Origin of the sequence: Chitinophaga sp. SYP-B3965 (assembly GCF_009647655.1) — a bacterium.
Lineage (GTDB): Bacteria > Bacteroidota > Bacteroidia > Chitinophagales > Chitinophagaceae > Chitinophaga.
In genome coordinates this window covers 173,015-230,685 of sequence record NZ_WJFD01000001.1, presented here as the reverse complement: position 1 = coordinate 230,685, position 57,671 = coordinate 173,015, and the positions used below count along the sequence as shown (strand labels likewise).

The window sequence follows — 57,671 nt, the reverse complement described above, 5'->3', positions numbered from 1 at the left end:
TATGCAACGCATTATTACATCTCTCCTTACAGCTACCACACTAACCCTTTCCAGTTTAGCCCATGCCCAGGAAAAAAAGGACACCGTTAAACAACTCAAAGAAGTGAACATCACCTCCACTGCCCCCACCATTACCATGCAGGGCGGCACCATGGTGGTAAATGTTGCCAAAACCACCACCGCCGCCGGCTCCACAGCCTGGGAAGTTTTACAAAAAGCCCCCGGAGTAGTGATAGACAACACAGACAACCTCCTCCTCAACGGCAAATCCGTTACCGTATACATAGACGGACGCCCCAGCCGCCTCTCCGGAGAAGACCTGAAGAACCTGCTCAACAGCACCCCCGGTGGCAACATCGACAAACTGGAACTCATGAGCAACCCTTCCACTAAATACGATGCACAAGGCGCCGCGATCATCAATATAAAGATGCTGAAAAGCAAAGACCTCGGCACCAATGGTACCGCTACCATCAGCGGTGGTTTTGGCCGCTACGCCCGCACGACAGAAGGATTCACCCTGAACAACCGCAGCAAAGGCGTGAACATCTACGGTGGTTACGATTATCTCCATACCAATCAGTTCACCAAAACAAAGTCTGAGCGCCGTTTTAAAGATGGCACCAAACTGGAGGACAACGATTACAATAAGGAAAACCGTAACACCCATAACGTAAGAGCAGGCGCAGACTTTGACCTGAATAAAACCACTTCCGCCGGTGTATTGCTCAAAGGCTCTTTCAGCAACCGCGGCAGGAAAGGAGAAAACACAACAGCCCTCCCCGATTCTGTCTTCATGCAGGATGCCGGTGGAGATCAATCCATTGTAAACCCTTCCGTGAACGTTTATTTCAAAACAGGCAGTGAGAAAAAGAAGAATGAATTCACCATCAACGCAGACTACTTTAATTATAATAAAGACTGGAACGACCTGTTCACCGGCCAGTATTACAACCCAACAAAACAACCCATCGGCGACCAGACCAATATCCGCAACAATGCAGATTCCCGCATCAACGTATATTCCGCCAGCGCAGACTATGTGCAGCCATTCAAGTTTGCGCGCCTGGAAGCCGGTATCAAAACCACTTTCACAGAAACAGACAATGATATGATCTGGGAAAATAAGTATGGGGACAACTGGCAGAACGATGCCGGTAAAACCAATCACTTCATCTACAAAGAGAATATCAATGCCGCTTATATTGGCCTCAACAAAACCATCAAGAAATACACTTTCAATGCCGTACTGCGCGGAGAACATACACACGCTACCGGTAACAGCCTTACGATAGATCAGCACTTCACCCGCGATTACTTCCAGCTGTTCCCCAGTGCCAGTATCTCCTACATGAAAGATGCAAAGAACCAGTTCAGTCTTTCCTACCGCAGGAGCATTAACCGTTTTGGCTTTGAGATCGTGAACCCTTTCATTACTTATAAGAATGCTTATACGTATCAGCAGGGTAACCCGAATATCAAACCCGTACTCAATCAATCCATAGAAGCCACATGGAGCCATAATTACTCCATCTTCACCACCCTGGCCTATTCCCGCAGCACAGATAACCTGAGCGTGGTGTTCCGCCAGGACCCTCAGACAAAGATCCTCGTGATGAGTTATGATAACCAGGCTGTCTTCAACATCGCATATGCTAACCTGGTGATCTCCAAACCCCTCACTAAAAAGATCCGTACTACCTGGACGGTGATGGGCCTTTACCTCGACATCAATACCCTGCTGGATGGTGTGCAGTATAAGAAAGAGAACATCACCGCTATCATCAATACACAGAACGTATTCACCCTGCCTGCCGGTTTTACCGCAGAACTGAACGGATCTTTCCAAAGCCCTTTCGCCATGGGTTATGCTTCTCTCCGCTCTATGGGCTTTGTGGACCTGGGCCTGCGCAAAACCATCATGAAAGGTGATGGTTCACTGAAACTCGCTGTGAACGATATCTTCAACACAAAACAATACCGCTTTGACGTGAAATATGCCGCCATCGACAACAACAGCCGCCAGGAGATGGACACCCGTGTAGTGAACCTCACCTTCAATTACAAATTCGGTAATAAGAATGTGAAGCAGAACAAGGCACGTAAGAACACCATTGAAGCGGAAGCCGGACGGACCAATACAACTACTCTTTAACCTGGCTCTTTTCTCAAAAGCTTCCCGGTCCGCCCCGGGAAGCTTTTTTTAACTATTTTTGAAAGAAGCCAATATTTGCAGTGATATGAAGCAAAAGATCGCAAACTTTTTTAAACGGGAATGGAAGAAGCTACTGACCTTATTCATTATAGGCATCGTGCATCAATTGCTGGGGCTTTCTTTCCTCTATACAGTAGACCCTGCGATGGCCAATGACACCTATAGCAAACTCGGGGGCATCTTACTGCATTCGTCAAAAACCATCCTGGAGTTCATACTCACTTATTATCTCCTGATCTTCCAGGCCTGCCTGCCCTTATTGCAACAGAAGAAAGTAACGAGGTTCATATTGATCGTAATAAGTGTTTTCACGATAAAATACGGATACACTGCTATTTTTGAATTTACCTCCATCAATTACAAAGTATCCGGCGCCAATACAGATGCGTTCTCCACATTCATCAAACAACATAAATTCCTGTTCTTTTCGCTCAGCACTTTCTTTTTCTATCTTGTTACGCTGTTCATCTGTTTTGTGGCAGCATTCATCATTGAATACAATCAAAGGCGCCGCCGCCAGAAAGAACTGGAAAAGCAAAAGATGGACGCGGAACTCTCTGCTATCAAATACCAGATCAACCCGCATTTCCTCTTCAATTCACTCAGTTTCATTTATAGTAAAACAGTACCTTTAAGCGAGGAAGTATCCAATGCCGTATTATTACTCTCAGACATTATGCGGTATGCGCTGGGGAAAGAAGAAGATGCAGAAGGGAAAGTAGCGTTGTCGCAGGAGATCACCCACCTGAAGAATGTGATCGAAATTAACCAGATGCGCTTCAACAATAAGCTGAGCATCCAGTACAGTGAGCAGATCACTAATCCGAAGGCACGCATCACACCGCTGGTGCTCATTACCCTTGTAGAGAACGCCTTCAAACACGGAGATCTGCTGGACCCGGCCAATCCGCTGATAGTGAGAACAGAAGCAGATGAAAAAACAATTATGTTCTTCATCAACAATAAAAAGAAAAAAGGACCCAAAGAACTTTCTACAGGTATTGGTCTTAACAACGTAAAACAAAGGCTGCAGCTGATGTATGCAGATAAACATACTTTTACTGTAAAAGAGAATGTGGATTTCTATACAGTAGTATTAACGATCAATTTATAACACATGGTTAACTGTATTGTGATAGATGATGAACAGCATGCCATAGACCTGCTGACGCACCACATTAAACAAACACCTTTCCTGAACCTGCTGTATTCCACTACAGACCCTGTAGAAGGTTTGCAGCTCCTGCATCAGCACAAAGTAGACCTGATCTTCCTGGATGTGCAGATGCCTTCCATGACCGGCATAGATTTCATTAAAGCCATCAACGGCAAAAGCAAAGTGATCCTCACCACCGCTTACAGTGAATATGCCATGGAAGGGTTTGAGAACGAAGTAGTGGATTATCTCTTAAAGCCCATTTCCTTTGCCCGCTTCATCAAAGGCGCCCAACGTGCATTGAGTCTCATAGAACCCGTTGCCGCAGCCCCCAAAGAAGAAAGTGATTTCATCTTTGTAAAAACAGAGCAGAAAGGAAAGCTGATCAAGATCAACATTAAGGACATCCTCTTCATTGAAGGATTAAAGAACTACGTGAAGATCCACACCCGCCAGGGAGAAGGCATTATTGCCCTGCTGAATATGAAAGACCTGGAAGAACGTTTGCCCGCAGGTGATTTTGCCAGAACACATAAATCCTTTTTACTGGCTACCGGTTATATTAAAATGATCGAGGGCAATACTGTACACCTGGAGCATACCACAGAAATAGTTCCCGTAGGGGATTCTTATAAAGAAGGCTTCATGAGCCTGATGAAAGAAAAGATCATGACGAATAAAAAATAAGGCCGCGAAATTCGCGGCCTTATTTTTTACTATTCTACTATGGATAAAAGGCCTGCCAGGTGATCTCCCAGCTGCCGGGTCTGAATACCTTAAAGTTTACATACGCAAACAGATCATAGTGGTCATTCTTACCAAAAGCAGCACCTGGTACCCACCATTCGAACTGGCGGTCTGCCGTGTTGAACGGATACGCTACATCATACTCGATCCGGTCTGCCAGCAACCGCTGTTCAAACACAAAATCCTGCATCCGTTTTCCTTTTTGTTTACTGCCTTCCGGAAAAGTCCTGGGATCCATTAAGTTACCACTCGGGTCTTTAAACTTAACCGTGATCTTATTACCAGGGCCTTTGTATTCGAACTTATCTATGCGGATATTGATGGAATCAAAGTAAGGAGAACAACCATCCCAATCGTAATCTGAACAAACGATCCATGCACCATCATCACGGGTTTCAAAATCGGCCCCTTTCACCACTTTCACTTCCAGTGCGTTTTTGATGATACGGGAACCTGCGCCATTTGTTACTTTAACATCTATGAAATAAGTAGCAGAATCCATTTCATAACTTTCCTTGCGGAATTTCAGGCGGCCATCAGAAGGGCTGATCTCAAACACAGGGCGCTTCACGATCTTTTTCTTTTTCTCCAGTTCTTCCAATGTCTTTTCCTGTCCTGTAAATTCTTCCACCCACTCCACTGCATCTACTTCCTGTTTCATTTCCGGAGCCGGCTTACCATCCCAACGGCGGATATCTGCCAGTTCTACCGTAATAGGCAGGGTAGAACGATCCAGTATAAGATCTCCTTTATAAGCATCCCGGCCGGTTTCCAGGGTAATGATCTTATCCTTATAACGGATATTTTCACCAAAGTAACCATCCTGCATATCCACTTTACGGCAGCTGTAGATCACACCTCCTGTCAGCGCCACCAGCATCACTGCTTTTGCTATATTTTTATATAATGTAGTCATGAGTTTTATTTTAAAACTTAATAAGGGAAATTGAACGTATGGCTACCTGCTACTGCATGTACTACGCCGTTGGTAGCTTCCAGGTTACTGGTTATGATACCGGAATTTACCCAGGGATTGTACCTGTTCTGCAGCTCCGGCCATTTTGTGATGGGATCAAACCTGCGGATAGGATTAGCTGTATAACCATGCGGATCCCAGATGCGGATAAAGATCGGGCCGGCGTTGGGGATACCGTTATAGGCATCCCTCCAGGTATCCAGGTACATTTGGTAACCATTCAGGCTGGTGATCAGCATACCACCTTCAGGACTCTTTTCCAGGGGAATGCTATCTCTCCAGACTTTTTTCCCGGGAAATATGTATTTGCTCATGGCATTACGCAGTGTATCCACATTCACCGTATCCAGTCTTGCACCCCCTATCCTTTTGAGATAGTTTACCACATTGAGATCGCGTGGCGCAAAAAAAGTAACGTTATTCTCTTTTAACGCGTCTGCAAGGCCCGTTTTGTCCAGTATCCATACAATGGTATCAAATTCAAACGGCCGGGATTTCAGGAAATCGTAGACGCTCATATTGAGCTTACCTGTGCGAACGCCACCATCTGTGAAATGTTCTTTCTGACAAGCTGTAGCAAACGCAAGCAGGATAGCAAACGAAAGAATATATCTGATTTTTTTCATCTTGATTTTTTTTAAAGATTAATAACGCTGCCAGTAACGCATTTGCTCCATACTCGGATTGTCCACAAAAGCCTTGTTGGAAACAGGCCAGGTCCATGCGCCATCATTGAAATCGGCAGGTAATACATCAGGACGAAGCGGTACTTTCACATAATCCGGATCTATCAGCAACCGCGTTCTCACCAGGTCATAGAAGTAATGTCCTTCACCCAGTAATTCACGGGTACGCTCTCTGAAAATTTCCATCGGAAGTTGGTCATCTGCGCCAGTGAAAGTTTTTGTCCATACACGGGTACGGATCGTGTTCAGGTCCTGGCGGGCAGGCGCATAATTTTTCAATGCAGCATTCGCTTCCGCTCTCAGCAGTATGATATCTGCCATCCGGAAGATCACGATATTGGCATCATACAGGTTCCTGGTAGGATCTACTACCCACTGATATTTAGTGAACATGGTCAGCGCCGGATTGGTAGGGCTGTTCAATGTATCGAACTGCGCAACATAACGGAGATCTGATGTGGTATCAGGGAAGAACTGTTTGGGTGTAGCCAGCTGTGAAGTACGCGTGCCTTTTGCATTGGTGGAATCACCGATCTTTAAAAAGTTCAGTGCCCACAGCGGTTCATTACGGTTGGCAGCCTTAGGACCAAACATCGTAAGGTTGGCCAATGAACCATTCACACCTATTTCTCCGTTGGCAGCATCAAAGTCTATTTCAAAGATGCCTTCATCTGTTTTTCCTTTCCAGATCTGCTGGTACGCCATCATAAAACTGGAAGCCCCGGCTTCTCCGCGTTGTGCACCAGTCAGCAATTTGTATACACCACCATTGATCACTTTGGTAGACGCTGCAATAGCTTCCACATACTTCTGACGCCACGCATATACATGTGCCAGTGTTGCCTGTACAGTACCTTGTGTGGCACGAATAGATTTCTTACCGGCGATATTATAGTTTGCAGGTAACTTGCTTTCTACTGCAGTCAGTTCTGTTTCCACAAAATCCAGCACAGCATTATAATCCGTTCTTCCGAGTTTATCTGCGGTTTTAGATTTAGTGACCATCGGTACATTACCCCATACCCTTACCATATAGAAGTAAGTGAATGCGCGCAGGAAACGCGCTTCCGCTACATAACTTTCACGGCTGCGCTCTCCAAAGAATTCATTATCCGGTACGCGGGCCGCATTTTCAATCACCGTATTACATTGCTCTATCACCTGGTAGAAAGGCGCCCAGTTAAACAGGATATCATCCCACTGCCTCGTAGTACCCCATTCCGTGCGGAGTTTGTTAGTTTTCAAAGCACCATCTGTAAGGTCCCTGATCTGGTCTTTTGTATAAGAACGGAAGATCAGCCCTCTGCGATCTCCGTACATATAAAAGCGGTTATGATAACCGTTCGCATCATTGGCGTTCTTTGGGCTTTCAGCCAACGTTCTGCGCAAGATGGCATATCCGCCACCTACTGCAGCATCCAGCTCCTTTTCTGTAGACCAGAAGTTCTGATCCGGGATCTGATCTATCGGGTATATGTCCAGCTGCTTGTTGCAGGACACTGCTGTGAACCCCACGAGGCAAAGCATCACATAATATATTCCTCTTTTCATACAATAACTTTAAATGGATTAAAAAGTGACATTCAAACCAACTGTCATTTTGCGGGACAGCGGATAGTTCCTTCCCCTGTCATAACCAGAAGGGAATTCTATCGCTTCAGGATCGCGGCCGGAATACTTCGTGAGGAGAAATACGTTTTCCACGTTTGCATATACCAGCATACGCTCCAGGCCAAAACGTCTGATCATCGGCACAGGAAGATTGTAGCTCATCATCAGGTTCTTCAGGCGCATGAAAGAAGCATCTTCCACGAACGCACTTTTGTAATCATAGATATTCCAGAATGTTTGAATAGAACCCGTCCAGTAATCCAGTGTAGGGAACCGTGCATCCACACCACCACGATCGCCGGGTGCAAAACCAAAGATGTCATAGTAATCGGTGGGAGGAATACCACCCCAGTCCTGGGAGTCTCCGTTAAAATATTCCTGTTTGGTATAGTTCGGGAACTGGCCACCACCACCTTGTACCTTCACAGAGTTCCAGTAACGCTGCATAGCAGAGTTCACTACTTTCACCCCTAACTTGAAGTTGAACATCATATCCACCGTGAAACCTTTCCATGTAAGGGTGTTCACCCATCCGCCTTCGATCTTCGGCGTTGGATCTCCTACCCATAAACGGTCGTTCACTTCACGCGCACCATCACCGTTCAGGTCATTGATCTTGTAATCTCCGTTCAGGTCCAGGAACCTGGGAGAACCTGCACGATAAGGCAGGTAACCATAATCGAAGAATAATTTCTTGCCGGTAAAAGGATCAACCGGTACTTCCGCATCAGTCTGCCATACACCATCACTTACCATGAACACATAACCATATGGCGCACTGCCCACTTTCACCATGGTTACGTTATCCACGAAGAAAGGACGGTTGTTGTTGGGCAGCTTTGCTACTTTATTTACATTCTTGGCCAGCATGAAACGGGTGGTCCAGCCAAGGCCCAGTTTATTTTTACCCAGTACATCCACACTCAGGGTCATTTCAAAACCCTTGTTCAGTACATCAATACCATTTTTCTTAATAATGCTGTAACCAGCGCTGGTAGGTAATTGCTCATCATAAGTACCACCTTCTGTATAACGTTGATACAGATCAGCGATCAGGCTTACACGGCCTTTAAAAGTGCTCAGTTCAATACCAAGGTTAGTCTGGTCTGAGTACTCCCATCTCAGGTCTTTATTCTGCATCTGCGCAAAATTCTGCACAGCAACAGGTGAACCGCCGTAAGTGCTTACATACAGATCAGAAGGTTCGTCAAAACCACCAGCAGAACCCGTTAAGGCATTCACACTGGCAAAGTTCTCCACGTACTGATTAGCATTTTTACCCCAGCTCAAACGCACCTTCGCTTCATTCAGCCATGGCAGGTTATTCTTTACGAAAGGCTCTTCAGCAATACGCCATGCCGCAGAAACGGTTGGGAAATATCCCCACCTGTTATTGCTGGCCAGCTTGGAAGAACCATCCGCACGTAAAGATGCATCTACGAGGTATTTTTCACGGAAACCATAGTTCACTTTACCTAATACAGAAGAAGTAGCGTTAGCGCCATATCCTGTTTTGGTAACAGTGTTCCTTGGGCTGTATCCCTGGATGATCTGAATAGGGTCCAGCGGGCCTTTCTTTGCATCGATCTGTGTAACTTCTAACGTATTCTTATTAAACTCCTGCACCAGGAAAGCACCGAAGTTGTGGTCATTATTTTTTGTATTGTGGCTATAGGATAACTGGTTGGTGATCGTATAACTGTTATTGATAGCATTGTACTCACCTGCATCTGCTGAACCGTTGTTGGCTACGGCCGCATAGAAATAATCACGTTTATCATTTGCATAACTCAATGAACCTGTAGACGTGAACATGAGTTCCGGTGTGATAGCATACATCAGCTGAAGGCTGGTGTTAATACTGTTGGTATAGTTCTTATCGCGGTTCTTGGAGAACGCATCCAGCAAACTACCGCCGGCCGGATTTTTACCTGGTATGGAATAAACAGAAGAAGGAATACTCCAGATCCCCTGTGCATTGATCCCCTGCCCGTTCTTGCTGTTACCACGGGAACGGTCTGTACGGCCCAGGTAAGTCTGCATGAGGATGGTTGTTTTTTTGTTGGGTAGCAAACGACCTGTAAAGTTGGCCGTATAACGTTTAAAGCCCGTGTTCAGTACAATCCCGTCTTCACTGTAATAACCGGCACCTATGCGATAGTTACCCATTTCATTACCTGCCTGGATACTGGCATCATAATTCTGGATCTTCCCTGTTCTGAAATAAAGGCTCTGCCAGTCAGTAGAATTATTGAAATAAGGATTCAAACTGTCCGTCATCTGAATAGGCATGCCGCTCATTCTTTGATCATAAGGAGCAAAGCGGTTCCATATATCCGTTTTTGCATCGCTCTCTGCCTTACCACCCAGGATAGGGAAAAGAGAAGGTGTAAAAGTGATACCCGTATAAGCTCTCAGATCTACCTTCGGTTTACCGGACTTGGCCGTTTTTGTTTTGATGATGATAACACCGTTTGCACCACGGGAACCATATACAGCAGCGGCAGCGGCATCTTTCAATACGTCTATAGATTCAATATCACTGGGGTTTAACCAGGAGATTGGACTGTTACCCGAGCCCAGCGCATTCACAGAGAACCCTTTTGCAGAAGCCCTGTCCGGAGGAATAATGATCCCATCCACCACAAACAGCGGATCACTGTAAATACGGTTATCAGAGAAACTGCTGGCCACGCTGGCATTTCCCCTGATAAATACCGGTGCACCAATACCAGGCGCTCCGGAATTGTTCACCACGGCCAAACCAGCTACACGGCCCTGCAACAGGTTCACCACACTGGCTGCCGGGATATTCTGGATCTCATCCGCATCCAGCCGCGTTACCGAAGTGGTGAGCGTTTTCCGCTTTTTAGATTCATACCCCGTGATCACCACATCCTTCAATTGCTGTGCATCAGACTGCATAACAAAAGTGTAGTCATTGCGGGAATCTGTTTTCAGGGTGATCTTGGTGTAACCCATGTAAGTCAGTTCAAGGCTGGGATTTGTTCCTTTTAAGGTAAGAGAGAATTTGCCGTCCGTACCGGAGGCGGTGCCATTGTTCGTTCCCGCTTCACGAATAGATACGCCGGGGAGTGACACCCCGTCTTTATCCTTCACTGTTCCGGTAACCTGGCGACCTTGGGCTGCAGCATTGAACATAGCAATGCATAGCATGACCCACAACAAGAGTAGCTTCTTGGTCATAGATTTGAATTGATAAAATGATTGTTGGTTACTAGTATTTGATGCTTATCCTATAATGCTTATCGTGCTTTCTTACAAACTATTCAAGGGAAAGGTAGAATCTTTAAATTTTTGTTAAAAATGTAAGGAGATAATAGTGATACTTCTATTACAATTGAATGAATCGGGCTGAATTAAATGTTATACACCAGTATCTATTTGACAGCCATTCAATTATATAATATTAACATTATCAAATGTTAATGCAACGCGCATAACAAACATGATTGTATCAGCAAACGTTAATATTACACCATACCTATTACTCCCTACTGACAATGGCATGACACGGACTTTTCGTAGAGAAGACACACAAGAGGGCTTTAGGAGGGTCAGGGATATTTGCAACACCCGGCAGGAATACTCACGGTATTGGCTACACTGCAACCGCATAACTACGTAAAACGCTTCTCAAGCGCCATATTCAATTGGCAAACATTTTGCGAATGACTACTTTTGTCGGATAAATCGGAGTTCACTGAGAAAAGCACGTAAAATATTGACCATTACCCTGCTGACCCTGCTGGGTATCTTGTTATTGGTCAGCATCCTTATCAACATTCCTGCAGTACAGAACGTGCTTGTACAGCAGGTTGCGCAGCGGATTTCCAAACAGTTGAACACAAGGGTGGAGATCGATCACGTCAACTTCCGGCTGTTTAACAGCATGCGCCTGGAAGGTATTTTCATTGAAGATCATCATAAAGATACCCTGCTGTATGCCGGGGCCCTGCAGGTAAGGATCACAGACTGGTTCTTCATCCAGGAAAAACCCATCCTCAAATTCGTGGGCCTGGAAAATGCAAAGATCAACCTGATCCGCCCCCGGAATGATTCCCTCTGGAACTACCAGTTCATCATAGACGAATTCGGCGGCAGCCCCTCTCCCCAGCCTAAAACCACCAAAAAATCCGGTATCTCCCTGGACCTCAAGAAAGTAGACCTCCGCAAGGTGAGCTTTAATATCATAGACAAATGGGTGGGAGAAGACATGCGGGTAGCAGCCGATCGCATCTACCTGGATGCCGAACGGCTGGACCTCCGCGCACACGACGTACTCATCAATCAATTACTGCTGGATAAACCCATTTTCATTGTGAGCAGCTACCCTGCTTCCCCTCTAAGGAAGAAAAGGACGAGCCTGGTACAAACACCCCGCGTACCCATAGACACACTGAAACCGGTGCCCCTCCGCTGGAATGCAGATAACTGGAAACTGATCGTAAGATCACTGAACATAAATGACGGCCTGTTGGGCGTGGACAACCTCTCGGACTCCATTCCCTCCTCCCCCGGAGAATTTGACCCTTCTCATATCCGCTTCGGAGAGATCAATCTCTCCCTTTCCAACAGCACCCTGGTAAAGGACAGCATTTATGCGGACCTGAAACTCTCCACCAAAGAGCGCAGCGGGTTTGAGGTGAAACAGCTCAAGAGCCGTTTTAAAATGTCGCCGGTAGAAATGGAATTCACCAAACTGGACCTCGTGACCAATAACAGTCACCTGCAGGATTATTACACCATGCAGTACGAGGACCTCAGCGACATGAGTGATTATGTGAACGCGGTGACCATGCGGGCAAGATTTCACGACACACACCTCTCTTCAGACGATATTGCTTTTTTTGCACCACCCCTCGCCGACTGGAATACGGAACTACTTATCAGCGGCCGTGTAGACGGCCCCGTTAGCCGGCTTTCTGCAGACAGCCTGAATGTAAAAGGCGGCAACAACACCCGCTTCAAAGGCAATGTGAATATGCGGGGCCTGCCCTACATTTATGAAACATACATTGATTTCACGGCGCAGGAACTGATCACCAGCGGGCAGGACCTCCGGCAGTTCCTTCCTGTTCTTAAAACGGTAGGAGCCGTTCGTACAGACCTGATCACCACTCTCGCCTTCCAGGGTTCTTTCCTGGGGCTCGTGAATGACTTCGTAGCCTATGGTAAGTTCCAGACCAATATGGGCAACCTCAGTTCGGATCTGAACTTCAAGACCAGCAAGGATGTTCCTATCTATTCAGGAAGCCTTACCGCGGATAACTTCAATGTGGGCATGCTGCTGGATAATGAGATCGTATCCAACGTAACCATGACAGCCAAAGTGAAAGGAGAAGGTTTCAACTTTAAGACCCTCAAGGCTGCGGTGGATGCAGACATTCAGAAGATAGGGCTCAGAGGTTATGAATACCAGAATCTGAAAACCGCTGGCGAAATGAATAAGAAATTCTTCAATGGCTCCCTCACCGTGAATGATCCCAACCTGGACATGGACTTTGCAGGGACCATCGATTTTAACAGCCGCCTCCCTATCTTTAAGTTCTATTCTGAAATACGCAACAGCGATCTCAAAGCCCTGCACCTCACGAATGATTCCATCACCCTGCAGGCCAAAGCAGATCTAAACTTTGCAGGTAGCAACATCGATAACTTTGATGGGATCGCGCGCCTCTACGACGTGTCCCTCTTCAAAAATAAAAGCAGGGTAGAATTTGACTCCCTCTCTGTGATCACCAACATAGAGAACAACCTGAAAACATTACGGATCAAAGGGAATGAAGTGAACGGTTATGTACAGGGTACCTACAGCTTCATGGAATTACCCAACGCCTTTAAATTATTCCTGAATAAATATTACCCCAGCTTCTTTACATCTCCCCCCATGGCCAATGCGGGGCAGGACTTTACCTTCTCCTTCGAATTTGGAGAAGTAGATAAATTACTGCGGGCATTTACCAATGATATCAAAGGGCTGGATGGCACACAGGTATCCGGCGCCCTGAACACCCTCTCCGGCCAGGTAACTTTAAATGCAGCCATCCCTTATGCTGCTTATACAGATATAGGAGTGCGCAACCTGATACTTAAAGCCAATGGAGATTTTAACAAGATCAACGTAAGCACCAGCATCGGACAGGTTTTATATAATGACAGTACGATATTCACCAATCCCCTGATCCTGGCTAGTTCCGGCAGGGATACCTCTTATGTGAAAATAGACCTCAAAGCAGAGGATACTACTTCGCTGGATGGCTTCTATGCCAGGGTGGTAACAGTAGGTGATGGTGTGAAAGTGAATTTCCTGAACAGCAGCTTCACCGTGAACGGCAAACAATGGAGTATGACGCCGGGTAACGAAGTATATTGGAGCACCCACTTCCTCACAGTGCAGAACCTGCGCATTTCCCGGAACGCACAAAGCATCACCATTCAAACGAATGAACACAACCCGGATGACTCCCGTTTTATCATCAACCTCAAAGACCTCAACCTGGCAGATGTGATCCCTGTGGGCATTACAGATACCCGCATAGAAGGTTTAGCCAACGGCACCATCAATGTAGATGATCCGTTTGCAAAGCTGGGTATAAACGCAGATCTGAAAGCCAGCCAGCTGCGCATAGATAACGATTCCCTGGGCCTGGTAGATCTCAAAGGCAGTTACGATAATCCCACGGGCCTCGTCACTTTTGATGTAAGTTCCAATAACGAACTGGCCAGTTTCCAGGCCAAAGGCAGCGTAGGTGTATCTGACTCCAACAAGGTGCTGGATGCTACCGCAGATCTCAACAAAGCATCCATCAGCCTGCTGGAAAAATACCTGGGCGCCTATGTAAGTAATCTCTCCGGAACAGCTACCGGAAAAGTGACTGTAACAGGCACAACAGATAAACCTTCTTTCCGCGGTTCCGTAAAGGTGGAGAACATTGGCCTGAAAGTGAACTACCTGGGCACTTACTACAAGATCCCTTTACTGCATGTGCATAACATGGATGATAACCTGATTGAAATGCATCCCTTCACGATGTATGATAAATACAACAACCCTGCGAAAGTGAATGGCTTTATCAGTCATCAGAACTTCTATGATATGAATTTTGAGTTCGATGTACAGTCGGACAAATTCCTGTTCCTCAACACAGGCGCAGCAGATAACAATTTATATTATGGCGATGTGCTGGCAAATGGCCGCGTATATTTCACCGGGCCTTTAAACAACCTGGAACTGCGCGTACTGGCCCGTCCGCTGCGCGGCACCCACTTCTACCTGCCTATTTCAGACAGCAAGGATATTGGTAAAAGGGATTACATCCGCTTCAAACAATATGGTACCATCACAGAAGAACCTAAAAAGAAAAGTGATATAAAACTGAATGTGAAGATGGACATTGCAGCGAACCCGGACGCAGAGATAGATGTGATCCTGGACGCTACCACCAATGATGTGATCTCTGCAAACGGTACCGGTAATCTCACCATCAACGTGAACCTGGATGGAGACTTCACCATGTACGGCAATTACATCATCAACAAAGGGATCTATAACTTCTCTTTTGAAAGGTTCGCCAACTGGAAATTTGATATTGACAAGAACAGTACCATCACCTGGAATGGTGATCCCGCAGAAGCAAAGCTGAATATCACCGCTAAATATTCACTGCCAAAGGTGAGCCTTTATAATTTATCTACCGATGCGCAATACGGCGGGAACAGCAGCAGCAGGCAAGAGGATAAACTGAACCGGCCGGAACGGGTGGATATCCTCCTTTTCCTCCGCGGCTCCCTCCTGCAACCCAATGTAAATTATGAGATCACTTTACCCGATGTAGGTTCCCTGGCATATGAAAGTGCCATTGCCTCCCGGCTAAAGGAAATAAACCTGGACCAGAATCAGGCTTTATACCAGATCTACTTCCTGCTGGCTGCGGGCCAGTTCCAGCCACCGGACGGCGGCGGCGCAAACATTGCTATCACTGGTAAAAACAGTGTGGGTCAGGCACTGAGTGCCCAGGCCACCGCTATCCTGAATAACTTCTCCAGTACTTTTCTGAAGAATGCAGGTATTGGTTTTAACGTGAATTATACGGCGTACAATTTCAACACCAACGTAAGCAACACCTTTGACCGGAACCTCGTAAGCGCAGGGATCACTAAAAACTTCTATAATAACCGCATTCAGCTATATGTAGGTGGCGACTATGACTGGGGCCGTGTGTCCACAACATCCTCTTCCCAGAACATTGCAGGGGACTTTAGAATGGAATACCTGCTTACCCCGGACGGCAGGGTGCGGATCAATGCCTTCAGTAAAACGGATTATGACGCGTACTACCTGTACAACCGTACCCGCAGTGGTTTAGGACTCTCCTATGTGCGGGAATATAATGTGCTGAAGGAACTATTCCAGGGCAGAACACAAAGATTACTGGGAGACAGCCTGCGGCGGGCAGCTGCTATACGCAGGGAGGAACAGGACAGCCTAAACAATAAAAAATAAGGAAGCCCTTTTTACAAAGACTTCCTTTTATAATTTAAAGGTTATTCCCTTAGTAATCCCGTACCAATCCCGGGGCAATCCCGTATCAATCCCGTATCCATCCCGTACTAACCCCCACCCGCTGCCATTTTGATCTTTCATTTCAGCTATTATGGCAGGAAAGTCTGGCACAAATCCCCCTCTTACCCCTTCATAATCTCATGCCCCATCTTATCTCTCTTCGTTCTCAGGTACACTTCGTTATGCGGATTAGGTGACACTTCTATCCCCACATTCTCTACTATTTCCAGCCCGTATCCTCTTAACCCAGCCCGTTTCTTTGGATTGTTAGTGATCAGCCGGATCTTAGAGACTTTCATATGACGCAGGATCTGTGCTCCCACCCCGTAATCCCTTTCATCCATACCAAAACCCAGTTCCAGGTTAGCTTCTACCGTATCCCGGCCTTCTTCCTGTAATTTATAAGCTTTCAGCTTATTCATCAGGCCAATGCCGCGGCCTTCCTGGTTCATATACAGGATAAGTCCTTTCCCTTCTTTTTCCACCATTTGCATGGCAGCCTGTAATTGCTCACCGCAGTCGCAGCGCAGAGAATGCAGGATATCCCCGGTAAAGCAACTGGAGTGCACCCGTGTGAGAACAGGATCACCTAATTCCCAATCACCCTTTTTCAGGGCCATGTGCATTTCCCCTGAATTAAGCTGTTTGAAAGCCACCAGTTCAAAGTTGCCAAATTTAGTAGGCATCTGCACCCTTACTTCTTCTTCTATCAGCGTTTCTGTGCGGAGACGGTATTCGATCAGGTCTTTTATAGAAATAAGCTTCAGATCAAACTTCTTTGCAATCACCCGGAGTTCCGGCAGGCGGGCCATGGAGCCATCTTCATTCATGATCTCTACCAGTACACCAGCCGGCTCAAAGCCTGCCAGGCGGGCCAGATCTATCGTGGCTTCCGTGTGACCGGTACGGCGGAGTACACCGCCTTGTTTGGCCCGTAAAGGGAAGATATGACCCGGTTTACCCAGTTCCTCCGGACGGGTGTCCGGGTTAATGAGCGCCTGAACCGTTTTGGAACGGTCTGTGGCGGAAATACCGGTAGTGCAGCCATGCCCCAGTAAGTCTACGGACACCGTAAATGGCGTTTGGTGCAGGGCGGTATTGTCCCTCACCATCAGTTCCAGCCCCAGTTCCTCGCAGCGTTCTTCCACCAGGGGCGCGCAGATAAGCCCACGGCCGAAGGTGCTCATGAAATTGATGATCTCTGGTGTTACGTTCCGGGCGGCTGTGATAAAATCCCCTTCGTTCTCGCGGTCTTCATCATCCACCACAATCACCAGTTTTCCTTTCTTTATATCCTCAATGGCGGATTCAATTGTATCCAACATAATCTATGGTCTCGTTAAATAAAAAGATGTGCAAAGTTACGCTTTAAAATTCGTAGTTAAAGAGAAGGGCTGTTTAGCTATCCTAAAGGTAAGTTGTGTATAACTCCTCATATAATGCTTTTTTCAATTTGAAATATTGAAAATTATCATGTCAGTACTGAACATTTCAAACCAAAAAGCAGTTATATCCATAAGGAACGCAATACAATCCTACATTTGCGTGAAATCCTGAAACTGTAACAATTTGTTAATTTCCAGTTAAAATTTTAAACACGGATTTCTTGATATTTGCAGGAATCATCAAACCGTTTGTTATGGGATTTAGAAAATTACTCACATTATGCTTATTAGTATTGGGTGTTAACATCTCCTTCGCCCAGGTAACCACCAGCAGCCTCAATGGATCAATTAAAGATAAAGACGGACAAGGTTTACCCGGAGCCACAGTAAAAGCTACCCACCTCCCCACAGGAAGTATTTACGGAACCACAACGCAGCCGGATGGCCGTTATACAATCCCTAACATGCGTGCCGGCGGACCATACAAGATAGAAGTTACCTTTATTGGTTACGCCCCGCAGACCTTTAACGATGTTAACCTCCAACTGGGGGTTTCCAGAAAACTGGATGCTGTACTGGAAGCAGGTTCACAACAATTAAAAGAGGTGAACATATCCGGCCAGCGTGGCGGTATCATCAACCCCAACAACAGCGGTACTGCGGTGAGCGTTTCCCGTCAGCAAATTGAAAACCTGCCTTCTGTGAACAGAAGCATGCAGGATTTTGCCCGCTTAAGCACACAAGCCAATAGCTATTCAAATGGTGGTGATGGTTCTCCCCTGGGTATTTCCTTTGGTGGCCAGAACAACCGTTACAACCAGTTTGCCATAGATGGCGCCATGGCCAATGACGTATTTGGTCTGGCAGCTTCCGGTACTAACGGCGGTCAGGCAGGTGGTAATCCCATCTCTATCGAAGCCATCGATCAATTCCAGATAGTACTGAATCCTTACGATGTAAAACAAAGTGGTTTTGCAGGCGGTGGTATCAACGCCATCACCAAAAGCGGTGCGAATGAATTCCATGGTGCTGCTTATTATTATATGCAGAATGAAAGCTTTGTTGGAAAATCCCCCAATGCTGCAAAAGCCAAATATGGTAAGTTCAACAATGATATATATGGTATCGGTATCGGTGGTCCTATCATCAAGAACAAATTGTTCTTCTATCTGAATGCTGAAAGGACCAAACGTAAAAGCCCTGTAGACTTCAACCCGGAAGATCCAAGCACGGGCGCTACCACTTTTACTGTAGCAGATTTGAAATCAGTGTCTGACTATGTGAGCACAAATTTTGGTGTTGACCTGGGTGGTTATACCAATCAGCAGAAAGAAAAAGAATCCACTACTTTTCTTGGCCGTATCGACTGGAATATCAACAGCGTACACAAATTAACCTTGCGCCACAGCTATGTGGACGCCTCGGATATTGGTGGTACCAGCCGCAGCAGGGACGTAGCTTATTTCTATAACAACTACTACAAATTCCCTTCCAAAACCCATTCCACTACACTGGAACTGAACTCATTGTTCTCTAACAAAATAAGTAATGAATTGCGGATAGGGCTTAACATTGTAAGAGACAATCGTCAATACCAGGGAGATCCGTTTCCTGCGGTAAGGATCAACGTTTCCAATGGTAGTTACAACCTTGGTGCGGAATTCTCTTCCCAGGTAAATGCGCTGAAACAGAATATCATCACGCTTACAGATAATGTAACCTTATATCGCGGTAAACATACCATCACTATTGGTACCAGTAACGATTTCTATAACATGAAGAACGACTTCATGCAGAATGCTTTCGGGAATTACACTTTTGGCTCCCTGGCTGATTTCCTGGGTAATGCAAAACCTACCGGCTATCAAATTACCTATACTACCAACGATTCCCTGGCTAAAGACGGTGTGAAGTTCTCTGCCATGCAGCTGAGCCTTTACGGTCAGGATGAGTGGAACGTAACAGACAACTTCCGCCTCACTTACGGCCTCCGTGTAGATATGCCGGTGTTCCCTACTAAACCACAGGAAAATCCTGCTTTCGCTACAGACTTCCCGGGATACTCTACAGCAACATTACCTAAAACCCGGTTACTCTGGTCTCCCCGTATTGGTTTCAATTGGGATGTAAGGAATAATGCACAAACACAGATCCGTGGTGGTGTGGGTATCTTTACCAGCCGCTTGCCTTTTGTATGGATCTCCAATCAATATAATAACACAGGGAACCTTTACACCAGTGTGAACCTTTCTGCTGCAGCACAGGTTCCGGCAGCTCTCCGGTTACGGTACGACAAAAACGATCCGTTCCTGGGCCAGTATAGTGCCAAGAACATAGCAGCGCTGGGCGGCACCATCACTGCACGACCAACCAATATTAACCTTACAGATAAGGACTTTAAGTTTCCGCAGGTATTCAAAACCAACCTCGCACTGGATCAGCAACTTCCATGGGGCGTGGTCGGTACACTTGAAGCAAACTATTCCAGAACGCTTAATAACGTGATCTGGACCAACCTGAACACCGTACCTTCGGGCAGCACTATGACCCTTGGCGGTAAAGAAACACGCCCCACCTGGGTTCCGAAGACCATTGCCAGTGGCAATTCTTACGACCAGGTTCTATTACTCGGAAACACCAACAAGGGTTATACTTATAACCTTTCTGCAGAATTCACCAAGTCCACAAGGAATGGATTATTTGCCAAAATAGGATACTCCTTTGGCGAATCTTACTCCCTGAATGACGGTACTTCTTCCACAGCAGGTTCTAACTGGCGCTTCCCTCCCAATACAGATGGATTGAACGATCTGGATATTGGTTATTCCAAATACCGCATGGGCCATCGTGTACTGGGTGTGATCTCCCAAACTTTCAAATACGGAAAGGATAAGAAATTTGCCACTACCGTGAGCCTGTTCTATAATGGCCAATCTGGTACTCCTTACAGCTGGGTATACTTCAACACAGTAGATCCTACCGGTGATGATAAAGGTAGCAGCGGTAACAACGACCAGCTTTATATTCCAACAGCAGCGGAAGTTACCACCATGCGTTTTGATCCTATCACCAAAGGTACAGGCCCTTCAGCCGTTATTATTACGGAAGCACAGCAACGTATAGACTTTGAAGAACTGATCACAAACGATAAATACCTTTCTGCTCACCGCGGCAGCCGCGCTGAAAAATATGCAGTAAGAACACCGTTTGAGCATGTGTTCGACTTCAAACTGGCGCAAACTATCCCCATCATCAAAAATCACAAAGTGGAACTCACTTTTGATATCATGAATGTCGGCAACCTGATCAGCAATAAAGCAGGCCGTACTTACTTTATTTCCAATAACGTAGCTACGCCAATTACCTTCCGCAGCAACAACGCAGGTGGACCTTTCTTCCAATATGATGAAACAAGGTTGAATGATACGGATGGTAAATTCACCCCGTATTTCACCAACAACTTTACTTCCCGTTGGAGAGGCCAGCTGGGTATCCGGTATAGTTTCTAACCTATATGACATAATAAAAAAAGGGCGTTACAATTGTAACGCCCTTTTTTATGTAAGTTATGTATTCACCACCCATTCCAAAAATCCCGGCATCACACTGGCCCAGGTATCCAGGTTATGTTTGCCGCCTTCAACGAGTGTATATTGAATGTGTTTCCCCTTTTCATACCCTTTCTCTTCCAGTATCGCTACCAGGTCCTCCGTATCATCTACCGCATCTATCTTCCCGTTAATATTCCTGTCCGCTTCCTCATCCTCCGTACCCGCTTCAAAAAAGAAACGCAGATCAGGATGGAATGGTCCTTCTTTCATCTGGCGGTGCATGATCCGTTTTGTACCATCACTGGAAGAACGCCACCATAGCGAACCAGAGAACACCCCCGCTTTGTGGAACTGGCCGGGATTGTTCCACACAATATCCAGTGCAGATAAACCACCCATGGAAAACCCGCCGAACGTTTTATCAGGAAATCCCTGGTGATAACGTTGCTGCAGGAAGGGTAATAATTCCTTCAGGATAAAACGCGTGTACAACCCCGCTTTGCAGCCGCGCCCCTGGTAATCCACATGTTTGGCCGTACCATATTCCTGCAGGCGCTGCGGTCCTGCATGTACAGCTACTACCCATAAGGACGGGTGGATGGTGTCCTGCAATTGTTCCAGCATAGCCGGAAAACCTATTTCCGCCAGGTCCTGCCCGTCATTCAGTAATAACAGATGCGGCGTTTCGCGGGTATTGGCCGGGAGATAGCAATCGAAACTCACTTCCCTTTGCAGGTACAGCGAGTGTTGTCCAAAAGATTCTTTCCTGGGAAGCATAAAATGAGGGTTATACTACTAAGTTAGCAAAAACAATGCTAGAAGATTATGAAGAAATCAATATTTTACAAGTAGAAATCCTATATGATGAAATTAGTTAAATTGTTTTTCATGCTGCTTTCCGTTCCTGCTTTTGCACAGGAAGAGGATCATTGGGAAACATATATGGCAGCCTATGAAAAAGGACCGGGCATCACCTTAGTGAATATGAGCTTAAAAGAAAAAGCGCCGGTTAAAGATCAGGGATTTGTGCTGATCACCGGTGTCAGTTTTTCGCAATGCAAAGATGGCCTCCCTACGCCTGAAATGATCGAAACCCTGCAATCCATGGATGATGCGCTGGTACGCCAGGTAAGCCTCCTGGGTACAACCACCTTCGCGGGTACCTGGACGCATAATTGTGAAAGATTGAATTACTTCTATATCAGGGATTCCATGGATGTACGGTTTTCACTCCAAACCTTTTACAAGGATAATTTCCCGGAATTCAAAACCTACATCAATATCCGTTTTGATCCGGAATGGGAGGGTTACCTGAAATTCCTGTATCCGAATGACATCATCCTGGAACAACTTAATGTTTCGAAAGTACTGGGCCTGCTATCAGCAGAGGGAGACAAACTGGAAAAGGAAAGGCCGGTTGATTACAGCTTCTTCTTTTCCGATGAAAAAAACCGCAGCGCCTTTATTGACCAGATGAAGAAAGAAGGCTTCCAGGTCACAAGCCAGCATAAAAAAGACCGTGCCGGGTTGGTAACCATCACCAAACCAGCGCTGCCTAATGCATCCACCATCAGTGGTATGATCATATACCTGCGTAAAAAGGCCGCTGAATCCGGCGGCGAATACAAGGGATGGGAAACCGCCCCTGTCAAAAAGTAATTTTTCCGGACCTTTGAGAAGCCATTATTTTTCATGAAATTCGTATCACCTGCTATGCCCCCGGGGCAACCAAGAAATATCCTTACCATAAAACCCGATCCCTTGACTGAAAACTATTATAAATGGCATTCTGAACACATTGGCCGGGATTTCGAAATGCTGGTCTTCGGAGATAGCGGTTACCCGCTCATCCTCTTCCCCACCTCTATGGGCCGTTATTACGAAAGCAAAGACCGTGGCCTGATAGATTCCGTGGCCTGGTACGTGAACAACGGACATGTAAAGATCTATTGCCCGGACGGCATTGATTCCATGAGCTGGTACAACAAACAGATCAGCCCTGCGGAAAGAGCACTGAACCATATGTGCTACGACGCCGTTATACTAAATGAAGTGATCCCCCGTGCCATAGAAGAAACCGGCCATCACCGTATAGCCATGGCAGGATGCAGTTTCGGAGGTTATCATGCCGCCAATTTTGCATTCAGGCACCCGGAGTTAGTTTCTTACCTGTTCTCCATGAGTGGTTTGTTTGATATCAGTTCCAGGATAGACGGGTATTATGACGACAATGTGTATTACAACAACCCCATGGATTTCATGCCGGATAATAAACATCCTGATCTGTGGAAGATGGGTATTGTACTGGGCGCTGCTGAAAGAGATGTGACCCTGGCCCAGAATGAACAATTTTCCGGCATCCTGTCCGGCAAACAGATCCAGCACTGGCTGGACATCAGACCGAATACCGTGCACGACTGGCCGGTATGGAGAGAAATGCTGCCACATTATTTGTCGTTCTTAAAGCCATGATCCATGATGAAAAAGATTGGAATCTTGTTTGGGCAGGAAAATACTTTCCCCCAGGCTTTTGTGGACCGCGTGAACCGCCACAGTGAACCGGGCATGCACGCAGAGTTTGTAGTGATCGATAAAGCCCTTCAGGGCCAGGCAGGAGAATATGCCGTGATCATAGACCGCATCTCCCACGACGTTCCTTTTTACCGCGCATGGCTGAAGAACGCCGCACTGGACGGAACCGCCGTGATCAACAATCCCTTCTGGTGGAGCGCAGACGAAAAGTTCTTCAACAACGCACTGGCGCTCAGCCTGGATATTCCTGTACCGAAAACCGCACTGCTCCCCTCTTTTGAATTACCACCCGATACCACTGCCCGTTCTTTCCGCAACCTCCGCTACCCCATGGACTGGGATGCCATCTTCAATTATACCGGCTTCCCCGCTTACATGAAACCCTTTGCCGGCGGCGGCTGGAAAGATGTGTACCGCATAGAAAGCAAAGAGGCCTTCTTTACCATCCACGCACAAACCAGGCAGCTGGTGATGTTATTGCAGGAAGAAATATTGTTTGAAGAGTATTACCGCTGTTACTGCATCGGCGGCAAACACGTGCGGATCATGCCCTACGAACCCCGCAACCCGCCTGCAGACCGCTATAAAGCAGATTTCCAACCTTCGGAAAAACTGTACCAGGCCATGGAACATTATGTACTGGCGCTGAACCGCGCACTGGGTTATGATTTTAACACGGTGGAATTCGCCGTACGGGAAGGCATCCCCTACGCCATAGACTTCTGCAACCCGGCACCGGATGCGGACGTTGTTTCCGTAGGCGAAGAAAATTTTGAATGGGTGGTGAACACGATGGCCCAATATGCCATAGAAAGAGCCAGGGCACAGCAATTCGGGAAAGATAATCTCACCTGGGGAACTTATCTTAAAAAATCTGTTCAACATTAATAAAGATAATTACGACATTCACAACATGAATTTTTCAGCATTTACATTAGGCATAGAAGAAGAATACATGGTGCTGGATCCTCAAACCCGTGAACTGCGCTCCCATGAACAAAAGATCGTAGAGCAGGCACAGAAAGTGATCAAAGACAAAGTAAAAGCCGAAATGCACCAGGCTGTTGTAGAGGTAGGCACACAGATCTGTGCGAATATTGAAGAAGCGCGGGAAGATGTTCTGCTGCTGCGTAGGACCATTCACCAGATCGCCGGTGAACTGGGATTCAGTATTGGCGCCGCCGGCACACACCCTTTTTCCCTTTGGGAAAAACAACTCATCACAGATCATCCCCGCTATTTTGCACTCGTGAATGAAATGCAGGATGCCGCACGCTCCAACCTCATTTTTGGTTTGCACGTACACGTAGGCATGGAAAGCCGCGAACTGGCCATCCACATCGCCAACAGCGCCCGCTATTTCCTGCCACATATCTTTGCCCTCAGCACCAACTCCCCCTTCTGGGAAGGGCGCAATACAGGCTTCAAATCTTTCCGCACCAAAGTGTTCGACAAATTCCCGAGAACAGGGATACCGGACTATTTTGCCAGCATAGAGGAATACGATAATTATATCAAGCTGCTGGTGAAGACCAACTGCATTGATAATGCCAAGAAAGTTTGGTGGGACCTCCGCGTACATCCTTTCTTCAACACCGTAGAGTTCCGCATCTGCGACGTTCCCCTTACCACAGAAGAAACCATCACCATGGCCGCACTTTTCCAGGCGGTATGCGTGAAGATCTACAAGCTGCGCGCGCAGAACCTCAATTTCATCATCTACAACCGTGCGTTGGTGAATGAGAACAAATGGCGCGCCTCCCGGTATGGTATTGACGGAAACCTGATAGACTTCGGCAAGGAAATGGAAGTGAACACCCGCGCCCTGATCTATGAATTACTGGACTTTGTGGACGATGTACTGAACGACCTCGGCTCCCGCGCCGAAGTAGTGGAAGGTACCGGCCGCATCCTGGCCCAGGGTACAGGGGCAGACAAGCAACTGAAGGTCTACGAAGAACAAAATAATGACCTGGTGCAGGTAGTTGATTTCATACAATCGCAGTTTCTGGCGTAATTTTGCAGTATACATGAAAGTAGCCGTTTTAGACTTGTACGAGGGCGTACCCAATGAAGGTATGCGCTGCATCCGCGAAATGCTCTTTGCATTTGCGGAAGTGCAGAAGATCCCCCTGCAGGTAAATGAATTTGAAGTACGCCAGCAAAAACAGGTGCCGGACCTCTCTTACGATGTATACATCTCCACAGGCGGCCCCGGAAGCCCTGTGGACAGCGCCGGCAGCGACTGGGAGAAAGCCTATTTCAACTGGCTGAACAGTGTGCTGGCCTGGAACAAAGTGCCCGGTAACCGTAAAAAATATGTATTCCTCATCTGCCACTCCTTCCAGGTGGTATGCCGGTATTTTGAACTCGGCCAGGTAGTACGCCGCAGATCCCCGGCCTTCGGGGTTTTCCCGGTGCATAAAACGGCCGCAGGTTTAGAAGAACCTTACTTTAAAGGGCTCAACGATCCTTTTTACATTGTGGATAGCCGCAACTGGCAGGTGATCAGTCCGGATGAAACGAAACTAAAGGCCATGGGCGCAGAAGTGCTGGCCATTGAAAAAGAAAGGCCGCATGTGCCGCTTGAAAGAGCTACCATGGCCATCCGTTTTAATGACTACATGACCGGCACCCAGTTCCATCCTGAAGCAGACGCTACCGGTATGCGCAAATACCTGATGCTGCCTGCCAAAAAGAAACGGGTAACAGAAGAACATGGTGCAGAGAAGTATCATAGTATGCTGGAACACCTCATGGATCCGGACAAGATCCTGCTCACCCACGATACCCTGTTGCCTAATTTCCTGCAGGATGCCCTGCAACACCAGCATCAATATACTTAAATCCGTTTCATGGTCCCCGCTATCCGTCAGTTATATAACCATCAATTTACCCCCGCTGCGTATGAAGCGCTGCTGCAATCACTGGCAAGCGTAACCGGCATCACCCCTTCATTCCGTGTGGCAGAAACACCGGTATTTGTACCTGCTGCCCTCACACAGAAACTGATCGCCGCAGGTGCCGCCGTGATAGATGTACTGCGCAGACCAGATCTCAATACACTAACGGAAATGGCCATACCTAAAGGCCAGGTGGTACCACACCAGGATGCACACCCGCAATTCGTGATCGTGGATTTTGCCGTCACAAAAAATGAAGCAGGTGAACTATCCCCTCAGCTAATTGAACTGCAGGGATTCCCCAGCCTCTTTGGGTTCCAGGAATTACTGGCTGCACAATACCGGCAGCACTTTAACATACCTTCACAACTGAATAATTTTGGCAGTGGCATGAATGCCGCACAATACGAAGCCCTGCTCAGCAAAACGATCCTCAACGGACATGATCCCAAAGAAGTGATCCTGCTGGAAGTATTGCCGCAGCAGCAAAAAACACTGATAGACTTTGTGTACACAGAACAACTGCTGGGCATCCCCACCGTTTGCGTATCTGCGTTGATCCTGGAAGGGAAAAAACTATACTACGAAAAGGATGGTGAAAAGATACAAGTGAAACGCATCTATAACCGCATGATCTCTGAAGACCTGGAGAAACACCGCGAAGAACTCGGCAGCGTGATCAACTTCCAGCATGAAATGGAAGTGGAATGGGCTACACATCCCAACTGGTATTACCGCATCAGCAAATTCCTGTTGCCCTACATCCAGGGAGATTATGCGCCGAAAGCCTGGTTCCTGCATGAAATACCCGTATTACCGCAAGACCTGGAGAACTATGTACTAAAACCTTTATTCTCTTTTGCAGGCCAGGGAGTGATCATAGATCCTACGCAGGCGGATATAGATGCTATCAAAGATCCGGAGAACTGGATCCTGCAGCAGAAAGTACATTACACCCCCGTGATCGAAACACCCACCGGCCCTGCGAAATGTGAGATCCGCCTCATGTACTGCTGGCCGGATGATGCAGCAGATCCTGTGCTGGCACATAACCTGGCAAGGCTCAGCAAAGGGAAGATGATAGGTGTGAATTATAATGCGGACAGAGATTGGGTAGGTGGAAGCAGTTGCTTCTTTGAATAAGTCATAAATACCCCTGCATATGCAACGCTTAAACATTAGTTCAGGAGCTCCATGGGAAGCAAAAGTGGGCTATTCCCGCGCAGTGAGGATCGGCAATGTAGTAGAAGTATCCGGCACCGTTTCCCAGGACGGAGATAAAGTGATCGGCCTCAACGATCCCTACGAACAAACCAAACATGCCCTTGCCAAAATTGAAGCAGCATTGGTGAAAGCAGGCGCCTCACTGCATGATGTAATACGCACGCGCATATACGTAACAGATATTTCCAGATGGGAAGAAGTTGGCCGTGCGCATGGGGAGTTCTTTCAGGCTATAAGGCCGGCTACTACGATGGTGGAGGTGAGCAAGCTGATCAGTCCGGAGTTGCTGGTGGAGATTGAGGCTACTGCGATTGTATCGGTGAGGGTGTAGAAATTATCGGGGCTCCAAAAGAATGTGTAATACAATTTTGTGTAAATTACGTCACTCCATTTTAGTAAGACGAAGATGTGATTTTATCCATTTAACCAAAATCCTTTTCGTTATGACCTTAGAAGAAATGGAAGTGCATAGAAGAAAAAGTGGAAGAGCTACTATGAGAGCTTTACTTAGATGTTTAGATAGAGAAACCTGCCTGGCATTTTTAAGAGAACCACGAGAAAGCCGTAGAGCCAGATTTGAAGAAACACAAGCGAAAATAAGGGCATCCCAAATGGAGCATATGGCCGCCCTCTCTCTAAAAGACAAAATGAGAAAGTCAAACAACCTAATATCCAAACTACTAAGAGTTAAATCCTCAAAATAAAAAAAGCCGCTCCTCACAGAGCGGCTTTTTACATTATTAGAAATACTACCAAAGTGATATAATCTCTTCTAAAAGTGATAAAGTGTTCGTGTAAAAAATGAGGGTGCACTGGATATTGGCGTAATTTTACATTACTTTAATTTAGTAAGACGAAGATGTAATTTTCATTCAATTAATGTTTGTTATGGCCCATTTGTTAAAACTCAATTTTGACGAAGTGTATGATGTAGCGCCGGTTTCTGATGATTTACATAAAAGTACTTTTACAACAGAACTGACAGACGGATCAGCCGTTCCTTTACATATGGAGATCAGCACTAAAACGCATGAATTAGAATCGAATCTGTTTAATCTGTCATTTGGCCCTTTAGACCAAAATCATCCTCGCCATTCTTTAGGCATAGATGGTTCAGATAGCAGGCGCGCCGCTTTTTATCACAGGCTTATCAAAGGAAACTTTGAATATCTGCGTCAATATTTCAAACTCCACGGCATGAAATATTATGTAAGGATCACTAGATTTGGAAAGAAACAATACGAAAATCCGTTTGACTTTACAGATGTTCATTCCAAATTAATACCGCTGGAGAAGGAAACATTTATGAATACCAAACCACTATTTAACTATTATGTTTTCAAGTTGAAATAACCTTTTTGAGATAACATTTTTTCATACACCAATATTTAAAACTTACTATTATGTTCATGAAAGATTTAGTAGATGAATACGAAGAAGAATTACGGCAGGAAAAAATAGCGGCTGGCATAAAGTGGTCATTAAAGTCCGAGTTATATATGCCGATTCCGACTCCTGCTGAGAAAGAAGAATCAGAACTACGCAGGCTAAATGCACAGAGATATTCCGAGGAGAGGGCCCGGGAGGAGAGATGGATAGAAATAGGCAAAAAGGCCGAAGCAGCAGAAGCAGCAGAAGCCGCACTGGAAGAAGCAAGCGTAGCCGAAACCGCCGCTCAGTATTTACCGTAAAGTAAAAGGAATATCATCAAAACCACAAACAAAAAAGCCGCTCCTTACAGAGCGGCTTTTTCAATTATTTAATAACCTCCTGCCATCTCAACATCCCCCCCTGCAAATTCACCACATTCGTAAACCCCATCGTTTCCAGCAACATAGCTGCCTGCCCGCTGCGGTTACCACTTCTGCAATAAACGATCACTTCTTTATCTTTCAGGCTTTCCAGTTCATCTATATCCATCGCACGTACATCACCAAGCGGCTTCAGTATCCCACCAATGTTGAATTCTGCATGCTCATGTGGTTCACGAACGTCAACGATGTTCAGCGCCTCACCATTATCGATACGCTGCTTCAGTTCTTCTGCTGTTATGTTTTGCATGATGCTTTTATTTTTACAAAGATAAATATATTACTTCTCTTCTGCAGGTTGCTGCACCGGGGCCGCCACACTGTCTTTCACCGGGCGGGCCGCAGAGAGCCAAAGGTCTACGCTTTCACCGGCGCGGATGAGGTTCAGCTCATGCAGTTCATTCCTGCGGGCAGGGCTTTGCTTGAACACAAAGGCACCCAGGGTATCCGTTACGCCGCCGTCTATCAGCACCGTACCGATATTCAGGTTGCTGGCCGCCAGGACTTCCCTTGCCTCCATATAAGTGAGCCCCACTATCTCAGGCACCGGGTTCTCCATACTGCCGGTACCACTGCTCAGCACGAGCGTGATATTACTGCCCTCAGGGATCTCTTTCCCCGGTTTGATAGGTTTACCGTTCAGCAATTGCTGCAATACTGTATTCGTAGCGAAGTCCGGTTTATAGATCGTATCCCCGATATTCAGGCGGCGGGCCCTCAAGGTCATTTCCGCACTGCGGAAAGTAAGACCTTCCAGGTCCGGCATGGGTACCATCGGCGGCACCACTTTGTTGACAGTAAGGTAAACAGTACGGTTCACTTTCACCACATCCCCGCGTTCAGGAGTTTGTTCATACACCAGCAATGCCGGTATCGTATCAATGTAAATGGAGTCCCGCACTTCCACGTCAAACCCCAGCCCTTCCAGGGTAGCGGTGGCGTCTTTAATACTTTTGCCCCTTACGTCCGGAACGGTTATTACCTCGCCATGGCGGGTAAAGAAACCGAGCGAACCAAAGAAGATAATGCCGATCAGCACAATTAACCCGATGATGACCAGCAGGTTATAGCCAAAGGAGCGTTTAGTGATCTTATCGAATAGTTTCATAGTTTGTATGGATAGATGCCTTGTTTTATTTGTTGCTTAGGCATTCTTCAATAAGCATGCCGTAAAACGCCTGTAAAGTCATGCCAGCAGCGCGAACCTGCTGCGGTACCAGGCTGTTCTCACTCTGCCCGGGCATCGTGTTCACTTCCAGGAAATACACCGCTCCTGTGCCCTCTTCCAGGATAAAATCCGCCCTTACAATGCCCTTGCAGTTCAGGCGGTGATATAATTCCTTCCCAACAGTACGGATATGATCCGCTGCCGTTTCCGGAATTTCAGCGGGTGTTACCTCATTGGTAATGCCCGGCGTATATTTCGCTTCATAATCAAAGAATTCCTTCGTGCTGCGGATCTCTGTGAGTGGCAATACATGCAGCTGCCCTTTGGCAAAGAACATACCGCAGGTCACTTCCGTGCCTTTGATGAATTCCTCTATCAATACCTGGCTATCTTCTTTAAATGCTTTGACGATAGCCTGTTCCAGGTCTTCTGCTGAATTTACTTTGCTCATGCCGATGCTACTGCCGCCTTCTGCGGGTTTCACAAAAACAGGCAAACGCAGTTGCTTAAAAATGGCAGCTGAGTCATAAGGTTTATTGCGGAAGAGATGTACAGAACGGCTCACTTTCACCACATCCAGTGCGGCTACTACCTTATTGCAATAGCTTTTGTTGAAGGTAAGCGCAGAAGTAACCATGCCGCAGCTGGTATACGGGATATCGAGCATTTCAAAATAACCCTGCAGGCGGCCATCTTCTCCCGGCGTACCATGGATGCCAATGAACACCGCATCGAAGATGATCTTCTTTCCGGCTACGGTGAGGCTGAAATCATTCTTATCTATTGCAAACACACCTCCGTCCGGGGCAGTGTAATTCCATCCCTCTTTGGTGATAATGATCTTGTAAACAGTGTATAAAGCAGCATCGATGTTCTTTTCGATCACTGCAGCGCTCTGAACGGATATTACATATTCTCCGGAATATCCACCGGCTACCAGGGCTATGTTTTTCATCAAAACAAAAATAAAAAGGTAAATGAGTAAAAAAAATCCGGCCTGGAATAACCTGGCCGGACGGGTATGATCAACTTGTCATTTGCAGCTTAAAGGTGCAGCCTGGACTTCTTCTCCATCAGATCGTCCACTGTTTCCTGGTACATTTCGTCAGGAACGCAGCAATCTACCGGACAAACCGCCGCACACTGAGGTTCCTCATGGAAACCCTGGCATTCTGTACATTTATTGGGAACGATATAATAAGTATCCACACTTACAGGAGCATTACGCTGATCCGCATCCAGCACCGATCCATCCATCAGGGTATAGGATCCTTTAACGGTAGTACCATCGGCTAATGCCCACTCTACACCGCCTTCATAAATGGCATTATTTGGGCATTCGGGTTCACATGCGCCGCAGTTTATACATTCGTCTGTTATCTTAATTGCCATGTTTCAAACTTTTTGTTTAGGATGTAAGCCATTAATTTTGCTTCAAAAATAGAATATCTTCAATTAAAAATACTCAATTTATTTTCCGGGAAATGATGGAATTATCGCAAAAATTAACAGCACTGCAGCGCCTGGGAGCGTATATGAGTGGTCAGGGTACGGAAGAAGAGCGGGAAAACCTCCTGGCGGTGAAGCAAAGGGCGTATGTGCAAAATGGCTGGTTCACCCCGGAATTCATTGATCTGTCGATCAATAATATCTGTCAATATTACCTGGACAGGCCCAAATTGGAGCAATGGCTGGCCCAATATCCCGGTTTCGGCCAACCGGCCCAACGTAAAAAGGTGGGGATCGTAGCCGCGGGAAATATTCCCCTGGTAGGTTTCCACGACTGGCTCACCGGTTTCCTCAGCGGGCATGATATCCGCATCAAATTGTCCTCCAAGGACAATGTGCTGCTGCCTCACCTGCTCAATAAGCTGCAGGAATGGTATCCTGAAGCCGCAGAATACACCACCACCCAGGACATGCTGAAGGACTGTGAGGCCTACATTGCCACCGGCAGCAACAACTCCGCGCGTTACTTTAACTACTATTTCGCCAAATACCCGCATATCATCCGCCGCAACCGTACTTCCGTTGCCATCCTGAAAGGAGATGAAACCACGGAAGAACTCCTGGCACTGTCAGATGACGTGATGTTGTATTTCGGACTGGGTTGCCGGAACGTGACCAAAGTGTATATACCGGAAGGATATGAATTAGGTCCCCTGCTGGAAGCTTTAACGAAGTATGCGTACATGGCAGATCACAATAAGTACAAGAACAATTTCGATTACAACCTCGCTTTGTTCTTACTGAATACAACACCCTGCCTTACCAACGACAGCATCCTGCTGCAGGAAAATGAAAGCCTCTTTTCACCTATCAGCGTGTTGCATTATGGTTACTACAGCAACCGCGAAGAACTGGAAGAACAACTCAGGAAAAATGAAGACCTGCAATGCCTCGTTGCCCGGGATGCCATTCCATTTGGCCAGGCGCAAAAACCTTCGCTGAGTGATTATGCAGATGGCGTGGATACCGCGGCCTTCCTGCATTCCCTCTAACAAAATGACATTAAAGATTGTTATACTGACAGGCATTGCCATACTTTTGGCAGTGCCTGTAACGTTTAATTTAAGGAGCCTTTAACGAATCCCATAAATATCTGTTAAATACTTCCGTGTTATAACATATATCCTCCGTTCATCGTTAATTTTGTGTGACAGGCATGTAAATTGATTAACTTAAGAGGAGGATCTTTTCCAATTCTTTTGACCCTTTAAAACCAAGGCACCATATGAAATTTCAACAAGTTGCCGCCACCTTTTTAATTAGTGTAATTACTGCCGCAGGGAGCATATTTGTTTACAGCAAATACTTTGCACCTAAACCGGAAGGACTATTCCAGAACGGTTCCGATGATATCCCTGTCAATTACGCCAAATACATGCCCGGTACAATGCCCAACAATAACCTCACGCCGCCCACTGATTTCCAGCAGGCAGCGAAAATAGGTACACCGGGAGTTGTGCATCTTAAAACAAAGATCAATCCCAAGCAGGTGAACAATAACCTGCAGAAGAGAAGGAGTTTGATCGAAGAGTTCTTTGGAGAACAGTTTGACCAGGAGGAAGAAGGCGGCCGCCGGTATTACATACCAGGCCAGATGGCTTCCGGTTCAGGAGTACTGATCTCCGATGATGGGTTCATCGTTACCAACAATCACGTGGTGGACGATGCGGATGAGATCTCCGTTACCCTCAGCAATAATAAAACATACACCGCCAAGGTGATCGGGACGGATCCCAATACAGACCTGGCAGTGATCAAGATAGACGCCACTAACCTGCCTTATCTTATATATGGTAATTCAGACGAGATACAGGTAGGCCAATGGGTACTGGCAGTAGGTTATCCGCTGAACCTGGAAACCACGGTAACAGCGGGCATCGTGAGCGCCAAATCCCGCGCCATAGGGATCAATACCCGGCAGCGCAGGTCAGCCATCGAATCCTTTATACAAACGGATGCGGCGGTGAACCAGGGAAATAGCGGTGGTGCACTGATCAATACCGCCGGAGAACTGGTAGGGATCAATTCCGCCATTGCTTCTCCAACAGGCGCCTACGCAGGCTATTCCTACGCCATCCCGGTGAACCTGGTAAGGAAAGTAGTGAATGACCTGATGAAGTTCGGGAACGTGCAAAGGGCTTACCTGGGTATTGAATACCAGGATCCCTCCCAGATGTCTGAATCCCAGTTGCGCTCGCTCAACATGAGCAGAGACCTGGTTGGGATCAAAGTACTGGGTGTTCCGGCCACAGGCGCTGCGGCGGCTGCAGGCATCAAAGAAGGAGATATTATCACAAAGATAAACGGGGTGAATACCTCTTCTGTTCCGGAGTTAATGGAACAGATCAGCCGATACAAACCAGGTGACAGAGTGAGTATAAATTATACACGCAATGACAAAGAGTACACGGCCAACGCAATCCTGAAGAACCTCGACGGGAATACGGGCATTGTTAAACCGGGCGTACTCGATTACCTGGGGGCTGAATTGAGGCCTTTACCCAAAGAGATTGCCCAGCGCCTGGGCATGGAAGGCGGGGTGATGGTCACCAACCTGAACAGTGGGATCATCAAGAAACAGACAAATATGAAATCCAATTTCGTGATCCTGAAAGCAGGCAGTGACAAGATCGAATCTGTAGATGCATTGAAAAGCGCCTTACAGGGAAAGAAATCAGTGAGATTAGAAGGATTTTATATGACGGACCGCCAGGCGAATATCTATTACTACGATCTTGATCTGAGCAATAGCGTAGCATTCTAAAGAGTTTTCATATAGGTTTTATAGGTTAGGATTAAAGGCTTCCCGCTTCTCGGGAGGCCTTTTTGTTTGTTCGGACTCCTTAAAATAAAAAGCCTCCCGCAAGCGAGAGGCCTTTATTATGATCATTATTGCAAAGAGTTACTACAATGACCATATATCCTATGAAAACCCTATACTAAATGTAGGATTATATGTTATACCGGAACAACGCGAGTTGGTAAACGTCAAGAAATAACTCGTTAACGGCAACAAAGTTGCGGTGAAAAAATTCTTCAAGTATAAATAACCGAAAAGATGCGGGGTTAGAGGTTGATCACCCCTTTAAGCTGTGTAAAGAATTCGTCCTTCTTACGGGATGATATGGGGATGTTCTTTTGATCGCTCATGATCACGGCAGTGCCCAATCCTTTGATGATCTTCACAATATGGTGGATATTGATAAGGAAAGACTTGTGAACACGGTAGAAACCCTTGTCTGATAACATCTCTTCATACTCCTTCAGGGATTTGGAGATGAGATGGGAAACGTTATTGATCAGTTGGATCTTGGTATAGCTGTCAAAAGCTTCACAGTAGATGATATCCTTCAGGTCAATGACATTATAGCCGTCATTCACCGGTATTACGATCTTAGAGAACGCATTATCGTTGTTCTTTACATAATCCTTTAAAATGGACGCCAGTTCGTTCAAACGACCTTTTTTGCTCCGCTTCACTTTTTCCAATGCATCTTCCACCTCACTTACCTTGATAGGCTTGAGCAAATAGTCCAACGCCGCAAACTTAATAGCCTGGAGCGCATATTCCTGAAACGCTGTTATGAAAATTACTTCAAAGTTGAGGACAGGGAACATCTCAAGTAACTGAAACCCATTATGTGGGGGCATTTCAATATCCAGAAACAAAACATCAATAGGGTTATTCTTGATCATTTCCGCGGCCTCATGGATATTTTGTGCTTCGCCTATCACCTTTACATCCTTGCAGTAATTCTCTAAAATGTTTCGAAGGATATGTATGTTGCGGACCTCGTCGTCAACAATGGCAGCTTTTATAATACTCATAACATCTTTACAATGGGAATCAGGATTTCAACCAAGGTACCTTCCTTGTTGCCGAATCCAGACTTAAATTTATCAATAATTTCTAACTTTCCAACGCTTCCATTAAAAGATTTAATAATCTGGAGCCTTTCCCGGATTACGCTGAGTGCGGTGGATTCATGTTTTGCCAGCTTTCCGCTCTTAATATTGTTGGCGTGCTCCCACCCTATACCGTCGTCGTCAACGGCACAGTAGAGCAAGTCTCCATGCATTTCGAGCTTCACAAGCAGGTGCCCGCTCCCGTTTTTGGGGGCAAGGCCATGTTTGATGGCATTCTCTAGAATTGGCTGGATGAGCATTGGTGGAATGTATACGGTATATTCCTTTAATTCGTCACTCATTTCGAACTTATAAACGAAAGAATTGGCAAAACGGATCTTTTCCAACTCAAGATAGCGGGCCAGGAAGGCAATCTCATCTTCCAGGGAAATATACGATTTCCTTGAATTATTGAGCATCTGGCGCATGAGCGTGGCAAAATCTGCCAAAAAGTTCAGGGCCTGCTTCTCTTCCTTCTCCAATATCAGGTGCTGTACAGAGTTGAGGGAATTGAAGATGAAGTGCGGGTTCATCTGGTTGGTGAGCGCCTTCGCCTCCAGTTCCGCAATGCGCCGGTTGTACTCCGTTTTTCGTTTCTCCCCTCCTTTGATCCGGCCTATTATATAACGGAGGATCAATATCACAGATAATAAAGCCAGTAACACCAGGATACCTCTTGCCCACCACTCCTGGTACCATTGCGGTAAAATGGAAATGTTGAGGGCTACCGGTTCACTCCAGTTGCTCTTGTACTTACGGGCCCGGATCAGCAGTTTGTACTCTCCCGGCTGCAGTTTAGGGTAAGGTATGATGTTACTCATAGTGGTTACCCAGCCGCTGGAAGTATCATTGGAGAAGTTGTACTGGTACTCCACCAGTTCCGGCAGGTCATAGGCAATAGCCCCAAATTCTACCTCAAACGTGCTTCCCCGCTCATATAAGTGGGTGAAATACGGATAGGCCGGAAAACTGCTGTCCCCGTAACGGATAATATTAAGATATACCGTTGGCGGGATCGTATCTACCGGGATGTGGTCCCGGGAGAAGTAACATAACCCGTTGGAGGTAGCTACAAATAAAGTGTCTCCGGAATGGCAGAGCCCCCGGATGTCGTCACTCATCAGCCCGTCGTTGGAGGTGATGTTGCGCACCAGCACACGTTCCTTTGTATCAATTACAGACACGCCGCGGTTGGTAGCCACATACAGCCTGCCCTGCCCGTCATAGTATAATTGCTGGCAGATATCGCTCACCAGCCTGTCGCTTACTTTAAAATGCCGGATGATCTGGTTATTCTTCAACACAAAGATCCCCTGGTCGCTGGTGCCTATCCAGAGATACCCGTCTATCCACTGCAAATCCTTGATACTCTGGCTCAGGCGGGGATCCTGTTGTATCGGGTAGGGCAAACCTTTTCCGTTACTGAAATACAACCCGCTGCCTGTACCCAGGTAATAAGCAGTATCGCTGATACAGGCAATAGAGGTGATCAGCGTTTCCAGTCCGGCCAGGTCTGTGGGTTTGAAGTCCAGCCCGCTTAATATCTTACTGCGGGTCACTACCCGGAGTTTGCCGGAAGGCGTCATCTCCATATCCTTCACCGCCTTCATATTCAGGATCTCTTTTGGCTTTTTGTAACCCGGTGCATATTGATAGATGCCGTTATCCGTGCCAATAAGTACCTCCTGCCCTTGCGGCAAAGGCAGGATACCAAAAATACTGTTCCTTCCCAGGGTGGAATCCATCGTAAGCCGGTGAATGTTGCCTTCTCTGTCCATCGTGTTCAGCATACCTGCATTCTCCCCTATATATAAGAGGCCGTTCCGCTGGTCCTTGAACACACTGTAAACAGAGTGCGAATAGAGCCCGTTCGTATTATCGAAGTATCCGAAATAGAAATGTTTAAAAGGGATGTGATACACCCCGTCCCCATAAGTAGTGATCCAGATATTACCGTCCCGGTCATTGAGAATGGAGGTGATATAATGATTGTCCAGCAGTTTGCTGATCTTCTTTTCTCCTTTAAAATAATCACGTATCAGGTAAAGCGCACGCTGACTGCCTATCCAGAGATTATCCCGGTCTATGCAGATGGTGCTGATCTCTTCCGTGATGCCCCAGTCCTGCCCTTTGAAGAAAGGAACAATGTCTTTAGGTGTATAGGAATACAAGACGTTATCTGTGATGATCACAGGATGTTTGTTGATCCTTTCTTTGAAAGCTGGTTGCTGTACCGGGAAAGCTATATTCAGGAAGATCTTCTGCTCAGTATTGTTACTGTCTTTTATACCGGGAAGGTTCAGGCTGCGCTGGAGCGGCCGGAAAACGTTATCTGTTTTAAGGAAATAGAAGATGTCCGTTCCCGAGGTACCCAGTTTATCAAGAGAGGTTTGGCGGCCATTGTACCGGATAACGCTGCCCGCACTGTTCAGGAACCAGTTAACCCTGGCCTTGTCCTCAAAGGCATACTGAATGTACTGGCTCTTGCTATTGAAACGCAGGGAAGAATCATTTTCCTCGTTATGTACGCTTTGTTTGCTGTAATAGGCAGGTTTGCCGTTATTGGTGAAGAACCAGACCCTTCCCCTGGAATCCGCCGCGAGTTTGATCACGTCGTTATCCGTGAGACCATCTTTTTTGGTGTAATTGCGGAAACGTTTACCATCAAATTTGCTCGCGCCTGTGGGTGTGGCAAACCAGATGAAACCATCCGCATCCTGTACGGCGCCGTATACGGTAGCGTTGGCAAGACCATCCTTTACATTATAATTGCGGATCACCAGACCCTGCGCATGGGTGATGCGGGAAAAGGCCAGGCAAAAAATGAGCAATGTTATATAGCGGATGGCTTGCATCAACGATGTATCTGTCTAATGTTAGCGGTGATCAATATGCCCTGGCAAACAGCACCCTTTCTTTGGAAGGTTTACCGGAGAGAATGCAAATTCCGGCTTCCTGCTCATTGTTCAAAGGTATGCAGCGGATAGTTGCTTTGGTGCGTTCTTTAATAGCCGATTCCGTTTCCGGAGTGCCATCCCAGTGCGCCGCCACAAATCCGCCTTTCTCATCCAGCACCTTCTCGAATTCTTCCCAGCTGTTCACCGGTGTGATATGAGACTCGCGATAGGCAAGGGCTTTGTTATACATATTTTGTTGTATGTCCTCGAGCAACTGCACGATCTGGCCGGAAAGGCCATCCAATGAGAGGCTTGATTTTGTCTTCTCGTCCCTGCGCGCCACTTCTGCCACATTATTCTCCAGGTCCCTGGCGCCTAAGGCAATACGTACCGGTACGCCCTTCAGTTCATATTCTGCAAATTTCCATCCCGGACGGGCATTGTCAGAATCATCATATTTCACCCGCACACCGGCCGCTTTCAGTTCTTTTACGATCTCGCTCACCTTGTCGTCTATCAGTTTCTTCTGATCCTCTCCTTTGAATATCGGAACGATCACGACCTGTAACGGAGAAATGCGTGGTGGTAGTATAAGTCCCTGATCATCGCTGTGTGCCATCACCAAAGCACCCACCAAACGGGTGGATACCCCCCAGGATGTTGCCCACACATATTCCTGCTTGTTTTCCCTGTTAGAGAACTTAACATCAAATGCTTTAGCAAAATTCTGGCCAAGAAAGTGGGAAGTTCCTGCCTGCAGCGCTTTTCCGTCCTGCATCAGGGCTTCAATACAATAAGTATCTTCTGCACCGGCAAATCTTTCAGAAGCGGTTTTAACACCTTTGATCACCGGCATAGCCATATATTTCTCTGCAAACTCCGCATAAATATCCAGCATCTGGCGGGTTTCAAAGATCGCTTCATCAGAAGTAGCATGCGCAGTGTGCCCTTCCTGCCACAGGAATTCTGCGGTACGCAGGAAAAGGCGGGTACGCATTTCCCAGCGCACTACGTTTGCCCACTGGTTGATCAGCAGGGGAAGGTCCCGGTAAGATTGGATCCAGTCTTTATAAGTACTCCAGATAATAGTTTCAGATGTAGGGCGAACGATCAGTTCTTCCTCCAGTTTAGCATCAGGATCTACGATCACACCGCCGCCATTCGGATCATTCTTGAGGCGGTAATGGGTCACTACGGCACATTCCTTCGCAAAACCTTCCACGTGGGCGGCTTCTTTGCTCAGGAAACTTTTAGGGATAAAAAGGGGGAAATAAGCATTCTGATGCCCGGTATCCTTGAACATTTTGTCCAGCACATCGCGCATATTTTCCCAAAGGGCATATCCGTGGGGTTTGATAACCATACATCCACGTACTGCAGAATAGTCAGCTAAACCGCCTTTCAAAACGAGGTCATTATACCATTGCGAATAATCCTCTGATCTGGCTGTGATCTCTTTACTCATATAAGTTTTTTTCTTTTTCCGTTTCCCCGGATTCCGAAATTCCCAACACGTTCCCTCACAAGGAGTTAGCAGGCGTTATTTTCCGTTTATCCATCCCTGTTGCCATTCGGCAGAAAGCTACGATTTATAAGGCTTCCGGCACAATTTATTGGCGCAATATTTGTTTAAGATAATACGGAAATCGCCACAAACCTACGTTAGAAAAACTAAAACCTCCTCCGGGTGTGCGAAGATAATAAAACGCCGTGTGCGTGGCATCTTTCAACGAGAAAATTCGTTTAAATTGAGTAAATTTACATTGTTAATCAAATATCATCAGATGAAACCTATGATATATAGTGCGATAGCTGCACTGCTCGTGTTAAGCAGTTGTTCTACCGCATATCAAACAGCTCAAACCCCCGATGATGTGTATTATTCACCGGGTAAGGCCAAAGTCTACGCCAATAACACTGCCAGAAGTACGCGACAAGAAGCTAGTAATGCAGCAGATGAAGAAACGTATAACGACAACGGCGACGACAATTATGTAACATATCAGGACGAAGATGAGGAACGTTATGATTATGCACGACGTATCGATCGTTTCAGCAGAGGCTATAATGGCTACTACTGGGATGGATACTATGCAGATCAGTTCTATGGCGGCGGTCCGAGTCTTTTCATGAACAACTACTACGGTTTTGGTGGTTATCCTTCCTGGGGTAACTCCTTCAGTATTGGCCTGGGATGGGGATATAATCCTTATCGCTGGAACAACTTTTACGGAAGCGGTTGGTATGGCGGTGGCTTTTATGGCAACCCCTGGTACAACAACTGGTACGGTGGTAGTGGTTGGTACGGCGGCGGCGGTTACTACCCCGGCGGCGGATGGCATGGTGGTGGCGGTGGTTATTACAACCCACGCCCGACGAACTCATGGGGCCCGAGAGGTTCTTCCTCTTCCCGCGTGTTCAACTCCAATGGCTACAACCCATCTTCACCAAGACCCAACACTACCGGCTCTACTCCAAGAAGAGTATTTGACCGCAGTGGCGGAAACGTGGTGAATCCAGGTAATCCAAATGGTGGCCGTGTAAACAATGGCGGTGTTCCAAGAAGAACATTCGACAGCGCTCCAACTGAACGCCCTGCAGCACGCCCAGGCACCGATCCAGGCTCAAGGCCTTCCAGATCAGCACCTGTGAGGAATTATGACCGCAGCAATGACCAGCCTGTAAGGCAGTCATCTCCAGAACCTACTTACAGAGCCCCGGCTCCTGAACGTAGTGCTCCGGAACGCAGTTATCCTTCCAGCAGCCCAAGCAGCAGTCCCAGTAACAATTCACCATCTCCCTCAAGACAATCCAGTCCACGGAGAGGCGGTTGATAAATAACTGAAAAATGATCAATTGGCGGGTCACACATGTGATCCGCAGTTGATCATTTGCTTTTTAAACCCTATATCTTCAGCATAAAGCACTCAATTTATCACCATACTGATTTAAGATGAATAAAAGAACCGCATTTCTTTTGATAGCCATTGGTGTATCTGCCCAGGCCTGGGCACAGGATGAAGCAGACGCCTTACGTTACAGCCGCCTTACCACCGGGGGTACCGCCCGCACGCAGGCCATTGGCGGCGCAGCAGGATCTTTAGGCGGAGACATTTCCGCCACCCACGTAAACCCTGCAGGATTAGGATTCTTCAGAACCAATGAAGTTGTGATCACGCCAGGATTTAATTTCCGTTCCAACAAATATGACTACCTCGGAACACGCACGGATGCCAATAACAACAACTTCACCCTCAATAACATGGGTCTTGTATTTGGTATGCCCACCCGCGGTAATTCCGGCTGGCGCAATGTGGCCTTTTCCATAGACTACAACCGCCTGGCAGACTTCAACAATAAATTGCAGATAGACGGTGTGAACACCACTACCAGTTACGTAGACCGGTGGGTGGACAGGCTGAATAACAACGGCTCTCCCCTGTCCTTTAACGACGCGGCAAGTATTGATCCCCTCGGCGCCAGCCTCGCATTCAATACTTACCTCGTGGACACTATCAATGGCGGCTCCAGTTATGCTACCTGGATAGATCCCACGGCCCCCGGCGGTATCCGCCAGCGGGATAAAGTATCTACCAAAGGTGGTTTAGACGAGGTCTCCGTGGGCCTTGGCGCAAATTACAGCGACAAGTTCTACGTGGGGCTTTCCCTCAACTTCCCCAGGATCAATTTTGAACGTACCCGCACCTTTGCAGAAGATGATCTTTCCGGGAACACCAACAACGACTTCGGTTACTTTGAACATACGGAGAACTTAAAAACGGATGGTGTTGGTTTCAATGCAAAACTGGGTATCATTTACAGCCCCATCCCCAATGTGCGTTTAGGTGCTGCATTCCATACGCCTACCTGGTACGGCATGTCCGATGCATCCACTGCCAGGGTACAGGTGGATACGGAAGGCTATCAGCCGGACGGACAAAGTGAGCGTTACCAGGATACAGAAGAACTAACCGATGGTTTACCTGTAGAATATGAATACAGCCTGCAAACACCATGGCGTGCCATGGGTAGCTTCTCTTACATCTTTGGTACCGATCCGGATGTAAAACAGCAACATGGATTCATTACCGCAGATGTGGAATATGTGGATTATGCTTCTTCCAAATACCGCTTTAATAAAGGCACAGAAGGAGATAAAGAATTTGCAAAGCAACTGAACAACTCCATTGATAACCTTTACAAAGGTGCCGTGAACATCAGGGTTGGTGGTGAATTGAAATTCAATGTACTGGCTGTTCGTGCAGGGTTTGCTTATTATGGCAGTCCTTATCAGAATTCAGATGTGGATGCCAGCACTACAAAGATCAGTGGTGGCCTGGGATATCGTAACAAAGGTTTCTTTGCAGACCTTACCTACGTACATACCATGGCGAAAGATGAATATCTTCCTTATTCACTGGCAGGCTCTAAGATTGCACCTGCAACAGTGAACGGTACTACCGGCTCTGTTGTGATGACCGTAGGTTTCAAGTTTTAATTATATAAATTCCAACGATACAAAAAAGGAAGGAGCGTAAGGCTCCTTCCTTTTTTTATGCAGAGGGTTTGCCGCGCAGCAAAGGGCGGAGTATTTTTCTTTTTGAAAGGGTATTTTTTATGCAGCGTTCTTTGTTGCGTTTTTTATGATTGTTTTTATGTGCCCGTTCTTTTTGCCTGTTCTTTGTTATGCCTGTTGCTTTCCTTTCTTCTTTATAACTGTTGCTCCAGCCACTTCATCACCTCATCTCCTTCCCTTGCATCAAACCACTGCATTTCCCTATCCCTCCTGAACCATGTGAGCTGGCGTTTGGCATATTGCCTCGTGTGTATCTTGATCGCTTCCGCCGCTTCTGCTATCCGCAGTTTTCCATCAAAATAATCGAAGATCTCTGTGTACCCCACCGTCTGCAAAGCATTGTGGTGACGGTATTCCTTTACAGAGGCAGCTTCATCCACCAACCCGGCTGCCATCATCGCATCTACCCGTTTTACAATGTTCTCATGCAATAATTCTTTCGGCAATTGTACCCCTATCTTAATGACCCTGAAATCACGGTTGCGTGGTGTAGCGGTCCTGAATGTGCTGATAGATTGCCCCGTAGCTTCCAATACTTCCAATGCGCGCATCAGGCGTTGCGGGTTCTGTGTTTCCGCTGTAGCATAAAAAGAAGGATCTCTTTGCTGAAGGGTTTCCTGCAACCAGGCTAAGCCATTAGCAGCATAGTTTTCCCGAACGGAAGCCCTGATGGCATCAGGAACAGGAGGTATCTGATCCATGCCTTCCAGGAAAGCCCTGATATACAGGCCCGTGCCACCGGCAACAATGGCAACCGGGTGTTTGGAAAAGATCTCCGCCGTGTATTGCAAAGCTAATTGCTCATACATAGCGGCATTCACTTCTTCCCGGATGGAATGAGAATCAATAAAGTAATGTGGAACAGCAGATAGTTCAGCTGCTGTTGGTTTGGCGGTGCCAATGCTCAATTCCCGGTAGCACTGGCGGGAATCGGCGGAAATGATCTCCGTACCCAACTGCTGTGCTATTCGTATAGCCAACGCAGTTTTACCTGCAGCCGTAGGGCCGGCCAGTACAACAACCGTATTTTTCAATCATTGGATTTTAGAACAGGTTTTCTTCCTCAGCGCCGTTTTCTTCTGCACCATCTTCCTCACGTTCGCCGGTTTCTTCTCCTTCTTCACTATAACCGTCTACCGGCATACCTTCCCGGTTGAGGTCATATTTCTCTTCCATTTCAACCAGCTTATCGCCGATGAGGCCTTTGGTACCGTATTGGCTCGGAGCGAGCCCTTCTTTCCGCACGCAGGCGGGGTAGCTGAGTTTGGTGCTTTCTTCTTTGGCTACAGCAATGAGCTCTACCAGGAACGTCCAGTTCTTGGCATAGTCATAGAGGTAGATGAATTTTTGATTGGGATCCCTCACCATTGCACCAATGGCGGTTTCCGGCATCAGTAACGGCGCTACTTTGCGTTGCTGCCCATCCTCTTCCAGGATGATCTCGCGGCCACGCTGCCAGTTGTCGTTACTACGGAAAAAAGTAGCTTTATGTTTGGAGTCAAACTCATATGCCACTAAAATGGCCTGATGGAACTGTAAAAAATTCTGGGTAGGCTTTACCACAATGTCCCTATAGACACTCTCATCTTCCTCCCAGTAAACTCTGAACTTCAATACCGGCATATGATTAAATTAAACGTGCTGTAAAATTACCAAATTATTTAACAGGCGTCAAGTCTAGTTCTTTGGCCTTCTGCAACATATATTGATAAGCCGCCTCATAACTGTTTGGGATCTCCCCATCCAGGATGGCTTCCCGGATCGCACTTTTCAGATCGCCCACCATTCTTCCGGGTTTGAGATCAAAGATCTCCATGATCATTTCACCCGTAATGGGAGGCTGCCAGTTACGGATACGGTCGCTTTCTTCCACTTCTTTCAAACGCTCCCGCACCATTTCAAAATTCTCAAGATAGCGTTTAACTTTCGCTTTATTCTTGGAAGTGATATCCGCATCACACAACATCATCAGTGCTTCCAGATCATCCCCTGCATCAAACAGCAGGCGCCGTATAGCCGAATCTGTTATGTTTTCCTTGGTAAGGCTGATGGGCCTCAGGTGCAATTCCACCAGCTTCCTTACCAGCCGCATTTTATCGTGCTGCGGTAATTTGAGCCTTGCAAAAATGCGGGGCACCATTTTGCCGCCTACCGCATCATGCCCATGGAACGTCCAGCCATGTCCTTCTTCAAATCTCTTGGTAGCCGGTTTGCCAATATCATGCAATAATGCTGCCCAACGTAACCAGAGGTCCTTTGTATGCCGGGAAATATTGTCAATTACCTGGAGCGTATGGTAGAAATTATCTTTATGCCCCTTTCCTTCCTGCATTTCTACCCCCACCAGGTCTACCATCTGGGGGAAAATGATCTTCAACAGGCCGGTTTGATATAAAAGGTCTAAACCTACAGAGGGTTTAGAAGATAACATGATCTTATTTAATTCATCCGTGATCCGCTCCTGGGTGATGATCTTGATCCTGTCCGCATTCTCCCGGATGGCCTGCAATGTTTCAGGCACAATGGTGAAATGCAGCTGGGAGGCGAAGCGGATAGCCCGCATCATGCGTAATGGATCGTCACTGAAGGTCTGAGCCGGATCTAAAGGCGTGCGGATCAGCTTGTTAGCCATATCCTCTCTTCCGTTGAAGGGGTCCAGCAGGGTGCCAAAATCGGCTTCATTCAGGCTGATAGCCAGTGCGTTAATGGTAAAATCCCGGCGCAGCTGATCATCCTCCAGGCTCCCCGGCTCCACTTCAGGGTTGCGGGAATGCTGGCGGTAGCTTTCCTTACGGGCGCCTACAAATTCTATCTCCAGGTCCTTATGACGGATCTGGGCGGTACCATAAGTCTTGAAAAAGTTCACTTTAAGTGAGGGGTCCAGCAAGGCTGCCACCCGGTGCGCGAGAGCAATACCATCTCCCACGCAAACGATATCCATATCTTTGGTGTTCCTGTTCAGCAGTTTGTCCCGGACAAAACCACCGATGAGGTAACAGGGAACGCCAAGCTGGCGTGCTGCTAATGCCACGTTATCGAATAACTCCTTTTCCCGTGTTGTACAGGGAATCTGCATATACTATCTACTGGTTTAAGGCGCAAAAGTACTCAATTCAGATTTATTCCTCCCGCCCAAAGGTCAATTTCTCACTATTTCCAGCTTTCCGTCTGGCAGGATACGCACGATCCGCGAGGGTTGCCGGATGGCAATCTCATGCTGCCGGTAAGCTACCGTGGAATCTACTCCCTGCCTTATTTCATCTGTGATATCCAGGAAGGTGGCGGGAGCAGGCGCCCCGCTGATATTGGCCGAGGTGGAAACGATCGGTTTTCTGAACCTTTTGATCAGGTGACGGCAAAAAGGCTCTTTCACCACCCGGATAGCTACCGTACCATCCTCCGCGATCACATTCGGGGCGAGGTGAAGTGCGCCTTCATAGATCACTGTGGTAGGCCGGTCAAATGCCGCAATGGTATCTGCAATATCCGGCGGAGGCGTTGATAAATATTTAACCAGCTCCCGTACGTCCGCCACCAGGATCACCAGGCTTTTGGATTCACTCCGCTGCTTGAGATCAAAAATGCGTTTTACAGCCGCTTCGTCTGTAGCATCACAACCGATCCCCCAGATAGTATCTGTAGGATAAAGGATGATGCCACCGGAACGGAGTGTGGCCAGACTTTGAACGAGATCTTCTTCGAATTCAGACATAATGTACGTTGTAAGTTTAAGACTGGTACACCTGCATAACAGCGGCGGCACATTTATCCAGGGTGAATTGTTGTGCGTGCTGCAGGCCCTTTTCCTGCATACCAGCTGCAAAGGTACGATCAATCGCCAGCCTTTCCATGGCCTCTGCTATTGTGGCCGGCAGATAAGGATTAATATATAGGGCCGCATCTCCTGCTGTTTCCTGGAAACAGGATACATCGGAAGTGATCACCGGTGTGCGGCTCCAGAGTGCTTCCAGGATGGGAATGCCAAAACCCTCAAAAATAGAGGGGTATACCAGCGCTAGGGCACCCTGGTATAAGGCAGGAAGGTCTTTAAAGGAGAATTTCGCTACTTCGTTTAGCCAGATGAGTTGTGCGGCCATTCCTTCTTTTTGCAGGAAGGCCTTTACCTCATCCTTATATTTATCCCCATCGCCCAATACCACCAGGGGTATGTCCAGCTTCCCTTTCAGCAGGCGCATGGCTTTTGCGATACCTAACAGGTTTTTCCGTTCTATCACAGAACCTACATAGAGGAAGTAAGACGATGGAAGCTGATACGCAGCCAGCATGCTGTTAATCTCCTCTTTTGTACATTGTTTTTCGAAAGAGGGATCGCAGCTCTGATAACACACCTTGATGCGGTTCTCCGGTGTATGATAATATTCAATGAGGTCCCGTTTGGTCTGTTCGCTGATGGCAATCACCTTATCCGCATGTTTACAGGCGTATTGGGCCTTTTTGCGATAGGTGTACACATCAATGGGATTGTATTGTTCAGGGTAACGTTCAAAGATCAGGTCATGTATGGTCACTACACTCTGCACACCGCTGTTGGTGATCCCAAATGGCAGTTCTGCGCTCAGGCCATGATACAGGTCAATCTCATTACTAACCAGGTCATTGATCACCCAGCGGCTTCTCCATACGGACTTTAACCACCTGTGATGCGCCTTTTGCGGCAGGATGGTTTGCATACCGGCTGGCAGCTGGAACAGCGGTTTTTCTTTGGGGGCAAAAAGAAAATAGTTATTTTGCGGATAGTACTCCCCAAGGGACCGTATCAGCGTCCGGCTGTAATTGCCCAGTCCCGTACGGTTTTGAAAAGCCCGCTTAGCATCGAAACCAATATTCAAGTTGCGTTACATTTAATTCAGGGGGCAAAATAGTAAATTAATGTGATCAGTTAAAAAGCTATCAGTTTAATGCAGTAATGACTGTATTTAAACATTTCTCTCTAAGGGTTCTTGTTCGGTTCTCTAAGGGTTCACCAAGGGTTGACGTTGGGTCAGGCAGAATGGGTAATATAGTGTCAGTATATAGCTTCCCATGATACTCTATTAACCGCCACCAGATCAGGTAATTAGATTTGTTTAATTCCTCAAAAAAGATTAATTTGATTGTCCGCTTTTTATGAAGCATATCAGATTGGAAAATCAGCTTAATCAAGACATTTACTCCCATTAAACATATCCATTAGTTATCGTATCATCTTGTATCATCAACAAAAAACAATCAAGTATGAAGCCCAATGAACAAGTAATGAAGCCATTCTTTGCACAATTCCTGGAAGCACAGCAAACTGAAAAGAACCAGGGAAAACAAAGCAGCTGGACGAGCAAATTATCAGATGCTCCCGACCAGACCCTCAAATACCCTTCAGATGGGGATGAGGAATGGTGGCTGTTATAGTTCATCAAACATTCTACGATCATTGCAAGCAATGGCACACGCTATTGCTTGTTTTTTATTTCCATGCTTCATGATTCTTTGCATCACTCATTCACAGGACACCTACACAATAGAGTTAGTACAACAACGCCTGCAACAGCTTGGATACCCGAGTTTCCGTTTCAACTCTGATGAATTCGGCACGCGTTACCGGCTCCGGTACCGGCTCACAGAGAACGGTCCGCAATACCAGCTGCAACACGGGAAGCAAACGCTGAACGCCAGTGATGTGAGTGCCGTATGGTACAGAAAGCTCTGGAAACTACAGGTGCCGCCGTCCCTGGACCCGGCTTATGTTCCTGCCTTCATCAAAGAATACAATACCTCCCTGCATATCTTCCTCGATGCACTGGATGTGCCCTGGATCAATCCCATGCACATAGACCATGGCATTGGCAATAATAAACTCATACAGCTGGCTGCCGCACAGGCTGCCGGCCTGTATGTTCCGCAAACCATTATCAGCAATCATGCGGAAGATGCCATCAAATTTTATGACGCCAACAATGGCGACGTAGTGGTGAAACTGCATGGCGCACTCTCCAAAACCATGGATGGCGCCGGCGACTTCTTCCCCACCACCCGCCTGCGCAAAGAAGACGTGCCCATGCTGGAATCCCTGGCCGCCTGCCCCATGATCCTGCAGGAATATATTCCCAAGGACCGGGAACTGCGCATCGCCTATATAGACGGAGAGATCTTTACCGGCAGCCTGAAAGCTCCCGAATCCACGGACTGGCGCACCAATAGCACCACCATCATTCAATGGGAACCTTACCAGTTACCCGCAGATACAGCAGAAAAGATAGATGCCATGATGCGCCTGCTGAACCTGCCTTTTGGCGCGATAGACATGATCGTGCAGCCGGATGGCAAATACGTTTTCCTGGAAGTGAATCCCCAGGGAGAATGGGGCATGCTCGAAAAATACCTCGGCTTCCCCATCGCCGAAACCATTGCCGAGAAATTAGTTAACCGGATCACCAATGAATAAAGGTAAAGTCCTCATTATCACCCATTCCGAAGACAATAACGTAGTAGATACCGTCATACAGCAGATCGAACACCTTGGCGGAAGCTGTGTGCGTTTTGACGTAGACCGCTACCCTGTAGAGAGCAGGCTTAGTTCCTCTTTCATCAACGGACAATGGCAGGGACTACTGGAAACACCCCAAACCACATCCAGTCTAGATGATATCACCGCTGTATGGTACCGCCGCAGTTACCACATCGGCAAAGGGCTGGAAACCCTGCTGGAAAAGGAATACCTCTCTTCCACCCTCGGTGAACTGCGGCGCACGCTGTTCGGAATGCTGGAAGGTCTGAAATGTTTCCAGATAGAAAAATACAGTGTATACCGCCGCCTGGATAGTAAAGAAGAACAATTGCGCATCGCAAAAGATTGCGGCCTGGAAGTACCCGCCACCTGCATCACCAATTCCCCCGCACAACTGAAAGCTTTCCTCGAAAATACCGGCAAACCCGTGATCGCTAAAATGCAGAGCGCCTTTGCCATTTACCGGGATGGGCAGGAACATGTGGTATTTACGAACGAAGTAACCACCGCCCACCTGGATCAGCTGAACGAACTGCGGTATTGCCCGATGGTGTTCCAGGAAAAACTGGAAAAAGCCCTCGAACTCCGGGTAACCATCGTTGGCCGTGAGATCTTCTGTTTTTCCATAGATTCCAAACAGCTGGTGGACTGGCGAAAGGAAGGGGCCGCCCTGGCAGATGCATGGCAGGCGTATACATTGCCTTCAAATATCAGCCTTGCCCTCTTAACCTTCATGGACACCTACGGCCTGAACTACGGAGCCATAGACCTGATCCTCACACCGGAAGGAAAATGCTATTTCCTGGAAGTGAACGCAGCCGGCGAATATTTCTGGCTGGACAAGCAATGCAACAACGCTATTTCCCGCCATCTGGCCGCCGTATTATTAAACCAGGCGGAAAGAAGAGAATGATTACTATTTTTGCGGAAATATTATTAGACAATGGATACACAGCAACTAATACAGACTGCCTGGAACGATCGTGGCCTGTTACAAGAAAGACAATATTCCGATGCGGTGAAAGCAGTAATAGAAGCGGTAGATAAAGGAAAATTACGTGTAGCAGAACCTACAGAAAATGGCTGGAAAGTAAACGAATGGGTGAAACAAGCTATCCTGATGTATTTTTCCATTCAACCAATGGAAACGATGAGCTTACCTCCCTTTGAGTTCCACGATAAAATGAAACTCAAAACTAATTATAAAGAGCTGGGTGTTCGCGTAGTACCACATGCTATTGCCCGTTATGGCGCATACATTGCCAAAGGCGCTATCCTGATGCCTTCATATGTTAACATAGGCGCATACGTTGATGAAGGCACCATGGTAGACACATGGGCTACAGTAGGCTCCTGCGCACAGATCGGTAAACACGTTCACCTGAGTGGTGGTGTGGGCATCGGTGGTGTACTGGAACCATTGCAGGCTTCTCCGGTGATCATCGAGGACGGCGTTTTCGTAGGTTCCCGTTGCATCGTAGTAGAAGGTGTGCATGTAGAGAAAGAAGCCGTATTGGGTGCTAACGTTGTTTTAACGCAATCCACCAAGATCATTGATGTAAGCGGCCCTGAGCCGATTGAATACAAAGGCCGCGTACCAGCCAGAAGCGTGGTGATCCCCGGCACCTACACCAAGAAATTCCCTGCCGGTGAATACCAGGTGTCCTGCGCATTGATCATTGGCCAGCGGAAAGCCAGTACAGACCTGAAGACCAGCCTGAACGACACGCTGCGTGAATTCAATATTGCTGTATAGCATTTAATTTTATTTGTAAGGAGTTTTGGAATTATCCTGAAACTCCTTACTTTTGCACTCCCTGAAGATGCCCAGATGGCGAAATTGGTAGACGCACTGTGTTCAGGTCGCAGCGTCCGCAAGGATGTGCTGGTTCGAATCCAGTTCTGGGCACCAATAAATAAAAGATCCGCTCTTGTAGCGGATCTTTTATTTATATTAACTATCATGATAGATCATCAAATTCACTGTGTCACGAGTTTTCAAGACCTTGTTTCTACACCATTTAGTGGAGAAATGAATGCGATTTGCTGGACGCGTCAACTAACAGGTGATTTTTCTGAGATTGTTAAAAAGGTAACACTAAGCGGAAATATAACGGCAATTGAAGAAGAAGAACTCCATGAACTGCAGTTAAGTGAACAAGGGCAACTTGCCCGTGAAGTTCTTTTAAATGATCTGAAGGCATTGAAAGCGCATGGCGCATCGCCAACCCTTAATGTGATCAACTACTATGACCGGGATGATGCCTTCCCTTTTCTTCCAACCGATGTTTATTCCTTTCATGTAGATCGCTCTCCTGTACCAACCGATACCTTTTTATGCACTTACTATGGCGAGCCGAGTGACATATTGCCAAATTCACAGGGCCAAAAGAAAGTGCTTATTCCGGCAATACGTGATGAACTAAAAAAACTATATGATGGAGCAGATGAAGGTTTTGAATCATTCTTAAGTGAACATTTCTTTGATCTGCATTATCAGGCTACACCTGATGCACATCCAATAAGCTTAGGCACTGGTCACTTATGGAGATTGGCGGTTGATCATCCTGAAAGCCAGGTTCCTCCCTGTATTCACCGTGCACCAAAGGAAAGATCCGGACAGAACAGGTTGTTGCTGATCTGTTGAACACAAACCCTTAAGCTAGAGAATATCTGTGGCTTTTTGCTTATAAAAAGAACCGTATAAATCTTGCGATTTATACGGTTCTTTGTTTTTTGCAAGATCCAATCACTTCTTCACCTCCACCGTAACCACCACTGGAAAGTGATCTGATGGATAATGGCCAAGAGAACTGTTAGTGAGTATCCCATATCGCTGTACATCAAACGCCGGCGTTAAAAAGATGTGATCGATACGGGCATTCCTTTTACCCAGCATAGGCCTGAAACCATTAAAGGTCTGGTTATCCCCCAGTTTGATCTTCGCTGTTTCATACGCATCTTTCATACTGCCGGAAGTAGCGATCTCTTTGTAGCTTTCATTATCCTGGTCCACGTTCAGGTCGCCGGACAAAATTACCGGTGCATTACCCGCTATGGATTTGATCTTCGCAAGGATGAGCTTTGCACTTTCTTTGCGGGCTTCTACCCCTCTGTGATCGAAGTGGGTATTGAAATGATAGAATTTGAAGCGGGTCTTTTTATCTTCAAAGCTCGCCCAGGTGCAGATACGCGGCAGCGCAGCATCCCAGCCTTTGTTCGGGTGTTCTGTATCGGTGGGTGACAGCCAGAACATTCCATGTTGCAACAGTTTAAAGCGGTCTTTTTTATAGAAGATGGCGGAGTATTCCCCTTCGCGTTTCCCATCGTCCCTGCCATTGCCCACATACGCATATTCCTGCAAATTGTTTTGCAGATCGTCCATCTGGTTAGCCAGCGCTTCCTGCACACCGAAAACATCGAAGTCGTAAAACCTGATCATATTGGTCACGAGGTCTTTACGGATGCTCCATGGGTCCAGGGAATCACCGCGATTGTCGTAGCGGATATTGTAGGTAGCTACATTCAGTTGTTGTGCATGTGCTGCGCCGCTGAATAATGCGCAGGTCATGCAGGCGATCAATACTAACTGTTTCATGATTTTAATTTATTTAGGTAGATCAACGGTGAACATATTGCTGGCGCGGCCTCCCGGTGTTACAATGATGTAATTGAGCTGCAGTGGCGCATTTCCGGCCCAGGGCAGATCTATTGCTCCGTTGTACACATTACCCGTCTGGTCTGCTTTGTGATTATCGATGGTATAATATACAGTGCTATTGGCTACAAATGGAATGATCGCTGCCGTCCTTCTGCCATTAGCAGGATTGGTGCCGAAAGTAATCTTTGCCTCCGGGATGCGGAAGAACACGCCCCTCCTTTCCAGCTCCTGCAAATGTACAGGAAGACGTTTGGCAGAGAAATCATCATAATCCTTTTGTTCCTTATTGGACCATGCAATTTCCGCCACCGCCAGCATACGCGGGAACAACATGTATTCCAGCTTGTTGTTGCTGGTCACATATTCCGTCCACATGTTGGTTTGAACACCCAGTATATGTTGTTGCTCCTGTGCTGTCAAAGCATCCGGACGGGGATTGTATCCATAAACTTTTTCGAGGGAGATGAAACCGCCAAGGGCTGTTGGCTCCGTGTTCTTGTCCTTCGCCTGGTAACGATCTGCATAGAAATAATTATTCGGCGTCATGATCACATCGTGACCAGCTTTAGCACCGTTAATACCGCCGCGGTCTCCATGCCAGCTCATGATAGTGGCACTGGGCGCTACACCTCCTTCCAGTATTTCATCCCAACCTATCAGGCGGCGGCCATGTTTGTTCAGGAATTTTTCAATGCGCGTTACGAAGTAACCCTGCAATTCATGCTCATCTTTCAGATGATGTTGTTTAATGAGCGCTTGTGCAACCGGGGAAACTTTCCAGTGGTCCTTCGGCACTTCGTCTCCCCCAATGTGAATGAACTCCCCGGGAAACAGGGCCATCACTTCCGTCAACACATCTTCCAGGAAACGGAATGTTTCTTCTTTGGGGCAATAAATGTTAGGATGCACGCCCCAATAGCCAGGCACGTTGTAAATGGTATCCTTACAACCCAATTCAGGATAAGCCGCCAATGCCGCCGTGCTGTGCCCTGGTAATTCTATTTCCGGAATGATAGTTATCTTACGGTCCGCTGCATACGCCACTATTTCTTTGATGTCTGCCTGTGTATAAAAACCACCTGATCTTTGTCCATCATATATCAGCGGTTTAAAATCGCCGTAGTGGCCAATGATAGCAGAGTCTCTGAAAGCCCCGATCTGCGTAAGCTTAGGATATTTTTTAATCTCCACGCGCCAGCCCTGATCATCTGTGAGGTGCCATTGTAACCTGTTGAGTTTATAGTTCGCCATCAGGTTGATGATCTTCTTCATTTCAGGCAATGTTATAAAATGACGCGCCGCATCGATCATCACACCACGATACCCGAACCCTGGTTTATCTGTAATCGTGCAGGAAGCAATCTGCCCGTTATTACCGTCTATCATCTGCAACAAAGATTGCAGCGCATAAAAAGCACCTTTACTGCTTCCTTTTATACTGATCCGGTTTTCATTTACCTCCAGCGAGTAACCTTCCGGCCCGTTTACTTCCGTTTGCGTGATCTCCAGATATCTGCCCGTAGCCTTTGGAATAATTGACAATTTCACTTTAAATCGTTCCAGGATCAACTGGCTGAACAGTCCCAGGTTACGCCGCGAAGCTTCATCTCCTGCCACGAGTTTTGTATTCCCGTCCAGTTTAAAAAAACCATGGCCCTGCTGTATGGAACCCGGAGCGGGAATGATCTGTGCCATCGCGCCAAAAGCAAGCAGGCAGCCGATATATGTTGTAAGAATGAATTTCATGTTTGGTTACGTTGTATTGTAAATGATTACAGTGCACACAATGATCGCGTGCACTGTAATTTCAACGGGTGTACAGGTAATTATTTCGTCCAGCCGGTGTTCTGGCCTAATGTTGTGTTTCTGTCGTACTGCACCTGCGGCACAGGCCACAGATAGTTCCTGTCTGCAAATGTGCGGCCCGTCATGGCCACTATGTAACCCTGCGCATCTGTACGTACGGAAGACAGATCGCCGGGAACCACTGCCCATTCCTTCTTCATGCCTTTTACATCGTTAGCCAGTACCGGCCCGATCTTCCAGCGTTTGATATCGAAGTAACGCATGCCCTCCATCACCAGCTCGATCCGGCGTTCACGGCGGATCTCATCACGAACGTTCATGCCATTGGCAGCCAGTTCTGTGAGTACCATCGGATGCATGCCTACACGGTTGCGCAGCAGGTTGATGGTCTGATCAATGTCCGCCTGGGTCAGCTTGCCCTGTTCCTGCCTTGCTTCTGCGTAGGTGAGCAGCATTTCTGCGTAACGCAGGATGTGAATATCGTTTGCATCTCTGCCTACTAACGGCACTGTGGTGAGCTCTACGTATTTGGTAAAGTAGTAACCGGTGGTAGTTACAGCGCCTCTTCTGTCTGATCTGAATTTTGGTGCAGTGTAGATATCCGGATTGGTGTTTGCGGGATTTCCGTCGAAACGGCCGCCCCACCTGGCATTCGGTGCAAGAACGGTCTGCGTCATACGCGGGTCCCTGTTGGTGAATACATCCTGGTAGTTGTTCTCTTTATACAGCGGGGATTTTGTGATAGGTAAACCATCGCTGCACAGATAATCATCTACAAAAGATTTGGTAGCATTGAAACGCACCACACCATCCGGCAATTGTGTTTCGCGGCTCAGGTTGTGCGTGTTCAGGTCATCCAGGTAAAGTCGTGCCATCATGGTTTCGCGGTTAGCGCCCCTGGACAATTTACCTGCATAGGTGAACAGGCTGTTGTACGCAGTAGTTTTATTGCCGCCCTGTTCGTAGAGAGCATATACGTTCAGGTCCATCACGTCTTTTGCAGCTTTCTCTGCAACGTCAAGCTTGCCGTAATACAGTGCAACACGGGCTTTAAGGCCAAGAGCAGCACCTTTACGGATCCTGCCGAGATCAGCAGCCGTGGGGATCTCCTTCGGGAGTATGGCAGCAGCGGCATCCAGTTCAGCGAAAATAAAATCCACTACTTGTTGCTCCGGATCACGGGGGCCATATGCTTCCTCTATATCCAGCGATTTGGTTACCAAAGGTACATCGCCCCAGCACATGACCAGGTAGCTATAGAGATAAGCTCTGATCACACGCACTTCTGCAGCGAGAACCTCTTTCTTTTTCGCATCGGACACACTGGCTTTACTATAATTTTCCAGGAAAGTGTTACACTGGCGGATACCAGCGTACCCACTTCTCCATTCGCTGTTAATGGTACCAAGGTCTGCCGTAAAATTACCGCTGCCGATTGTTTGAAAATCCGTGGAAGAAGCATGGAGGATATTATCGCCCATATATTCCAGATCGATCTGGTTGCGGCCTTTCAGCGTACCATAACAACCGTTCACAGCAAGGATCAGTTGTTTTTCCGTTTTCCAGAATGTTTCATCAGAGATCTGGTCCAGCGGCAGGCGATCGAGGTATGATTTGTTACAACCCGTTGCCAGTGCAGCGGAGATGAAGAATGTATATAAGATCTTTTTTGTCATGGTTTCAATTATTTGAAGTTGATGCTAAGGCCAGCAACGAAAGTTTTTACCTGCGGATAGAAGTTGCCGCTCACGAGCGGAGACTCCGGATCATAGGCATAGAAGAAATTCGTTTTGGTGAACAGGTTGTCTGCCGATGCATACACACGCAGGCGGCTGATGCGCAGTTTTTCCGCAACACCTGCAGGAAGTGTGTAACCCAGCTGAACGTTCTTCAAACGCAGGTAGGAAGCGTTTTCCAACCAGAAAGTAGACAGGCGCTGATTGTACGTTTGCTGGAAAGTGAGGCGCGGATAACTGGCGTCTGTGTGCTGAGGCGTCCAGCGATCCAGGTGCACCGTTTGCGGCACAAAACGCTCGTTGCTGAATGCATGGCGGCCGGGACCCGAAATAAATCCATCAGCTTTACCCACACCCTGGATGAAGAAACCCAGATCGATGTTCTTCCAGCCCACTTCGCCTCTCAGACCATAGGTAAAGCGGGGAATAGGGTTGCCGATCACTTTACGGTCAGCATCGAGCGTCAGTTTACCATCGCCACTGATGTCCTTGTACATAATATCACCGGGCTGTACAGGATCACCGG

General features: G+C 47.1%; 46 protein-coding genes and 1 tRNA gene (1 of these 47 cut by a window edge). 25 read left to right on the top strand and 22 right to left on the bottom strand.

All coding sequences use genetic code 11. The annotated features are described in order from the left end of the window. Window position 1: 1 nt before the first annotated feature. The 3 genes from GFS24_RS00870 to GFS24_RS00860 all read left to right on the top strand — a co-directional run bounded on the left by GFS24_RS00870 (window position 2) and on the right by GFS24_RS00860 (window position 4,058). Complete coding sequence (locus GFS24_RS00870) at window positions 2–2,155, top strand: outer membrane beta-barrel family protein (protein ID WP_153657684.1); 2,154 nt, start codon at window positions 2–4, stop codon at window positions 2,153–2,155. A gap of 85 nt (window positions 2,156–2,240) precedes the next feature. After that, a complete protein-coding gene (locus tag GFS24_RS00865; RefSeq protein ID WP_153657683.1) occupies window positions 2,241–3,329 on the top strand; it encodes a sensor histidine kinase in 1,089 nt (362 codons plus the stop codon). A 3-nt stretch (window positions 3,330–3,332) separates the two neighbouring features. Beyond that, window positions 3,333–4,058: a LytTR family DNA-binding domain-containing protein gene (locus tag GFS24_RS00860; RefSeq protein WP_153657682.1), complete on the top strand. Its 726-nt coding sequence runs from the start codon at window positions 3,333–3,335 to the stop codon at window positions 4,056–4,058. 37 nt (window positions 4,059–4,095) lie between these two features. Here the strand turns inward: GFS24_RS00860 and GFS24_RS00855 are convergent, their stop codons facing one another. From GFS24_RS00855 to GFS24_RS00840, 4 genes are read right to left on the bottom strand one after another with little or no spacing between them, the layout of a single operon-like run. After that, the gene (locus GFS24_RS00855) at window positions 4,096–5,034 is read right to left on the bottom strand and encodes a DUF5007 domain-containing protein (protein WP_153657681.1); all 939 of its coding nucleotides are present in this window, start codon (window positions 5,032–5,034) and stop codon (window positions 4,096–4,098) included. A gap of 17 nt (window positions 5,035–5,051) precedes the next feature. Beyond that, window positions 5,052–5,720 (bottom strand): hypothetical protein, encoded by a 669-nt coding sequence (locus tag GFS24_RS00850; protein ID WP_153657680.1) that lies wholly within the window; start codon window positions 5,718–5,720, stop codon window positions 5,052–5,054. 18 nt (window positions 5,721–5,738) lie between these two features. Next, window positions 5,739–7,331, bottom strand: a complete 1,593-nt coding sequence (locus GFS24_RS00845) for a RagB/SusD family nutrient uptake outer membrane protein (protein ID WP_153657679.1) — start codon at window positions 7,329–7,331, stop codon at window positions 5,739–5,741. An 18-nt stretch (window positions 7,332–7,349) separates the two neighbouring features. Beyond that, on the bottom strand, window positions 7,350–10,598 hold the full coding sequence (locus tag GFS24_RS00840; protein ID WP_153657678.1) for a SusC/RagA family TonB-linked outer membrane protein: 3,249 nt from the start codon (window positions 10,596–10,598) through the stop codon (window positions 7,350–7,352). Window positions 10,599–11,136: 538 nt separating this feature from the next. On the opposite strand from GFS24_RS00840, the gene GFS24_RS00835 reads away from it, so the two are divergent. Beyond that, a complete protein-coding gene (locus tag GFS24_RS00835) occupies window positions 11,137–15,918 on the top strand; it encodes a translocation/assembly module TamB domain-containing protein (RefSeq protein ID WP_153657677.1) in 4,782 nt (1,593 codons plus the stop codon). Window positions 15,919–16,100: 182 nt separating this feature from the next. On the opposite strand, the gene GFS24_RS00830 is transcribed toward GFS24_RS00835, so the two are convergent. Beyond that, the gene (locus GFS24_RS00830; protein ID WP_153657676.1) at window positions 16,101–17,303 is read right to left on the bottom strand and encodes a bifunctional 3,4-dihydroxy-2-butanone-4-phosphate synthase/GTP cyclohydrolase II; all 1,203 of its coding nucleotides are present in this window, start codon (window positions 17,301–17,303) and stop codon (window positions 16,101–16,103) included. Window positions 17,304–17,617: 314 nt separating this feature from the next. On the opposite strand from GFS24_RS00830, the gene GFS24_RS00825 reads away from it, so the two are divergent. Beyond that, the gene (locus GFS24_RS00825) at window positions 17,618–20,872 is read left to right on the top strand and encodes a carboxypeptidase regulatory-like domain-containing protein (RefSeq protein ID WP_153657675.1); all 3,255 of its coding nucleotides are present in this window, start codon (window positions 17,618–17,620) and stop codon (window positions 20,870–20,872) included. Between the two features lie 57 nt (window positions 20,873–20,929). Here GFS24_RS00825 and GFS24_RS00820 read toward each other — a convergent pair whose 3' ends face one another. Then, a complete protein-coding gene (locus GFS24_RS00820; protein WP_153657674.1) occupies window positions 20,930–21,691 on the bottom strand; it encodes an esterase family protein in 762 nt (253 codons plus the stop codon). A 111-nt stretch (window positions 21,692–21,802) separates the two neighbouring features. On the opposite strand from GFS24_RS00820, the gene GFS24_RS00815 reads away from it, so the two are divergent. The 10 genes from GFS24_RS00815 to GFS24_RS00770 all read left to right on the top strand — a co-directional run bounded on the left by GFS24_RS00815 (window position 21,803) and on the right by GFS24_RS00770 (window position 29,264). Then, complete coding sequence (locus GFS24_RS00815; RefSeq protein WP_173002926.1) at window positions 21,803–22,573, top strand: DUF695 domain-containing protein; 771 nt, start codon at window positions 21,803–21,805, stop codon at window positions 22,571–22,573. A gap of 102 nt (window positions 22,574–22,675) precedes the next feature. Continuing rightward, the gene (locus tag GFS24_RS00810) at window positions 22,676–23,386 is read left to right on the top strand and encodes an esterase family protein (protein WP_153657672.1); all 711 of its coding nucleotides are present in this window, start codon (window positions 22,676–22,678) and stop codon (window positions 23,384–23,386) included. Between the two features lie 3 nt (window positions 23,387–23,389). Next, window positions 23,390–24,334 carry a RimK family alpha-L-glutamate ligase gene (locus tag GFS24_RS00805; protein ID WP_253906372.1) on the top strand — a complete coding sequence of 315 codons (945 nt, stop codon included), beginning with the start codon at window positions 23,390–23,392 and terminating at the stop codon, window positions 24,332–24,334. A 25-nt stretch (window positions 24,335–24,359) separates the two neighbouring features. Next, a complete protein-coding gene (locus GFS24_RS00800) occupies window positions 24,360–25,463 on the top strand; it encodes a carboxylate-amine ligase (protein ID WP_153657670.1) in 1,104 nt (367 codons plus the stop codon). A gap of 13 nt (window positions 25,464–25,476) precedes the next feature. Continuing rightward, window positions 25,477–26,292 (top strand): type 1 glutamine amidotransferase, encoded by an 816-nt coding sequence (locus tag GFS24_RS00795; RefSeq protein WP_153657669.1) that lies wholly within the window; start codon window positions 25,477–25,479, stop codon window positions 26,290–26,292. Window positions 26,293–26,301: 9 nt separating this feature from the next. Next, on the top strand, window positions 26,302–27,492 hold the full coding sequence (locus tag GFS24_RS00790) for a hypothetical protein (protein WP_153657668.1): 1,191 nt from the start codon (window positions 26,302–26,304) through the stop codon (window positions 27,490–27,492). Window positions 27,493–27,511: 19 nt separating this feature from the next. Continuing rightward, complete coding sequence (locus GFS24_RS00785; RefSeq protein ID WP_153657667.1) at window positions 27,512–27,904, top strand: RidA family protein; 393 nt, start codon at window positions 27,512–27,514, stop codon at window positions 27,902–27,904. A gap of 112 nt (window positions 27,905–28,016) precedes the next feature. After that, window positions 28,017–28,277 carry a hypothetical protein gene (locus GFS24_RS00780; protein WP_153657666.1) on the top strand — a complete coding sequence of 87 codons (261 nt, stop codon included), beginning with the start codon at window positions 28,017–28,019 and terminating at the stop codon, window positions 28,275–28,277. A 184-nt stretch (window positions 28,278–28,461) separates the two neighbouring features. Then, window positions 28,462–28,926, top strand: a complete 465-nt coding sequence (locus GFS24_RS00775) for a hypothetical protein (protein WP_153657665.1) — start codon at window positions 28,462–28,464, stop codon at window positions 28,924–28,926. Between the two features lie 50 nt (window positions 28,927–28,976). Then, window positions 28,977–29,264, top strand: a complete 288-nt coding sequence (locus GFS24_RS00770; protein WP_173002925.1) for a hypothetical protein — start codon at window positions 28,977–28,979, stop codon at window positions 29,262–29,264. A 64-nt stretch (window positions 29,265–29,328) separates the two neighbouring features. Here the strand turns inward: GFS24_RS00770 and GFS24_RS00765 are convergent, their stop codons facing one another. The 4 genes from GFS24_RS00765 to GFS24_RS00750 all read right to left on the bottom strand — a co-directional run bounded on the left by GFS24_RS00765 (window position 29,329) and on the right by GFS24_RS00750 (window position 31,944). After that, on the bottom strand, window positions 29,329–29,634 hold the full coding sequence (locus GFS24_RS00765) for a rhodanese-like domain-containing protein (RefSeq protein WP_153657663.1): 306 nt from the start codon (window positions 29,632–29,634) through the stop codon (window positions 29,329–29,331). A 30-nt stretch (window positions 29,635–29,664) separates the two neighbouring features. After that, window positions 29,665–30,492 carry a PASTA domain-containing protein gene (locus GFS24_RS00760; RefSeq protein ID WP_153657662.1) on the bottom strand — a complete coding sequence of 276 codons (828 nt, stop codon included), beginning with the start codon at window positions 30,490–30,492 and terminating at the stop codon, window positions 29,665–29,667. A 25-nt stretch (window positions 30,493–30,517) separates the two neighbouring features. Beyond that, on the bottom strand, window positions 30,518–31,507 hold the full coding sequence (locus GFS24_RS00755) for a D-alanine--D-alanine ligase (RefSeq protein WP_253906371.1): 990 nt from the start codon (window positions 31,505–31,507) through the stop codon (window positions 30,518–30,520). 89 nt (window positions 31,508–31,596) lie between these two features. Then, window positions 31,597–31,944 carry a 4Fe-4S dicluster domain-containing protein gene (locus GFS24_RS00750; RefSeq protein ID WP_153657660.1) on the bottom strand — a complete coding sequence of 116 codons (348 nt, stop codon included), beginning with the start codon at window positions 31,942–31,944 and terminating at the stop codon, window positions 31,597–31,599. 92 nt (window positions 31,945–32,036) lie between these two features. On the opposite strand from GFS24_RS00750, the gene GFS24_RS00745 reads away from it, so the two are divergent. Continuing rightward, entirely contained in the window at window positions 32,037–33,053 is a 1,017-nt protein-coding gene (locus GFS24_RS00745) for an acyl-CoA reductase (protein ID WP_253906370.1), read from the top strand. 233 nt (window positions 33,054–33,286) lie between these two features. Further along, window positions 33,287–34,825, top strand: coding sequence for a S1C family serine protease (locus GFS24_RS00740; RefSeq protein WP_153657659.1), 1,539 nt, complete (start codon window positions 33,287–33,289; stop codon window positions 34,823–34,825). A gap of 302 nt (window positions 34,826–35,127) precedes the next feature. On the opposite strand, the gene GFS24_RS00735 is transcribed toward GFS24_RS00740, so the two are convergent. Genes GFS24_RS00735 through proS form a run of 3 tightly spaced genes read right to left on the bottom strand, consistent with a single transcriptional unit; the run spans window position 35,128 to window position 40,329 of the window. Next, entirely contained in the window at window positions 35,128–35,889 is a 762-nt protein-coding gene (locus GFS24_RS00735) for a LytTR family DNA-binding domain-containing protein (RefSeq protein WP_074237512.1), read from the bottom strand. After that, window positions 35,886–38,822 (bottom strand): histidine kinase, encoded by a 2,937-nt coding sequence (locus GFS24_RS00730; protein WP_153657658.1) that lies wholly within the window; start codon window positions 38,820–38,822, stop codon window positions 35,886–35,888. The genes GFS24_RS00735 and GFS24_RS00730 overlap by 4 nt, the downstream gene beginning before the upstream one ends. Before the next feature lie 31 nt (window positions 38,823–38,853). After that, window positions 38,854–40,329, bottom strand: coding sequence for a proline--tRNA ligase (gene proS / locus GFS24_RS00725; RefSeq protein ID WP_153657657.1), 1,476 nt, complete (start codon window positions 40,327–40,329; stop codon window positions 38,854–38,856). A 319-nt stretch (window positions 40,330–40,648) separates the two neighbouring features. Between proS and GFS24_RS00720 the strand changes: the two genes are divergently transcribed. Both GFS24_RS00720 and GFS24_RS00715 read left to right on the top strand, forming a co-directional pair. Further along, entirely contained in the window at window positions 40,649–41,698 is a 1,050-nt protein-coding gene (locus GFS24_RS00720) for a hypothetical protein (RefSeq protein WP_153657656.1), read from the top strand. Between the two features lie 119 nt (window positions 41,699–41,817). Beyond that, window positions 41,818–43,362, top strand: a complete 1,545-nt coding sequence (locus GFS24_RS00715) for an OmpP1/FadL family transporter (RefSeq protein WP_153657655.1) — start codon at window positions 41,818–41,820, stop codon at window positions 43,360–43,362. 212 nt (window positions 43,363–43,574) lie between these two features. On the opposite strand, the gene miaA is transcribed toward GFS24_RS00715, so the two are convergent. The 5 genes from miaA to GFS24_RS00690 all read right to left on the bottom strand — a co-directional run bounded on the left by miaA (window position 43,575) and on the right by GFS24_RS00690 (window position 48,290). Continuing rightward, window positions 43,575–44,474, bottom strand: a complete 900-nt coding sequence (gene miaA, locus GFS24_RS00710) for a tRNA (adenosine(37)-N6)-dimethylallyltransferase MiaA (RefSeq protein WP_153657654.1) — start codon at window positions 44,472–44,474, stop codon at window positions 43,575–43,577. A 10-nt stretch (window positions 44,475–44,484) separates the two neighbouring features. Then, window positions 44,485–45,063 carry a hypothetical protein gene (locus tag GFS24_RS00705; protein ID WP_153657653.1) on the bottom strand — a complete coding sequence of 193 codons (579 nt, stop codon included), beginning with the start codon at window positions 45,061–45,063 and terminating at the stop codon, window positions 44,485–44,487. Window positions 45,064–45,097: 34 nt separating this feature from the next. Further along, a complete protein-coding gene (locus GFS24_RS00700) occupies window positions 45,098–46,516 on the bottom strand; it encodes a CCA tRNA nucleotidyltransferase (protein ID WP_153657652.1) in 1,419 nt (472 codons plus the stop codon). A 63-nt stretch (window positions 46,517–46,579) separates the two neighbouring features. Then, the gene (locus GFS24_RS00695) at window positions 46,580–47,152 is read right to left on the bottom strand and encodes an L-threonylcarbamoyladenylate synthase (protein ID WP_153657651.1); all 573 of its coding nucleotides are present in this window, start codon (window positions 47,150–47,152) and stop codon (window positions 46,580–46,582) included. 16 nt (window positions 47,153–47,168) lie between these two features. Further along, the gene (locus GFS24_RS00690) at window positions 47,169–48,290 is read right to left on the bottom strand and encodes a glycosyltransferase family 1 protein (protein ID WP_153657650.1); all 1,122 of its coding nucleotides are present in this window, start codon (window positions 48,288–48,290) and stop codon (window positions 47,169–47,171) included. A 385-nt stretch (window positions 48,291–48,675) separates the two neighbouring features. Here GFS24_RS00690 and GFS24_RS00685 point away from each other — a divergent pair, with 385 nt between their 5' ends. The 6 genes from GFS24_RS00685 to GFS24_RS00660 all read left to right on the top strand — a co-directional run bounded on the left by GFS24_RS00685 (window position 48,676) and on the right by GFS24_RS00660 (window position 52,589). Beyond that, window positions 48,676–48,846 (top strand): microviridin/marinostatin family tricyclic proteinase inhibitor, encoded by a 171-nt coding sequence (locus tag GFS24_RS00685; protein ID WP_153657649.1) that lies wholly within the window; start codon window positions 48,676–48,678, stop codon window positions 48,844–48,846. A 70-nt stretch (window positions 48,847–48,916) separates the two neighbouring features. Next, a complete protein-coding gene (locus tag GFS24_RS00680; RefSeq protein WP_173002924.1) occupies window positions 48,917–49,879 on the top strand; it encodes an MvdC/MvdD family ATP grasp protein in 963 nt (320 codons plus the stop codon). Further along, window positions 49,872–50,855: an MvdC/MvdD family ATP grasp protein gene (locus GFS24_RS00675; protein WP_153657647.1), complete on the top strand. Its 984-nt coding sequence runs from the start codon at window positions 49,872–49,874 to the stop codon at window positions 50,853–50,855. Before GFS24_RS00680 ends, GFS24_RS00675 begins: the two co-directional genes overlap by 8 nt. 30 nt (window positions 50,856–50,885) lie before the next feature. Continuing rightward, on the top strand, window positions 50,886–51,698 hold the full coding sequence (locus GFS24_RS00670; protein ID WP_153657646.1) for a 2,3,4,5-tetrahydropyridine-2,6-dicarboxylate N-succinyltransferase: 813 nt from the start codon (window positions 50,886–50,888) through the stop codon (window positions 51,696–51,698). A 69-nt stretch (window positions 51,699–51,767) separates the two neighbouring features. Beyond that, a tRNA-Leu gene (locus GFS24_RS00665) sits at window positions 51,768–51,854 on the top strand. A gap of 51 nt (window positions 51,855–51,905) precedes the next feature. Next, complete coding sequence (locus tag GFS24_RS00660; RefSeq protein ID WP_153657645.1) at window positions 51,906–52,589, top strand: hypothetical protein; 684 nt, start codon at window positions 51,906–51,908, stop codon at window positions 52,587–52,589. A gap of 102 nt (window positions 52,590–52,691) precedes the next feature. Here the strand turns inward: GFS24_RS00660 and GFS24_RS00655 are convergent, their stop codons facing one another. The 4 genes from GFS24_RS00655 to GFS24_RS00640 form a co-directional block, all read right to left on the bottom strand. Next, the gene (locus tag GFS24_RS00655) at window positions 52,692–53,540 is read right to left on the bottom strand and encodes an endonuclease/exonuclease/phosphatase family protein (RefSeq protein WP_153657644.1); all 849 of its coding nucleotides are present in this window, start codon (window positions 53,538–53,540) and stop codon (window positions 52,692–52,694) included. 9 nt (window positions 53,541–53,549) lie between these two features. Continuing rightward, a complete protein-coding gene (locus GFS24_RS00650) occupies window positions 53,550–55,349 on the bottom strand; it encodes a beta-N-acetylhexosaminidase (RefSeq protein WP_153657643.1) in 1,800 nt (599 codons plus the stop codon). An 80-nt stretch (window positions 55,350–55,429) separates the two neighbouring features. Then, the gene (locus GFS24_RS00645) at window positions 55,430–57,085 is read right to left on the bottom strand and encodes a RagB/SusD family nutrient uptake outer membrane protein (RefSeq protein WP_153657642.1); all 1,656 of its coding nucleotides are present in this window, start codon (window positions 57,083–57,085) and stop codon (window positions 55,430–55,432) included. An 8-nt stretch (window positions 57,086–57,093) separates the two neighbouring features. Continuing rightward, window positions 57,094–57,671, bottom strand: partial view of a SusC/RagA family TonB-linked outer membrane protein gene (locus tag GFS24_RS00640; protein ID WP_173002923.1) — the 3' end only. The gene runs 2,776 nt beyond the window's last position; 578 of the gene's 3,354 nt are visible here — the last part of the coding sequence; its start codon lies off the right edge, out of view — the gene reads right to left on this strand; it ends in the stop codon at window positions 57,094–57,096.

Excerpts from the sequence above, each read along its gene's own strand:
- GFS24_RS00800 (WP_153657670.1), top strand. The coding sequence starts at position 24,360 with ATGAATTTTTCAGCATTTACATTAGGCATAGAAGAAGAATACATGGTG.
- GFS24_RS00680 (WP_173002924.1), top strand. The coding sequence starts at position 48,917 with ATGATTCTTTGCATCACTCATTCACAGGACACCTACACAATAGAGTTA.
- GFS24_RS00700 (WP_153657652.1), bottom strand. The coding sequence starts at position 46,516 with ATGCAGATTCCCTGTACAACACGGGAAAAGGAGTTATTCGATAACGTG.
- GFS24_RS00815 (WP_173002926.1), top strand. The coding sequence starts at position 21,803 with ATGCTGCTTTCCGTTCCTGCTTTTGCACAGGAAGAGGATCATTGGGAA.
- GFS24_RS00785 (WP_153657667.1), top strand. The coding sequence starts at position 27,512 with ATGCAACGCTTAAACATTAGTTCAGGAGCTCCATGGGAAGCAAAAGTG.
- GFS24_RS00655 (WP_153657644.1), bottom strand. The coding sequence starts at position 53,540 with ATGAAACAGTTAGTATTGATCGCCTGCATGACCTGCGCATTATTCAGC.
- GFS24_RS00795 (WP_153657669.1), top strand. The coding sequence starts at position 25,477 with ATGAAAGTAGCCGTTTTAGACTTGTACGAGGGCGTACCCAATGAAGGT.
- GFS24_RS00850 (WP_153657680.1), bottom strand. The coding sequence starts at position 5,720 with ATGAAAAAAATCAGATATATTCTTTCGTTTGCTATCCTGCTTGCGTTT.
- GFS24_RS00745 (WP_253906370.1), top strand. The coding sequence starts at position 32,037 with ATGATGGAATTATCGCAAAAATTAACAGCACTGCAGCGCCTGGGAGCG.
- GFS24_RS00715 (WP_153657655.1), top strand. The coding sequence starts at position 41,818 with ATGAATAAAAGAACCGCATTTCTTTTGATAGCCATTGGTGTATCTGCC.
- GFS24_RS00775 (WP_153657665.1), top strand. The coding sequence starts at position 28,462 with ATGGCCCATTTGTTAAAACTCAATTTTGACGAAGTGTATGATGTAGCG.
- GFS24_RS00780 (WP_153657666.1), top strand. The coding sequence starts at position 28,017 with ATGACCTTAGAAGAAATGGAAGTGCATAGAAGAAAAAGTGGAAGAGCT.
- GFS24_RS00650 (WP_153657643.1), bottom strand. The coding sequence starts at position 55,349 with ATGAAATTCATTCTTACAACATATATCGGCTGCCTGCTTGCTTTTGGC.
- GFS24_RS00660 (WP_153657645.1), top strand. The coding sequence starts at position 51,906 with ATGATAGATCATCAAATTCACTGTGTCACGAGTTTTCAAGACCTTGTT.
- GFS24_RS00820 (WP_153657674.1), bottom strand. The coding sequence starts at position 21,691 with ATGCTTCCCAGGAAAGAATCTTTTGGACAACACTCGCTGTACCTGCAA.
- GFS24_RS00695 (WP_153657651.1), bottom strand. The coding sequence starts at position 47,152 with ATGTCTGAATTCGAAGAAGATCTCGTTCAAAGTCTGGCCACACTCCGT.
- GFS24_RS00735 (WP_074237512.1), bottom strand. The coding sequence starts at position 35,889 with ATGAGTATTATAAAAGCTGCCATTGTTGACGACGAGGTCCGCAACATA.
- GFS24_RS00830 (WP_153657676.1), bottom strand. The coding sequence starts at position 17,303 with ATGTTGGATACAATTGAATCCGCCATTGAGGATATAAAGAAAGGAAAA.
- GFS24_RS00645 (WP_153657642.1), bottom strand. The coding sequence starts at position 57,085 with ATGACAAAAAAGATCTTATATACATTCTTCATCTCCGCTGCACTGGCA.
- GFS24_RS00755 (WP_253906371.1), bottom strand. The coding sequence starts at position 31,507 with ATGAAAAACATAGCCCTGGTAGCCGGTGGATATTCCGGAGAATATGTA.
- GFS24_RS00675 (WP_153657647.1), top strand. The coding sequence starts at position 49,872 with ATGAATAAAGGTAAAGTCCTCATTATCACCCATTCCGAAGACAATAAC.
- GFS24_RS00790 (WP_153657668.1), top strand. The coding sequence starts at position 26,302 with ATGGTCCCCGCTATCCGTCAGTTATATAACCATCAATTTACCCCCGCT.
- GFS24_RS00825 (WP_153657675.1), top strand. The coding sequence starts at position 17,618 with ATGGGATTTAGAAAATTACTCACATTATGCTTATTAGTATTGGGTGTT.
- GFS24_RS00805 (WP_253906372.1), top strand. The coding sequence starts at position 23,390 with ATGATGAAAAAGATTGGAATCTTGTTTGGGCAGGAAAATACTTTCCCC.
- GFS24_RS00860 (WP_153657682.1), top strand. The coding sequence starts at position 3,333 with ATGGTTAACTGTATTGTGATAGATGATGAACAGCATGCCATAGACCTG.
- GFS24_RS00870 (WP_153657684.1), top strand. The coding sequence starts at position 2 with ATGCAACGCATTATTACATCTCTCCTTACAGCTACCACACTAACCCTT.
- GFS24_RS00670 (WP_153657646.1), top strand. The coding sequence starts at position 50,886 with ATGGATACACAGCAACTAATACAGACTGCCTGGAACGATCGTGGCCTG.
- GFS24_RS00865 (WP_153657683.1), top strand. The coding sequence starts at position 2,241 with ATGAAGCAAAAGATCGCAAACTTTTTTAAACGGGAATGGAAGAAGCTA.
- GFS24_RS00840 (WP_153657678.1), bottom strand. The coding sequence starts at position 10,598 with ATGACCAAGAAGCTACTCTTGTTGTGGGTCATGCTATGCATTGCTATG.
- GFS24_RS00685 (WP_153657649.1), top strand. The coding sequence starts at position 48,676 with ATGAAGCCCAATGAACAAGTAATGAAGCCATTCTTTGCACAATTCCTG.
- GFS24_RS00730 (WP_153657658.1), bottom strand. The coding sequence starts at position 38,822 with ATGCAAGCCATCCGCTATATAACATTGCTCATTTTTTGCCTGGCCTTT.
- GFS24_RS00750 (WP_153657660.1), bottom strand. The coding sequence starts at position 31,944 with ATGGCAATTAAGATAACAGACGAATGTATAAACTGCGGCGCATGTGAA.
- GFS24_RS00720 (WP_153657656.1), top strand. The coding sequence starts at position 40,649 with ATGAAACCTATGATATATAGTGCGATAGCTGCACTGCTCGTGTTAAGC.
- GFS24_RS00765 (WP_153657663.1), bottom strand. The coding sequence starts at position 29,634 with ATGCAAAACATAACAGCAGAAGAACTGAAGCAGCGTATCGATAATGGT.
- GFS24_RS00740 (WP_153657659.1), top strand. The coding sequence starts at position 33,287 with ATGAAATTTCAACAAGTTGCCGCCACCTTTTTAATTAGTGTAATTACT.
- proS (WP_153657657.1), bottom strand. The coding sequence starts at position 40,329 with ATGAGTAAAGAGATCACAGCCAGATCAGAGGATTATTCGCAATGGTAT.
- GFS24_RS00855 (WP_153657681.1), bottom strand. The coding sequence starts at position 5,034 with ATGACTACATTATATAAAAATATAGCAAAAGCAGTGATGCTGGTGGCG.
- GFS24_RS00705 (WP_153657653.1), bottom strand. The coding sequence starts at position 45,063 with ATGCCGGTATTGAAGTTCAGAGTTTACTGGGAGGAAGATGAGAGTGTC.
- GFS24_RS00760 (WP_153657662.1), bottom strand. The coding sequence starts at position 30,492 with ATGAAACTATTCGATAAGATCACTAAACGCTCCTTTGGCTATAACCTG.
- GFS24_RS00770 (WP_173002925.1), top strand. The coding sequence starts at position 28,977 with ATGTTCATGAAAGATTTAGTAGATGAATACGAAGAAGAATTACGGCAG.
- GFS24_RS00845 (WP_153657679.1), bottom strand. The coding sequence starts at position 7,331 with ATGAAAAGAGGAATATATTATGTGATGCTTTGCCTCGTGGGGTTCACA.